The sequence below is a fragment of the Paenibacillus endoradicis genome (genome assembly GCF_024721975.1).
Genome location: NZ_JANQBB010000005.1, coordinates 403,700 through 453,792 on the forward strand (window position 1 = coordinate 403,700; position 50,093 = coordinate 453,792).

At 35.8% G+C, this 50,093-nt stretch carries 47 protein-coding genes and 1 pseudogene; 42 read left to right on the top strand and 6 right to left on the bottom strand.

What is annotated here, in order from left to right; translation table 11 throughout:
• Nucleotides 1-98 precede the first annotated feature (98 nt).
• The 16 genes from NV377_RS18315 to NV377_RS18390 all read left to right on the top strand — a co-directional run bounded on the left by NV377_RS18315 (nt 99) and on the right by NV377_RS18390 (nt 15,386).
• Complete coding sequence (locus NV377_RS18315; protein ID WP_258202237.1) at nt 99-503, top strand: Asp23/Gls24 family envelope stress response protein; 405 nt, start codon at nt 99-101, stop codon at nt 501-503.
• A gap of 283 nt (nt 504-786) precedes the next feature.
• Nucleotides 787-1,344 (top strand): alkaline shock response membrane anchor protein AmaP, encoded by a 558-nt coding sequence (gene amaP, locus NV377_RS18320; RefSeq protein WP_258202238.1) that lies wholly within the window; start codon nt 787-789, stop codon nt 1,342-1,344.
• Between the two features lie 13 nt (nt 1,345-1,357).
• The gene (locus NV377_RS18325; RefSeq protein ID WP_258202239.1) at nt 1,358-1,588 is read left to right on the top strand and encodes a DUF2273 domain-containing protein; all 231 of its coding nucleotides are present in this window, start codon (nt 1,358-1,360) and stop codon (nt 1,586-1,588) included.
• Between the two features lie 100 nt (nt 1,589-1,688).
• On the top strand, nt 1,689-2,129 hold the full coding sequence (gene nusB / locus NV377_RS18330; protein WP_258202240.1) for a transcription antitermination factor NusB: 441 nt from the start codon (nt 1,689-1,691) through the stop codon (nt 2,127-2,129).
• Nucleotides 2,130-2,203: 74 nt separating this feature from the next.
• Nucleotides 2,204-3,058, top strand: a complete 855-nt coding sequence (gene folD / locus NV377_RS18335) for a bifunctional methylenetetrahydrofolate dehydrogenase/methenyltetrahydrofolate cyclohydrolase FolD (RefSeq protein WP_258202241.1) — start codon at nt 2,204-2,206, stop codon at nt 3,056-3,058.
• 7 nt (nt 3,059-3,065) lie between these two features.
• Complete coding sequence (xseA, locus tag NV377_RS18340) at nt 3,066-4,421, top strand: exodeoxyribonuclease VII large subunit (RefSeq protein WP_258202242.1); 1,356 nt, start codon at nt 3,066-3,068, stop codon at nt 4,419-4,421.
• Nucleotides 4,422-4,477: 56 nt separating this feature from the next.
• The gene (gene xseB, locus NV377_RS18345) at nt 4,478-4,726 is read left to right on the top strand and encodes an exodeoxyribonuclease VII small subunit (RefSeq protein ID WP_258202243.1); all 249 of its coding nucleotides are present in this window, start codon (nt 4,478-4,480) and stop codon (nt 4,724-4,726) included.
• A 4-nt stretch (nt 4,727-4,730) separates the two neighbouring features.
• Nucleotides 4,731-5,645 (top strand): polyprenyl synthetase family protein, encoded by a 915-nt coding sequence (locus NV377_RS18350; RefSeq protein WP_258202244.1) that lies wholly within the window; start codon nt 4,731-4,733, stop codon nt 5,643-5,645.
• A 348-nt stretch (nt 5,646-5,993) separates the two neighbouring features.
• Complete coding sequence (gene dxs / locus NV377_RS18355) at nt 5,994-7,895, top strand: 1-deoxy-D-xylulose-5-phosphate synthase (protein ID WP_258202245.1); 1,902 nt, start codon at nt 5,994-5,996, stop codon at nt 7,893-7,895.
• 14 nt (nt 7,896-7,909) lie between these two features.
• Complete coding sequence (locus tag NV377_RS18360) at nt 7,910-8,746, top strand: TlyA family RNA methyltransferase (protein ID WP_258202246.1); 837 nt, start codon at nt 7,910-7,912, stop codon at nt 8,744-8,746.
• Nucleotides 8,747-8,943: 197 nt separating this feature from the next.
• Nucleotides 8,944-9,408 (top strand): hypothetical protein, encoded by a 465-nt coding sequence (locus tag NV377_RS18365; RefSeq protein WP_258202247.1) that lies wholly within the window; start codon nt 8,944-8,946, stop codon nt 9,406-9,408.
• 21 nt (nt 9,409-9,429) lie between these two features.
• The gene (ahrC, locus tag NV377_RS18370) at nt 9,430-9,882 is read left to right on the top strand and encodes a transcriptional regulator AhrC/ArgR (protein ID WP_258202248.1); all 453 of its coding nucleotides are present in this window, start codon (nt 9,430-9,432) and stop codon (nt 9,880-9,882) included.
• A gap of 136 nt (nt 9,883-10,018) precedes the next feature.
• A complete protein-coding gene (recN, locus tag NV377_RS18375) occupies nt 10,019-11,725 on the top strand; it encodes a DNA repair protein RecN (protein WP_258202249.1) in 1,707 nt (568 codons plus the stop codon).
• A 119-nt stretch (nt 11,726-11,844) separates the two neighbouring features.
• Nucleotides 11,845-13,176 carry a SpoIVB peptidase gene (gene spoIVB, locus NV377_RS18380; RefSeq protein WP_258202250.1) on the top strand — a complete coding sequence of 444 codons (1,332 nt, stop codon included), beginning with the start codon at nt 11,845-11,847 and terminating at the stop codon, nt 13,174-13,176.
• A 247-nt stretch (nt 13,177-13,423) separates the two neighbouring features.
• Nucleotides 13,424-14,239 (top strand): sporulation transcription factor Spo0A, encoded by an 816-nt coding sequence (gene spo0A / locus NV377_RS18385; protein WP_258202251.1) that lies wholly within the window; start codon nt 13,424-13,426, stop codon nt 14,237-14,239.
• A gap of 163 nt (nt 14,240-14,402) precedes the next feature.
• Entirely contained in the window at nt 14,403-15,386 is a 984-nt protein-coding gene (locus tag NV377_RS18390) for a tyrosine-type recombinase/integrase (RefSeq protein ID WP_258202252.1), read from the top strand.
• Nucleotides 15,387-15,754: 368 nt separating this feature from the next.
• On the opposite strand, the gene NV377_RS18395 is transcribed toward NV377_RS18390, so the two are convergent.
• Nucleotides 15,755-16,699 (bottom strand): hypothetical protein, encoded by a 945-nt coding sequence (locus NV377_RS18395; RefSeq protein WP_258202253.1) that lies wholly within the window; start codon nt 16,697-16,699, stop codon nt 15,755-15,757.
• A gap of 503 nt (nt 16,700-17,202) precedes the next feature.
• On the opposite strand from NV377_RS18395, the gene NV377_RS18400 reads away from it, so the two are divergent.
• The 9 genes from NV377_RS18400 (at nt 17,203) to NV377_RS18440 (ending at nt 25,840) form a co-directional block, all read left to right on the top strand.
• A complete protein-coding gene (locus tag NV377_RS18400) occupies nt 17,203-17,382 on the top strand; it encodes a hypothetical protein (RefSeq protein ID WP_258202254.1) in 180 nt (59 codons plus the stop codon).
• Nucleotides 17,383-17,451: 69 nt separating this feature from the next.
• Nucleotides 17,452-17,847 carry a hypothetical protein gene (locus NV377_RS18405; RefSeq protein ID WP_258202255.1) on the top strand — a complete coding sequence of 132 codons (396 nt, stop codon included), beginning with the start codon at nt 17,452-17,454 and terminating at the stop codon, nt 17,845-17,847.
• Between the two features lie 78 nt (nt 17,848-17,925).
• The gene (locus NV377_RS18410; RefSeq protein WP_258202256.1) at nt 17,926-19,317 is read left to right on the top strand and encodes a hypothetical protein; all 1,392 of its coding nucleotides are present in this window, start codon (nt 17,926-17,928) and stop codon (nt 19,315-19,317) included.
• Nucleotides 19,318-19,671: 354 nt separating this feature from the next.
• Nucleotides 19,672-20,166, top strand: a complete 495-nt coding sequence (locus tag NV377_RS18415; protein WP_258202257.1) for a hypothetical protein — start codon at nt 19,672-19,674, stop codon at nt 20,164-20,166.
• Between the two features lie 40 nt (nt 20,167-20,206).
• Nucleotides 20,207-20,584, top strand: coding sequence for a YgiT-type zinc finger protein (locus tag NV377_RS18420; RefSeq protein ID WP_258202258.1), 378 nt, complete (start codon nt 20,207-20,209; stop codon nt 20,582-20,584).
• A gap of 2 nt (nt 20,585-20,586) precedes the next feature.
• Complete coding sequence (locus NV377_RS18425) at nt 20,587-20,916, top strand: hypothetical protein (RefSeq protein WP_258202259.1); 330 nt, start codon at nt 20,587-20,589, stop codon at nt 20,914-20,916.
• A gap of 86 nt (nt 20,917-21,002) precedes the next feature.
• Nucleotides 21,003-24,218, top strand: coding sequence for a DUF4097 family beta strand repeat-containing protein (locus NV377_RS18430; RefSeq protein WP_258202260.1), 3,216 nt, complete (start codon nt 21,003-21,005; stop codon nt 24,216-24,218).
• 380 nt (nt 24,219-24,598) lie between these two features.
• A complete protein-coding gene (locus NV377_RS18435) occupies nt 24,599-24,772 on the top strand; it encodes a hypothetical protein (protein ID WP_258202261.1) in 174 nt (57 codons plus the stop codon).
• Between the two features lie 54 nt (nt 24,773-24,826).
• Nucleotides 24,827-25,840: a hypothetical protein gene (locus tag NV377_RS18440; protein WP_258202262.1), complete on the top strand. Its 1,014-nt coding sequence runs from the start codon at nt 24,827-24,829 to the stop codon at nt 25,838-25,840.
• A 680-nt stretch (nt 25,841-26,520) separates the two neighbouring features.
• On the opposite strand, the gene NV377_RS18445 is transcribed toward NV377_RS18440, so the two are convergent.
• Entirely contained in the window at nt 26,521-27,171 is a 651-nt protein-coding gene (locus NV377_RS18445) for a hypothetical protein (protein WP_258202263.1), read from the bottom strand.
• Nucleotides 27,172-27,542: 371 nt separating this feature from the next.
• Here NV377_RS18445 and NV377_RS18450 point away from each other — a divergent pair, with 371 nt between their 5' ends.
• The 5 genes from NV377_RS18450 (at nt 27,543) to NV377_RS18470 (ending at nt 32,882) form a co-directional block, all read left to right on the top strand.
• Nucleotides 27,543-28,139 (top strand): recombinase family protein, encoded by a 597-nt coding sequence (locus NV377_RS18450; RefSeq protein WP_258202264.1) that lies wholly within the window; start codon nt 27,543-27,545, stop codon nt 28,137-28,139.
• Between the two features lie 374 nt (nt 28,140-28,513).
• A complete protein-coding gene (locus NV377_RS18455; RefSeq protein ID WP_258202265.1) occupies nt 28,514-29,602 on the top strand; it encodes a dsDNA nuclease domain-containing protein in 1,089 nt (362 codons plus the stop codon).
• 3 nt (nt 29,603-29,605) lie between these two features.
• Entirely contained in the window at nt 29,606-31,294 is a 1,689-nt protein-coding gene (locus tag NV377_RS18460; protein WP_258202266.1) for an ATP-binding protein, read from the top strand.
• 72 nt (nt 31,295-31,366) lie between these two features.
• Nucleotides 31,367-31,795 (top strand): tyrosine-type recombinase/integrase, encoded by a 429-nt coding sequence (locus tag NV377_RS18465; protein WP_258202267.1) that lies wholly within the window; start codon nt 31,367-31,369, stop codon nt 31,793-31,795.
• 379 nt (nt 31,796-32,174) lie between these two features.
• Entirely contained in the window at nt 32,175-32,882 is a 708-nt protein-coding gene (locus NV377_RS18470) for a DUF4145 domain-containing protein (RefSeq protein WP_258202268.1), read from the top strand.
• 459 nt (nt 32,883-33,341) lie between these two features.
• Here the strand turns inward: NV377_RS18470 and NV377_RS18475 are convergent, their stop codons facing one another.
• Both NV377_RS18475 and NV377_RS18480 read right to left on the bottom strand, forming a co-directional pair.
• Nucleotides 33,342-34,337: a site-specific integrase gene (locus NV377_RS18475; RefSeq protein ID WP_258202269.1), complete on the bottom strand. Its 996-nt coding sequence runs from the start codon at nt 34,335-34,337 to the stop codon at nt 33,342-33,344.
• Nucleotides 34,338-34,360: 23 nt separating this feature from the next.
• The gene (locus tag NV377_RS18480; RefSeq protein ID WP_258202270.1) at nt 34,361-35,137 is read right to left on the bottom strand and encodes a restriction endonuclease; all 777 of its coding nucleotides are present in this window, start codon (nt 35,135-35,137) and stop codon (nt 34,361-34,363) included.
• 127 nt (nt 35,138-35,264) lie between these two features.
• Here NV377_RS18480 and NV377_RS18485 point away from each other — a divergent pair, with 127 nt between their 5' ends.
• The 5 genes and pseudogenes from NV377_RS18485 to NV377_RS25955 all read left to right on the top strand — a co-directional run.
• Entirely contained in the window at nt 35,265-35,660 is a 396-nt protein-coding gene (locus NV377_RS18485) for a DUF6979 family protein (RefSeq protein ID WP_258202271.1), read from the top strand.
• A gap of 3 nt (nt 35,661-35,663) precedes the next feature.
• Nucleotides 35,664-36,647, top strand: coding sequence for an HNH endonuclease (locus tag NV377_RS18490; protein ID WP_258202272.1), 984 nt, complete (start codon nt 35,664-35,666; stop codon nt 36,645-36,647).
• A gap of 23 nt (nt 36,648-36,670) precedes the next feature.
• Entirely contained in the window at nt 36,671-36,997 is a 327-nt protein-coding gene (locus tag NV377_RS18495; RefSeq protein ID WP_258202273.1) for a nucleoside triphosphate pyrophosphohydrolase, read from the top strand.
• A gap of 200 nt (nt 36,998-37,197) precedes the next feature.
• Nucleotides 37,198-38,175, top strand: a complete 978-nt coding sequence (locus tag NV377_RS18500; RefSeq protein WP_258202274.1) for a DUF4062 domain-containing protein — start codon at nt 37,198-37,200, stop codon at nt 38,173-38,175.
• Between the two features lie 559 nt (nt 38,176-38,734).
• Nucleotides 38,735-38,863: pseudogene (locus tag NV377_RS25955) on the top strand (sporulation initiation factor Spo0A C-terminal domain-containing protein); the annotation flags it as partial.
• Between the two features lie 194 nt (nt 38,864-39,057).
• On the opposite strand, the gene NV377_RS18510 reads toward NV377_RS25955, so the two are convergent.
• A complete protein-coding gene (locus NV377_RS18510; protein WP_258202275.1) occupies nt 39,058-39,807 on the bottom strand; it encodes an SDR family NAD(P)-dependent oxidoreductase in 750 nt (249 codons plus the stop codon).
• A 629-nt stretch (nt 39,808-40,436) separates the two neighbouring features.
• On the opposite strand from NV377_RS18510, the gene NV377_RS18515 reads away from it, so the two are divergent.
• The 7 genes from NV377_RS18515 to NV377_RS18545 all read left to right on the top strand — a co-directional run bounded on the left by NV377_RS18515 (nt 40,437) and on the right by NV377_RS18545 (nt 49,859).
• Nucleotides 40,437-41,609, top strand: a complete 1,173-nt coding sequence (locus NV377_RS18515) for a DUF2264 domain-containing protein (protein ID WP_258202276.1) — start codon at nt 40,437-40,439, stop codon at nt 41,607-41,609.
• A gap of 382 nt (nt 41,610-41,991) precedes the next feature.
• Nucleotides 41,992-42,900, top strand: coding sequence for a carbohydrate ABC transporter permease (locus tag NV377_RS18520; protein WP_258202277.1), 909 nt, complete (start codon nt 41,992-41,994; stop codon nt 42,898-42,900).
• A gap of 23 nt (nt 42,901-42,923) precedes the next feature.
• Nucleotides 42,924-43,748, top strand: coding sequence for a carbohydrate ABC transporter permease (locus NV377_RS18525; RefSeq protein ID WP_258202278.1), 825 nt, complete (start codon nt 42,924-42,926; stop codon nt 43,746-43,748).
• 112 nt (nt 43,749-43,860) lie between these two features.
• On the top strand, nt 43,861-45,213 hold the full coding sequence (locus tag NV377_RS18530; RefSeq protein ID WP_258202279.1) for an ABC transporter substrate-binding protein: 1,353 nt from the start codon (nt 43,861-43,863) through the stop codon (nt 45,211-45,213).
• Nucleotides 45,214-45,325: 112 nt separating this feature from the next.
• Nucleotides 45,326-47,095 carry a sensor histidine kinase gene (locus tag NV377_RS18535; protein WP_258202280.1) on the top strand — a complete coding sequence of 590 codons (1,770 nt, stop codon included), beginning with the start codon at nt 45,326-45,328 and terminating at the stop codon, nt 47,093-47,095.
• A gap of 17 nt (nt 47,096-47,112) precedes the next feature.
• Nucleotides 47,113-48,711, top strand: a complete 1,599-nt coding sequence (locus tag NV377_RS18540) for a response regulator transcription factor (RefSeq protein WP_258202281.1) — start codon at nt 47,113-47,115, stop codon at nt 48,709-48,711.
• A gap of 32 nt (nt 48,712-48,743) precedes the next feature.
• A complete protein-coding gene (locus NV377_RS18545; protein ID WP_258202297.1) occupies nt 48,744-49,859 on the top strand; it encodes a glycoside hydrolase family 88 protein in 1,116 nt (371 codons plus the stop codon).
• A gap of 75 nt (nt 49,860-49,934) precedes the next feature.
• Here NV377_RS18545 and NV377_RS18550 read toward each other — a convergent pair.
• A partial coding sequence (locus NV377_RS18550) for an IS3 family transposase (protein ID WP_258202298.1) occupies nt 49,935-50,093 on the bottom strand: 159 nt, incomplete at its 5' end.

The following is a 50,093-nucleotide window of genomic DNA, read 5'->3' on the forward strand; positions in this document are numbered from 1 at the left end:
GTTTGTCATAATTCTTACTGAATGTTATAGTATAGAAATAAGTAACGAAGGTAAGCATGACCTTAGGCAGGTATTGATTATTTGGAGGTGTAACCAGCATGAGTATTATTGCTGAATATGAAAAAACAGACATGGGTACAATTCAAATTGCCCCAGAAGTCATTGAAGTAATTGCAGGACTGGCGACGGTTGAAGTTGACGGAATTGCAGGTATGAGCGGTGGCTTAGCTGGTGGTATTGCTGAGCTTCTTGGTAAGAAGAACGTTGCTAAAGGCGTTAAAGTTGAAGTAGGACAGAAAGAAGCAGCAGTTGATGTTTCTGTTATTATTCAATACGGACATAAAATTCCAGAAGTTGCTAATAATGTTCAAGAAAATATTAAACGCTCCATTGAAATGATGACTGGGCTTTCAGTTGTTGAAGTAAACGTACATGTTCATGATGTACACCTTAAACAGGATGAGAAAGTCGACAATGAAGATCAAGTGAAGCGTGTAAACTAGAACAATTAACCCCCTTGTGTTGGGCTGAAGTGCTCGGCGAAGGGGGTTGATTACATTAATCTAGTTGTTGTTGGAATCGCCAGATTGTGATCACCATCCTTCGCGTCACTAGCTTCATGCCATCTTCTTGGCTGGAGACAAACGAACGAACTGAACCTTCATTGGAAGCTTCGAGCTTTTGGATGCTCGTATACACTAGTGTATACGTTGCTAGGATATGTTACTTGGCAGTGCTGACAGGCGAACGATTTGAACTTTCAATAAATCGAGAGGATGAAGAACATTGATCAGAGTAGTGGACAAGCTATTGTTGTTTTTATACAGCATTGTTATCGGAATTATTTCGGTAGTATTCGCATGTGTAGGCTTCGCTTGGATTAACGAATCACTTTCCATTGATTTCATTGAAACGCTATATTCCAATTCTAATTATCTTATTGCGCTAGCTATTGTCGGTATCGTATTGTTCTTAATTAGTTTACGATTCTTTGTAGTCTCACTTTCTCGCAGTACTGTTTCTTCTCAATCTGTTGATCAACGTACTGAATATGGTGACATTCGAATCTCGATTGAAACAATGGAAAATTTAGCGCTTAAAGCAGCTATGAAGATACGTGGCGTTAAAGATTTGAAAGCTAGAGTGAAAGCTACTGATACTGGTATGGATATTGTGCTCCGTACAGTTGTTGACGGCGAAGTTTCTATTCCACAATTAACAGAGGAAATTCAGATCTCTGTGAAAAATTATTTGGAAGAAATAACTGGTATTCCCGTTACGAATGTATCTGTATATATAGCGAACATTATTCAAACGAATACGATAAAAAGTCGCGTAGAATAGAGGTGAGCTATCTATGTGGAAAGATATTTGGCCTGTATATTGGAAAAGAATAATAGGCGCTAGCATTGGGCTTTTCTTTGGAATTATTTATTTAATAGTTGGTTTTTGGGATATGCTATTTGTAGCATTGCTTGTAGGAGTTGGTTACTGGTTTGGAAAAGAGAAGGAATACGCTTCACATCCACTAGCACCATTAGAGCGGCTATGGCAGACTTTCTTAAAGCTATTTAGGCCATATCGCTAGAGCTGTGGTCTGCTCCGTACTTCGGATATCGTAAAATATTCGGGGCAGGGATGAGATCATAGATTACTGTTGATTTTGAGCAAATTGTTGTGGAGGGCATATGAAACGTAGATTAGCGAGAGAAATGGTAGTATCAAGCTTGTATCAATTAGAGCTTAATGACGTAGAAGTATTTGAAGCGTTAGAAATGATAATTGAGGAAATAAAAGCAGATGATGAAGTAAGTGATAAAGTTAGTGATGAAGCGACTGATGAATTTGCACGTAAGTTACTTTTAGGTGTAAATGAACATAAAGCGGCTATTGATGATCTGTTGACGAGTCATCTAACAGGGTGGCAGGTAGACCGACTATCAAGAGTTGATCTTCAAATATTACGACTTGCATGTTTTGAAATGGTATTCAGTAAAGATGCCCCACCAAAAGTAGCAGTTAACGAAGCTATTGAACTTGCAAAACATTTTGGTACTGATGAATCAGGCAAATTCGTTAATGGTGTACTAGCAAAATTACTGCAAAACCTAGATTTAGAAAAAGCATAAGCTTGTCGCGAATGATGCGATAAGCTTCTTTCGTTGTAAGGCATTAAAATCAAAAGTTGAGGGAGAGATAATTCATGAGTGCACTAATTATTGATGGAAAACAAATTTCTGCTGATATGCGTAATGAAATGATTTCTGAGGTTGCTGAATTGAAACAAAAAGGAGTAACTCCTGGCTTAGCGGTAATATTAGTAGGTGAAGATGCTGCTTCAATAGTTTATGTTGGCTCAAAAGAAAAAGCATGCATTCAATTAGGTATGTATTCTGAAGTACATCGTATGGCTGCTGATAGCTCTGAAGAGCAGGTACTAGCTCTTATTGAGAAGCTCAACAATCAAGATTCTATTAATGGTATTCTTGTTCAATTACCTCTTCCAAAACATATTAATGAAAAAGCAATTATTGATGCTATTCGTGTTGATAAAGACGTTGATGGTTTCCATCCTGAGAGTGTTGGTAATCTAGTTATCGGAGATGACAGCTTGTTGCCATGTACTCCAGCAGGTGTTATTGAATTAATTAAACGTAGTGGAGTAGATATTGCAGGTAAACATGCTGTTGTTATCGGACGTAGTAATATTGTTGGTAAACCAGTCGCAATGCTATTACTTCGTGAGAATGCTACGGTAACGATCTGTCACTCTCGTACGGCAAATCTTGAAGAAATTGCAAAGCAAGCTGATATTCTTGTTGTTGCGATTGGGCGAGCTAATGCGATTGATAGTAAATTCGTAAAACCGGGTGCTGTCGTTGTTGATGTAGGTATTAACCGACTTGATACTGGTAAATTAGCTGGTGATGTTGATTTCGAAAGCTGTCAAACTGTTGCTGGACACATTACACCTGTACCAGGCGGCGTAGGCCCTATGACGATTACAATGTTAATGAAAAATACAATTACAGCAGCAAAAAAAGTAAACGGGATGTGAGCCATTTATGAGAAATGAGCCTCATATTTATACGATAAAGGAAGTCAACAAATATATTCGGATGGCGATGGATGTAGATCCAGTATTATCTGATGTATGGCTTAGAGGTGAAGTATCTAACTTTACTCATCATTCAAGTGGCCATATGTATTTCACGTTGAAGGATAAAGAAAGTCGTATCAAATGTGTGATGTTTGCTTCTCATAATGCCAAACTGAAATTTATGCCACGAGAAGGGACAAAAGTTCTAGCTCGTGGTACCATTTCAGTATTTGAGCGAGACGGTGCATACCAGTTTTATGCGAATGCAATGCAGCCAGATGGTCTTGGTAGTTTGTATCTTGCATATGAACAATTGAAAGCTCGATTAGAGGAGGAGGGATTGTTTGCACAGACACGCAAACGAGCACTTCCTCTTTTTCCTAAGAGCATAGGTATCATTACTTCGCCAACTGGCGCAGCAGTTCGAGACATCATTACAACGATACAACGTCGCTATCCAATGGCCAATATGTTAATAGCACCAGTACAAGTACAAGGTGAATTAGCTGCTCCATCGATTGTTAAAGCAATTCATATGATGAATGAAGCATCGCACTGTGATGTAATAATAGTCGGTCGTGGTGGTGGTTCACTCGAAGAACTATGGGCCTTCAATGAAGAAATAGTTGTCAGAGCAATCGCTACTTCTCAAATTCCGATTATTAGTGCAGTAGGGCATGAAACAGATTTTACGATATCTGATTTTGTTGCTGATATTCGTGCAGCAACACCAACTGCAGCAGCAGAACTAGCAGTTCCTCATGTTAAAGAGCTGACTTCGACAATTGCAAGACTTAATGAAAAACTTCATTATGCGATGAATTCCAAGCTGGATCGATTAACCGAAAGACTTCGCAGAGCACAACAAGCCCCCACTTTTGTACAACCGAAAAGGTTCTTCCTGCAACAGGCTGAAAGAGTGGACTATTTGCAAACCGGTCTAAAAGTGAATTTGCGAAAACAATTGGATAGTCATAAACTTAAGCTGTCAGCACAAGAAAGTAAGTTAGCTAGACTTCATCCAGAACATCGGATTAAGTTACTAGCGCGTAATGTCAGCTATTTAAAAAATCAATTAGATGATCAGATGAAACGTGTTATTGATGGGAAAAAAGTACAGATTGTATCTAATATGAAACAATTGGATGCATTAAGTCCTCTCAAAGTAATGGCACGTGGCTATAGCTTGACCTATACCGATAATCAACAGCTGTTGAAAAATATAGATCAGGTTAAAGTTGGAAATCATATTGAAGTCAGATTAGCAGATGGTACATTGAATTGCGAAGTACAGCAAATAACTAATAAGCTTTCGAAGTAACTTTTCATTAGGTGACAAGTTATTAGATAGCAATGAAAAGTTTGGAGGGATTCGTAATGAGTAAGAAGCAGGAGCAGAGCTTTGAACAGGCATTAGAGCGCCTTGAAACAATAGTTGCACAACTGGAAAATGGTGATGTGCCGCTAGAGCAAGCGATTGAGTTATACCAAGAAGGTATGCTGCTTTCTAATCTTTGTAACGGTAAATTAAAGCAAGTAGAAGCAAAAATAGAAATGCTCATTGAAACTGATAATGGTACGGAGACAAAACCATTCCCAACAGCTCAATTAGAAAAAGGAGAGTAATCTCGTGAATGACTCAATTACGATACAAGAGCATGTGAATACAGTAGCGAAGCAAGTTGGTCAGCAACTTCTATTATCACTAAATGTACTAGAGGGAGCTCCATCCACTCTGATAGAGGCAATGGAATATTCGTTGACTGCTGGTGGTAAGCGGATTCGTCCTTACCTCGTATTAGCAACTGCTTATGCGATCCACGGGGAAGCCGACATCTATGAAAAAGCATATGGCGCTGCATGCGCAATTGAGTATATACATACCTATTCACTAATTCATGATGATTTACCTGCGATGGATAACGATGATTTTCGTCGTGGTAAGCCGACCAACCATAAGGTTTTTGGCGAGGGAATGGCAATTCTAGCTGGAGATGCATTACTTACGCAAAGTTTTGGTTTTGTAACTGATATGGCGAAGAAAGGTTATATCAGTGCTGCAATCGCAATAGATATCATTGATGATCTAGTTAAATATGCTGGAGCAAAAGGTATGGTTGGTGGACAAGTGGCTGATATTCAAGGTGAACAAGGGATAACTTCTATTTCTCAACTTGAATATATCCATGAACACAAAACAAGTGACCTTATTGTCTGTTCCGTACTTGCTGGGGCTAGAACAGCTGGAGCTAGTGCAGTTCAACTTGAAAAACTAGAACTATACGGAAGAAATATCGGGTTAGCTTTTCAAATTCAAGACGACATTCTTGATCTGATTGGAGATGCAGAAAAGCTTGGCAAACCGGTCCTTAGTGATATCGAGCAACAAAAAGTGACTTATCCGTTCCTGCTCGGTTTGGACGAAAGCATTGCTCTTGTTCAGAAACTTACCGAGCAAGCGAAGACAGCTATAGTTGAAGCTAACTTACAGGAGTCGAGTCTGTTGCTGGAAATAGCAGATTACTTAGTACATAGAGAATCATAGATAGGAAGTTCAAAAAGCGGACTCTGATAACGATGCTAATGCTGCCGAGGTTTATTCGACATCGAATATGAAGCGAACTTGGGAAGTCCGTTACGTGTGTACCTAAGACGTACACTTGCGTTTCCTCCACCCTCAAGTAGCGCTGCATCTTCTCGGTTCTGAAAGCGGGATTTTTGAACAGTCATTGGAATTTGAACTATTATTATAAGAAAAAGTTCAAAAAGTAGACTAGTTACAGTTGTATTCCTGTCCTACCATTAGGTAGTATACGATGAATGTGCTATAATATATGGTAATGAATAAAGGGATTGGGATCACAATCTTTTTTTTGAAAGCGAGGAAAGCAATGTGCTTTTAGAACATGTAGATGGCCCCGAAGATTTAAAACATTTAACAACAGATCAATTAGAACAATTAGCAGAAGAAATTCGTCAATTTTTAATTGGTCAATTGTCTATTACTGGTGGTCATCTCGCTCCAAATCTTGGAGTTGTTGAGCTTACTCTAGCAATGCACTACTTATTTGACAGTCCAAAAGATAAATTTATTTTCGATGTTGGACATCAGTCATATGTTCACAAAATTATTACTGGTCGTAAAGATCAATTTGATACATTACGGAAATATAAAGGTTTATGCGGATTTGTGAAACGCAATGAAAGTGAACATGATGTATGGGAAGCTGGACATAGCAGTACCTCATTATCTGCAGCTATAGGTATGGCAATGGCACGCGACTTTAAAGGTGAGAATAATCGCGTTGTAGCAATGATCGGTGATGGTGCTCTAACCGGTGGTATGGCACTAGAAGCGTTAAATCATATTGGGCATGAGAAACGTAAATTAATCGTTATCTTGAATGACAATGAAATGTCTATTGCTCCAAATGTTGGTGCTCTCCATCAGTATTTAAGTAAAATTCGTACTGGTCGCCAATATCAGAAAGCAAAAGAAGATGTTAATCAATTGCTCAATAAGATTCCTGCTATTGGTGGGAAGCTTGCTGAAACTGTATCAAGATTTAAGGATAGCGTGAAATACTTATTAATGAGCGGTATTCTGTTTGAACAGTTTGGTCTTTCTTATCTTGGACCGGTCGATGGGCATGATATGGAAGCATTATTGGAAACACTGAAGCAAGCCGATAAGATTAATGGACCAGTCTTAGTTCATGTCATCACAACCAAAGGCAAAGGCTATAAGCCCGCTGAAAACGATTCTCATACATGGCATGGTGCATCTCCATATAAGATTGAGTCAGGAAAAATGGTCAAAGCAGTTGGACCTCCGATGTATACTAAAATTTTCGGAGATGTACTCATTGAGTTGGCTGAAAAAGATGATCGTATTGTTGCGGTAACACCAGCAATGCCAGGTGGATCAGGATTACTTGATTTTGCTAATCGATTCCCTACACGAATGATTGATGTAGGAATTGCAGAACAGCATGCTGCTACGATGGCGGCAGCACTTGCTATTGAAGGAATGAAGCCTGTATTTGCGGTTTACTCCACATTCTTGCAACGTGCGTATGATCAAGTTGTTCATGATATTTGTCGTCAAAATCTTAATGTTATTTTTGCTATTGATCGAGCTGGATTTGTTGGTCCTGATGGGGAAACTCATCAAGGCGTATATGATATTCCTTTCTTACGTCATGTACCTAATATCGTTATTATGATGCCTAAAGATGAGAATGAACTACGTCAAATGATGAAAACAGCTGTTGAATATAATGATGGACCAATTGCAATAAGATATCCGCGTATTAACGTTGAAGGTGTTGAACTACTGCCGGAATTAACAACGCTTCCGATTGGATCATGGGAAGTATTGAAAGACGGAGAATCTGAATTCGCAATATTGGCCATTGGTCCAATGATAAAAGTTGCGAAAGAAGCAGCAGAACAGTTAAAACGTGAAGGTATCGATGTTGAAATTATTAATGCTCGTTTCGTGAAGCCGTTGGATCATGAAATGCTTCAACGATTAGCTAAACAACATAAAAAACTAATTGTTATTGAAGAAAGTGCTGAACTAGGCGGACTAGGAAGCGCAATTCTTGAACATTATTCGCAACAACATATTGATGATATGGTTATTCGTCTGATGGGTATACCTGATTTATTTGTAGAGCATGGAAGCATTGCCGAGCAGAGAGATGAGATTGGATTAAATGCCCAAAGCGTTATTAAAGTCGTGCATGATATGTTGCCAAAGCGTAAGAAAAGTGCTAATTTGCACAATTGATAGGTAGGGATACAATGACAGCAGTTCCAAAGGAACGAATAGATGTATTACTTGTTGAACTTGGTTATTTTGATAGTCGTGAGAAAGCGAAGAAAGCATTGATGGCTGGACTTGTCCTCGTTGATGAAGAACCAGTTGATAAAGCTGGAATGAAAGTTGCTCGTTCATCTGCTATTAAAGTAAAAGGTTCGATACATCCGTATGTTAGTCGAGGCGGCTTGAAATTAGAAAAAGCAATTAAAAGCTTTGAACTTAATATGCAAGATGTAATTATGCTTGATATTGGTGCTTCAACTGGTGGTTTCACAGATTGTGCTCTGCAACATGGAGCATCTTATGTGTATGCTATAGATGTCGGATATAATCAATTGGACTGGTCTCTTAGGCAACATGAGCAAGTCAATGTGATGGAAAGAACAAATTTCAGATATCTAACCGTAGAGGAATTGCAAGGACCGAATCCGAATTTTGCGAGTATTGATGTATCATTTATCTCGTTAAAACATATTCTACCTACATTATCTACATTATTCCCAGTTGGATCTTCAGTAGTTGCACTTATTAAACCGCAATTCGAAGCTGGCCGTGAAAAAGTCGGTAAGTTAGGCGTAGTTCGTGAGCCAAGTGTTCACAAAGAAGTATTAGTGAATGTTCTTAGTATGGCTAACGAGATAGGTTATTCTCTTAAAAATTTGACGTTTTCTCCAATTACAGGCGGCGAAGGAAACATTGAGTTCCTAGCACAATGGACTTGGGAAAACACTCCAAATGGTGAAGAAATCCCTCTGGAACGTATTGAGAATATCGTACTTGAAGCTAATGAAACGTTTAAAGTGAACGCGAAAAAATAATATCCAACAAGAAGGATGCCAATCGGTAATTTATCGTGAGGCATCTTTTCTCTTTACAGGGACTCAGTAATTGAGATAAACTGTAAATACAAACAAATGTTCTATATCCACCTCAGATGCGCTTTTCACTCCATAGATGTATATTATTTTGAATGAGTACTTGTGGAAGTTGGAGAAGTATAGGAGGGGGAGTTAAGTTGGCACCATACGGTGAGTGGTTTATTATGATTGTTGCTGGAATTCTATTATTACTATTAGCATATCGCTGGTTATATCGTTGGCTACATACCGCTCAGACAATGTCCAGAATTAAGTTAGGCAAAGGCGGGAGAATTAAGGAAGATGATCCTAATGTTACTTTACTAACGAAGAATGGATATATAGTTATATCGGGGCGTCATACAATTCCGATCGCGATTGAGTTAGATGATATAGTGCTGGATAAGGCAACTAATGTATATGTAGACTACGTTGTTGAAAAAAAGGGTCGCATGTATCTTGTAAAGTATGAACGTGAACGTCATCCTATGGAGTGGACAAATAACGAAATACGTGATCGTTTGTTGATGTATTCGTTATTAGTTCCTGACATGTCGGGAATAATATATATTAATTATAGAGAAGGAACGCTTAGGAAAATTGCGTTTCACTTTGTTGAATAATAAGGAATAGGGGTCATATAAGTGAAAGGTATAAGACAGTTTAAAATAAAGGAAATTATTACGGCTCGTGATGTAGAAACTCAAGAAGATCTGGTGGAAGCATTGCGCCATAGTGGAATGCAAGTTACACAAGCAACCGTTTCTAGAGATATTAAAGAGCTAATGCTTATCAAAATTCCTTCGTCTTCAGGAAGTTATAAATATGCAATGCCCGGTGAAAGTCAAAAACCAAATCCAATTCATAAACTTCGCAGAGCGCTGCAGGATCATTTCACACATATTGATTACACAGATAATCTGGTTGTTATGAAATGCTTACCTGGTACTGCAAATACGATTGCCGCATTAATTGACACGATGGACACTCCTGATATTATGGGCACAATTTCGGGAGATGATACGATACTTATTATTTGCCGGTCGAGTACTCAAAGTAAATTAGTTGTTGAACGTTTTATAGATATGTTGAAATAGGAATATATTTTTTTTCATTACTACAGAAGTAAATCCATTATCTTATGAAAAGTTCAGCTTATGCTTACGAAGCAACTTTTCATTTGCCAAGTAGTAAATCCATTATCTTATGAAAAGTTTTAGGAGGCGTATGTTCATGCTACATGAACTTTCTATTCGCAACTTAGCAGTTATTGAAGAGGCAAGTGTACAATTTCATAATGGCTTTCATGTATTAACGGGTGAGACCGGTGCAGGTAAATCAATATTGATTGATGCATTGAGTTTAGTTGTCGGTGGGCGAGGGTCTGCTGATATGGTTCGTTATGGTTGTGATAAATCTGAGGTAGAAGCTATGTTTGATTTATCAACTGAACATCCTGTATGGTCGAAGTTAGCAAATCTTGGTATACAACATGACCGAAACGAAATGTTAATTGTTCGTCGTGAACTAAGTTCTACTGGCAAAAGTAGTAGCCGTGTGAACGGTCAACTTGTTACGATTACAATGTTACGAGAAATTGGAGAAAGCCTTGTTAATATTCACGGTCAGCATGAGCATCAATCACTTCTTAAAAATGAGCAGCATCTGGAATGGTTAGATATGTATGGTGGTTCAAGCCTTCTGAATAATAAAAAAGCTTATGCACAACAATATGAACAATTATTACTTATTCGCTCACAATTACATGAATTAGAAAATACTTCACGTCACAATGTTCAAATGCAAGATCTGTATATGTTCCAAATCGAAGAAATTAGTGCAGCCAAATTAAAACCTGGTGAAGATGAGGAATTATTAGAACAACGTAAAATGCTTATGTATGCTGAGAAACGCACTTCATCTGTCAATGAAGCTTACGGTTTATTGAATGATGGACAAGGTATAGAAGCATTGAGTAGAGCAATAACTCGCTTAACAGATATCGTTAGTTATGACGAAACTGCATTATCTCCAATGATCGAACAGCTTCAAGCTGCTTATTATGGTGCAGAAGATGTAATGTATCAACTTCGTAATTATAGAGATGGGATAGAATCTGATCCTGAGCAGCTAATTTACGTAGAGGATCGACTTGATCTTATTCGATCATTAAAACGCAAATACGGTGAAAGTATTGAGGAAATCATTGCCTATTTGGCGAAAATTACAGATGAACGTGATAAGATGGAAAATCGTGATGAGCGATTGCAGCTATTAAAAGAACAAGAAGAAACAGAGTATAAACAAGCCTATGTGTTGGCTGATCAGCTATCTGTATTACGTAAGCAGGCAGCTATTAAGCTTTCTAATGAAATCAAAGAACAACTTACTGGTCTACAAATGGGTGCAGCGAAATTCGAAGTAGAGATCAATCACACTACTCAAGACGCTGAGGAGCGAGTACGGTTAAGCGCTACTGGAATTGATCATGCAGTCTTCATGATGAGCACGAATCCAGGAGAGCCTTTGAAGCCGTTACATAAGGTAGCATCAGGCGGAGAAATGTCACGTATTATGTTGGCATTGAAATCTATCTTTGCGCAGATCGACCAAATTCCTGTACTTATATTCGATGAGGTAGATACTGGAGTAAGTGGACGAGCAGCGCAGGCCATTGCAGAAAAATTATCCTCCCTTGCAGTAGATTGCCAAGTTTTCTCAATAAGCCATTTACCTCAAGTTGCTTGTATGGCAGATCATCACTATGAAATCCGTAAGCAATTTGTAGGAGAACGAACATATACATCTGTCTCACAGCTGACAGGAGAACAAAGAATTAATGAACTTGCTCGTATGCTAGGTGGCGTAGAAATAACTGAAAAAACAAAACATCATGCTCAAGAAATGTTAGATTTGGCTCTGGGCTTGAAAGGTGCGTAATGTAAGGAAATATGGGAATGTTTTTGTGGTCATAAAACTTGTTGCTCGGGGTAACTTATAGGTACGCCATTGGCGATCTACCTATCGTCATGCGATGGAATGACAGGAGCGTGAAAAGATTGGACCCAAAGCAACCTAGACGTATTTTTGGACTAATTCTCGTAATTATGGTCGGTCTTATCGGAATATCTACACCGATGCAGCAGATTGTAGCTTTTCCCGATGAACTCAGGCTATTTACTGGGCAATTAAAAAACGTACAGTATAGTGTGCCCGTGCACGCTCGATTAACGGTAGATCCAGAAGTATTGCAAGTGAATGGTTCAACAGAATCTTCTTTGTCAGTAAGTTTGAAAGATCCGTTATCATTACATTCTTATCAAATTGGTCAGACCCAAATGAAAGTGAAATTATTTGGTAAGATCCCGTTCAAGACTGTGAAAGTAGATGTTGTGCCAGATCTTAAAGTTGTACCTGGTGGGCAAACCATCGGTGTAAAGGTAAATTCAGCTGGTGTGTTGGTGGTTGGTCATCATCAAGTAGCAGATGAATCCAGTCAGAAACAATCTCCTGGGGAAGTAGCGGGTCTTCGTCTTGGTGATCTTATTGTTGGTATTAACAGAGACAAAGTGCAGAATGTTAAGCAATTAGGTGAACTATGTGAAAAATATAGTTCTAATAAAAAGCCCTTGAACATTACTTTTATTCGTAATGGTAAATCGATGCAAACTAAGCTAAAACCAATTTATGATAAAGGTGATCAAGCTTGGAGAATCGGTCTCTATATTCGTGATTCTGCTGCAGGAGTCGGGACGTTGACATTCTATGCCCCAGATCAAGGTGTATATGGCGCATTAGGACATGTCATTACGGATATGGACACGGGAACTCCGATCGTTGTTGGAGATGGTGAGATTTTGCAATCAAGCGTAACATCAATTAATAAGAGTCAAAATGGTGATCCAGGTGAAAAACGAGCAATCTTTGTTAAAGAGAAAAAAATTCTAGGAAGTATAGAACGTAATACTCCATTCGGAATATTTGGTAAGATGAATGAGATGCCGACGCACAGCTTTGACAGTGATGCAATTCCAGTTGCATTTGCAGAAGATGTGAAGGAAGGGCCTGCACAAATCTTAACCGTATTAAATGGACAAACGGTAGAACGTTTTGATATTGAAGTTGTTCATGTTGCTAAGCAATCATCGCCTGCAACAAAAGGTATGGTGCTTAAGATTACAGATGAACGATTAATAAGTAAAACCGGTGGTATCGTGCAAGGGATGTCAGGTAGTCCGATTATTCAAGATGGGAAATTAATTGGAGCAGTTACACATGTATTCGTGAATGATCCTACTTCTGGGTATGGCTGTTTCATTGAATGGATGTTACAAGATGCAGGAGTATTGTTACACTCAGAAACTGATCTTGAGCAAAATATTGCTTCATAACGATAAGAAGGTCACCATTACAAGAAAAATGTAATGGTGACCTTCTCTATAGTTGTAGTAGCTTATCTTGTGAGCTTATGTCGAATTGTTTCGAAGCTTGTAGTCAAATGTTTATTATATCGAAATACTGAAAAAAAATAAAGAAAAATGATTTTCGACAGAAGGAAATCATATTCTCATGTCGAAACTGTAGTGAGACAGATTAATTCGACTCGACATTCATATAATTTAAAGGGAGGCTTACATCTTGCAGAAGATTGACGTATTATTGGCAGATGACAACCGAGAATTTACTAACTTGTTATCGGAATTTATTTCTGAACAAAGTGATATGAATGTGTGTGGAGTAGCATTTAATAGAGATGAAGTATTAAGACATTTGGAGAGCGCTAGAAAGTTGCCAGATGTATTAATTCTCGATATCATTATGCCTCATTTAGATGGACTAGGAGTTCTTGAAAAGATCAGAGAGATGGATCTTAATCCTATGCCGAAGATTATTATGTTGACGGCGTTCGGTCAAGAAAATATTACGCAAAAAGCAGTACAATTAGGGGCATCATATTACATATTAAAACCGTTCGATATGGATATGCTTTCTAACCGCATTAGACAATTAGTAGGTTCTCAATCAGGTTCTATGAGTTCTTCTACATTCAATTCGAGCCTTTCAATGAGCAGATCGAATGTTGTTCCAATCGGTAAAGGCAAAAATCTTGATGCTAACATTACAAGTATCATCCATGAAATCGGTGTTCCAGCACATATTAAGGGATATCAATACCTTCGTGAAGCAATTACGATGGTATATAACAATATTGAAATACTTGGATCAATCACAAAAACATTGTATCCAGCTATCGCGGAAAAATTCAAAACGACACCATCTCGTGTAGAAAGAGCAATTCGTCACGCGATCGAAGTCGCTTGGACTCGCGGCAACATCGACAGCATTAGCCATCTATTCGGCTATACAGTCAATATTAGCAAGTCTAAGCCAACTAACTCGGAGTTTATTGCAATGGTGGCAGACAAACTAAGGATTGAGCATAAGGTTAGCTGAACGTAGGATACGTAAGGGGTTAAGACTACTGGGAACTGTTTACATCCAGTATATAAAAACCAATAAACTTGTATTGAATCCTATAAACTTTTTCCATCTCACCCGATAAACCTTTTTGGTTTATTGGGTTTTGTGTTTTTAGGAAAAGAGATGGAGGATTCACATGAAGTTATCGGAATTGGAGTTTTATTTAGAGGATTTTTTAGCTTATTGTCAAAACAAAAATTTATCACGAAAGACCATTAGTTCATATGAACAATCTTTGAAACTATTTGTAGCTTATTTAAAGAATCTGCATGATGTGGATAAGGTGAAAGAAGTTCGTACAGGACATATTAGGCAGTATATTGCTTATGTACAAGAGCGAGGGAAGTATACGGTAGTGAATCGAGAGTCATCGAAACTGGTTAATTTTCCTGAAAACAGAACAGATTTTAAAAAAGAGGTTTCATCAATTACAATAAATAACTACATTCGTAACATTAAGGTTCTTTTTAATTGGTTAAAACAAGAAGGGGAGTTAATCAAAAATCCTGTTGATAATATCTCACAAATAAAAACTGTAAGAAGACAGAAAAAGGGGATAAGTCAAGAAGAGTTTAATGGATTGATTGAAAAATTTGATTATACCAAGTTTCATGGATATCGAAATAAAATGATCGTGTTATTGTTGCAAGATACTGGCATGAGAATCGGTGAATGCTTAGAATTAGTTGTCGATGCAATAGACTTTAAGAGTAAAATGATTCTATTGACTAAAACTAAAGGTAACAAAGAACGTTATGTATATTTTTCCAATGTGATGCAAAGGGAACTAAAACAATATTTGAAATTTAAAGATAGATATACCGATAGCGAATTACTATTCCCGACGACAAAAGGAACTAATTTAAGTATTCAATCATTTGAGAAGCAATTAAAAGATACTAGTAAGATGGCAGGGTTAGATGTACATCCTCACATGATAAGAAATAACTTTGCTCGGCATTATTTGTTGAATGGCGGGGATTTCTATACGTTATCTCGAATTTTGGGTCATAGTTCTGTAACGGTAACCGAACAAGCCTATATGGATTTAACCCGTGAAGAAATTGCGAAGAAATATCAAAATCATTCGCCACTTAGCAAGTGGAAGCTACAAAGTTAACCGTTGAATATATTTTTTAGTAATAAGAGAAGGCTCTCTATCACAATAGAGAGCCTTCTCTTATTCGTATTAAATTAATCGTATAAACAAATAAGGATTTATCATGTACATAAATACTTGGATATGTATTACGGATGCGATAAGTTGAAGCATTCGAGAAATAATATTTAATATATTGTTTTGAATATCGTGTGATTTCAGCAATTTGTCATATAACTATATGTGTCGGGAATTACTTATTGGTAAAACGCTATGTTGAAACTTCTTCCTCTGTTGAAATCGTTTAATTAAAGAAATTCGAGAAACTCGGAAGAGTCAAGTTATAAAAAAAGGCCGTGAGGTTACGGTCTTAATTGGGCAGTGAAAACTTACTCGGATATTGAGCCATCTTCGTTTACAGTGTATATGTCCACGATTTTGTCGTTTTCGTCGTAAACGAATGTTTTAATGTTATTACCTATTTCGTAAATAGCTATACCACCATTGGATGTACTTTCTTGACTATCTGGTTCGCCATAAACTTTGATAACGGAACGTAGGGAGTCCCCTAATGAAATATTATTTTTCGCTTCATTTTCCGACTCGTATTCGACTATCGTAATGAGGTTATCCAATAGTATTTCTGTTTCTTGTTTTACCCATTCTAAATGTGGTTCGTGTCTTTCTGTAATTAATGTTTTAGTACGTTCTGTAAGGTTGTTATATTCGAGATTATCCATGAGATAAATATAAGTTGTTAGCTCCGAATATGACATATTTCCTATTTCGGGCATGTTTTTGTATCTAGTAGTTAATGTAGCGTATGTAACCTCATCGTAAAGAGAATGAATTTTCTCGCTATATGTATTCTTTGTTTCTGAATCTAACATCTCATAATATTTTAATGAATCTTGATAATCATTGATTGGATTATAACCACGCCTTATATCGTATTCTGTATATTCTAAATAGTGTAGAACATATTTTTCTATGATTATTTGCTCCAACGAATAAAATTTTTCTAGTGTAGCTGAATCTATAGGAGGGTTATTGTTTTCTATTTCTGATTTGAATGAATTATATGAGTTGAAAGCTTCTTCTATAGGCTTATTGTTAATTAATTGTTCGATGCGATCAATGCGATCAGATGCTTTGGAATTGGCTTCATCTTGAACAGCTTTATAGATAGCTGCTTCTTTTTGTTGTCTAGCTAATACTTTTTGGTTTTCTTCATTAATTACGTTGAAAGCTACTATAAACGAGGCAACAATTGCTGCGACTCCAAGAGTGTACCCAACCCATTTCCAAATCCTCATATGTTGTTTGTTTTCCACAATTAATCTCTCTCTTTCATGTTGTGTTTTTTTGGGATAATATAACAATATAGTTAAGCCTAAAGTATTGTAACATGAATTGGATAAAAAAGAGAACCTAAAGAATAGTGTATTTTTAATAACTAAATAGTTGAACAAAAGAGAAAAAACGGAATATTGGGTTGCTATATGAAAAACATTTAAGGAGAATGACATTGAAAGAAAAATGAATCTAAAAAGAATTATGTTTGCAAAATGGGAGACACAATATGACCTAGGTGGGATTTATTGTGGATGAAGATGAAAATAGAGTTATATTTTACAGACAGGTATCAAATATCAACATTTACCTTTAAGAGCCAAACGTTTAAAAGTCTTTAATGTTTATGTGTAGCCAAAAACGTAGAATTACCTCCCTAACAATCACTATATGAAGTGAACCACTCTCCGAGAAATACTCGGAGGGTTTTATTTTTGATGATAACATCACAGGTTCATTAATTCACGAAGGAGAGATGATAAGAATGAATGACAAGGAATTACGTGAACGATTATTTGGTTTACAGAAGAAATATGGAACACCAACGGTTTTCATTGCAACAAAATGTGGGGTTTCAAGGGAGCATTTGAGCAGATGGCTGCACGATGAGTCATATGTAATATCCAATGAATTAAAGAGTAAACTCTGCCATTTTACAACTTAATAGAACTCAACAAATCAACCCCATTCATTAAGTGAGTGGGGTTTTTAATTTTAAAGGGAGATGACGAAAATGAAATTGTTACTAGACACACAAACTTATACTCAGAAACCACAAGGTTCGGAGATTGGTAAAATAAACAATCGGATAGCTGATTGTGAAAGAGAAATTACGTTGGATGAACTAGCAATTGAAATCACGAAAGGTAAAACTTTTGTTCCAGCAACATTAAAACAGATAAGTGGGGAAAGAAAGAGACAAAAAAGGAACTGGCAGAGTCAACAGATAATAGCACTAGATATTGACGAGGGATTGTCATTAGAAGAAGCCCTAGAAAATCAATTTATAAAAGAACATGCTTCATTTCTATATACAACATTTTCCCATACAACGGATAAACATAAATTTAGAATAGTATTTGCATTGGATAAGCCTATATACGAATATAGCCATTTTGAAAGTATTTAGCTATATCTCTATAAAAAACTTCCCCAAGCAGATACAGCTTGTAAAGATGGAGTACGCCTTTTCTTCGGTGGAAGAGAGTTGCATACAATTGATTTTTGTAATCGCCTTAAAGTAGATGAGATAGTCCCTTCTAAAAAGGGTTTTGAAGCGGACATAGAGTTAATATATAATATGTCTGCTTCGAAACCCCAATCATTAATACCTAGTCATTTATCAAACAAACTGCAAACAGAATATGGTAGAAATAAACATAGTTCAAACTTCAATGATATCAACAGTAAGAACATTAGTTCACTTCAAACTAAGCTACAGCCAAAACACATTGAATTGTTCAATATGAACGAAGTACATGACTATCTAAAGAAGCAGGATTTACGAAAGTTTTTAGGCGTTCCAAACAGCGGGAATTTTTTTGATATTTTCCATGATGAATTGAGTCCAAGTTCTAGCATATTCATATCTAATCAAAATAACGGACATAATTTGTATAAATGCCATAGTTCAAGTCACCGATTTCTCGGGACAATAATTCAAATAACCGAACGACTCCTTAGATGTAGCAATGTTGAAGCGGAAGATTTCTTAATGCAAGTGTACGATATTAAACTCGTAGAAACAGAACTACAAAAACAAATGAAAAAAACACTGGATGCGAACAAACGTTTGCTAATGTCTCCTGAACTAGAGAAACTTTACCCCTTTTTTTACAAAGTAATTAACCCATTTAGGGATGATTTGTATATTTTATTTGATTTCATTAAAGAGTACTTACCCTCTGGGGATGACCCTGAAATTATGTTTTATCACTCACTGAGGACTATTGCTAAATACCTAAAGATATCTCATGATGCGACAAATCGAAGAATAGGCTTATTTGTATTACTTGAACTAATTCTAAAATACGATGAAGAAAATATTCCAGAGGAATTGGTGCAGAGATTCTCAGAATGGAAGAAACAAAAATCCCACAAGTATAGTAACTCTGTCTATAAAATCCCTAATTACTCTTATGATTTATTGAACATTATTGATTTGAAATGTAAAAAATACATAGAAAATGGCATGACTTTAAAAACAATCAGTTATGAGGGAGTATTTAGGAATTTTGGGCGTGAAGAAGCCAATAGAGTATTTCCACAAGACAAAAATAAGGAAATCAATGAATTAAACGAACAAGTGTCTCGAATATTAGAGAAAACCCTGCTAAGTTTAATTCAAATGAATGGATTCACAACAGAAAAACAGGTTTTAGGTGAAGTTAAACTTTACTTCAAGGGTCAACAGCAATACAAATTAGAACAACTAAAGCGATGCTTAGGCGAGATAATCGAAAATTACTGTCTTTGCAGAGTTCGATTAGATAAAGTTTTAAAAGAAAAATTAGTCTTTCAAGGAAATGGCTACCCATTCGTTATAATGTTTGAAGAGGATTTAAACGCCATGAAAGAGGACCTAGAAAAAAGCGCATAATCACTTTTATGAAAACCAAATAAAGTATTGACATAGAATGTGTAATGCTGTAAAATTATTTCCCGATTTTATCAAATGTGTGATAAAATTACTTGTAAATAGCAGTGGAGTTGGAGGGCATAATGAAAACACAATCATTTAATAATTATAAGGATTGCGAATCCTTATCCTTAACAAACAAAAATTATAGTGATTTTTTTGAAAAGCAGAGTGGCTACTAAGCTACTCTGCTTTTTTATTTTGAAAAATTGGGGTTGTACTTTCTTTGGTACTTTAAGGGAGGTGGTTCGAATGTAACTTGTTGCATCAAAACGATGTAGTAACATAATTTAATCAGAGAGGATTGGGGTTAAAATGAAAACCACAAGTTTAATAGAAAACAAGGGTGATAACTTCCCTGTTAGTGAGAATCATATATTTATTGGAGTAATCTCATCTTCACCCACTGTTGGAAAAATGTTTGCTAAGAGAACGGAGTATTTGTCGGTAGTAAAGGAAGTTAAGAAAGTAGTTGGAAGTCTGGCAATGCTTAATGAAAGCAAAAAATCTACTGTTATCATACCTTTAAAGGGAAATATTGCGGTCGACATAGTTGAAAGGGAAGATTGTATTTTCTTAAACGTCTGTTTTAATGGAAAAACAAATAATGTTGGATTCGCGGGGTTAACCGATACAAAGGGAATTGGGTATAAGAAGTTTTTGGGGAAATATAAGAAACAAATTCCGATTATGCTTATACTGCATTGTAATGAGACCCATGAAGAGACTCTGATTTTTTTGAGGGAAGAAAATTCGTTTGTGAATCTTAAAGAAACAATAAGTGACATGTCACTTACTAATGAAGAGTAAATAGAATCGATATTTTATTTACTATCTAAGGAGTAGGAGCATGATGGGGAATAAAGATAACAGGGATGAAAATGTTCCAGATTCCTTTGAGGGCAAGACTCTTGAAGAATTATGGGCAATGGTATATGGAGAGAAAGAATTAGAAGAACGGAAAGTATTACGTCAGAGGAGGATGTTAAAGTCGGATTACGGAGAAGGAGAGAGTAATTTAATCTCCTGTCCTTCTTGTGATAGTGATGATGTTCCGAATGCTGATATAGATTTTCCTCTAGCGACACGAAACAATAAAATAAGAAGCATCAAAATTAGGGGGGCAAAATGTTCTAGTTGCGGTGAGGAATACATTAATGGTCGAGAAGTGAGAGCAATTGAAAAGGTTTTAGAGCTGTTCGAGGAATTATTTCCTGAGAAGTTGTAGGCATGAGAAGTGAGGGATGTATGATGAGCCAAACTAATGATCTTGAAGAGAAGATTGATATGATTATTACCAGCATGGATGCTATGAATGACACAATAGTTTGTACCATGTCAAGATGTGAAGAGCGACTTAAAGCAATAGAAAAATTGATGTGGAAGATCGAGAGAAAGTTGATAGAACAAGACAAGATACTTGATTTGTTAACGAGAAATGAATTAATCGATCAGTTGGTGAAAAGGGAAATTAATATAGATCGGATTAAACCCTTACACTTACAATCAGAAATATACAGAAAGCAGACAGCAGAAGCGATGATGGATGAGGATGATTAAATAAATTTCTTGTTAAAGCCTTTGAGCAGATTATTGCTTCTAGGCTTTTCTTTTTTCTTCGAAAATTAACTAAAGGAGTGTGATTATTGGTGAGCAATGCTACGATAATTCAGACTAATGACAATATATTTATAGGTTCCGATACTGCTACATCAACAACTATAGGCGATCAGTTATATAGAATAGATACAAGAGCGACCAAGTTATATCAAATTGATAACTTGGTTTTGTTTTGTTCTGGAAACCTGAACTATTGCTATAGATTAGTTGACGAGTTCTTGTTGCAAGAGGTTAGAGACGTAAAAACCATCAAGAAGTTGTTGATGGAAAGCCATAATGGAGAAGATGTAGAGGTTGTTATATGCGAGGTAAAAGATAAAAAAACATTTGTGTATCAACTATCTCCTTATAACGACTTTGAAATTATATGTTTTACAGATATTCCAATCGGGGGAGTAAATGTTGTAACAGCAGGGATTAAAACGAAAGAGTCTCATAACCTTGCATACGACAATTTACTTAACAGAAAGAATGTTTCCGATGTATATAAAACGATATTTGATGATATCTCATATGAAGGAATTGGTGGTACTTTAACTGTGTACAGACTTAATGAAAACGGAGTGAGTAAGTATCTGACTCATGAGATTAAGGAGAAGATAGATTTGAAATTTCTTACACTAAGTGCTGTATTAAATCAATTCCAAAAGAATCTGATAGTGGGAGAGCGCATCTATGGAAAAATCTTTATGGGTGTCAACTTGGCTCTCGAAGATGAAGATGGCGTATTGAAGTTCCAAGGCTCTAAAGGTGAAATATTTGACCGCAACGGAAGGCTTGTAATGAAGCTAGGTTTAGTTGAAGAGAATCCTGATAGATTTGGTCTATGGTCATTTAATGACACTACTAGAGTTAAAATGGACAGCATAGAAGGCTTCGTGATCGACAGAGCGACAACTGACACAACTAATCATTCTGATGGATGGGAGAAGCTTATGTGGGCTGACCCGAAAGATGGAACATTATACACTAAAGGTTTGATTGCCGAGAACATTAAGATAGTTAATAAGATTGGCGATGTGATTCTTGATGCTGAAAATGGCTACTTCAATATCGGAGACTTCGATAACATTGTTATGGATAATAAGTTTACTTCATTAGAGAAGATGCAATTCATTACTGAACTGTACAAGATTAATTCTGGTTATCACAGAACGCTTGAACAAGCAGAAGAGTATAAGAAGTCACAGCGTGATGATGTGTTCGATATGGAAGCACAATTCTTCACGAAGTCACCAAGTACAATTGATCTATACTCAACACAGCCGCTTACTGATGCTTACTTTGCGTTAATGACTTATATCGCTCAATATATTGATGTTGTATCGGCAGACCCATTAGATATCAATGTAAACTCTCCTATGACAGACAGGACAGATGAGATTCCTGATCGTGCAGAGTTCATTTTGAAATTCAAGAACTACTACGATGCAGAGATGAATCTTAGTAATAAAATAGAAGACGCTCAGTTCTATTCTGGTCTTAACATGGGGCAATATTACAATAACGTAGTTATTGGTCAATATGGTTTCATTGCTCTACGTAATGATGGCAAGTACCGCTCAGTGTTGAATGCTACGAATGGTTTAGCATTACAAAAGTGGGAGAAGAACGCATGGGTCAATAAGGTATATGCTTCTATTGGAAACTCTTCATATGAAGATGGAACATTGATTGCAGAAGATTTAGTTGCTAAACGCTTGCGTATCGAGACTAAACTTGGCGATGTGTTGCTTGATGCAGACGCATTAAACTTTGACTTCTCTGTACTTAAATCTATCATATTAGATGATGTAATTATGTCACCAGAAAAGATAACATTAGCCAATCAAATTAAGATCATCACAAAACAATATGTCGCCCTAAAAGAGCAAATTACCAAATACGCAACGGTTATTTATAGTGAAAGAGACTCTTCTTACTATGGTCTTGATACAGCTAAAACAGAGTTAGAAAAACTAGGAACTGAACTTGTTACCACGTATGACGCATTGACTAGCTATATGGCTCCTGTGTTTGTCGATATGAACGCAACAACACATATCATCAATGACCTGAAATCCACTAGACTTATCTTCCATACTAAATGGGAGGACTTCTACAAAGCATATGAGGGTGGCAGAGCGAAGCTTGCTGACTTCTTAGAGAAGTCTTCGTTGCAGTTAGGTCGTAACTACAACAATACTGTTATTGATGCTTTGAATGGCATTGTGGTCACTAGAGGTGACGTTATGCAAAGAGCGATCATGAATGGTAATAATAATGGTGGTTTCAGACTTCAAAAAAATACTAACACAGCACAGTCACCAGTATGGGTTGATAAGTTCTATGCTGATTATGAAGGTAATTTATATGCCGAGGAACTACGTGCAATCAGATTGAGAATCTTGTCTGGTGATGGTGACATGCTTATTGATGGGGACGCTAAGAAGTTCTATCTTAATAAGTTTGATCTTATTGGTGCAGGACTTATTACATCTGAGCATATTATCACTAACACTATTACAGCAGACGATGGATATATTGCCGACTTAACAGTAAATCACTTGAAAACAATAGCGAAAGATGGAGAAGAAGGAGAGTATGTAGACTACATTGATATCAAAGATAATGAAGCGAGATGGATTACTGGTAAGATTGTTACAAAGATTCCTGCAAAAGACTCTAGGGGTAATGATCTCTATTGGAAGGATTCAAGTAAAAAATACTTAACTACTGATGTAACTCCTTACATTGCCTATGACTATGGAAAATTAGAAGAAACAGATAAGTTAAAGTTTGCTTTCGAGGATTCTGGTCAAGCTTCGTATCCGTATAGTGTTTGGGGAGCAGGAGACGGTATTAAAAAGAATACTGGAATAGAATATGCGGATAGTGCAAGAGGGTATCTTTACAAAACCTCGGATGCTTTTCACTTTAGATATAATGCAAGTAACTCAGGGGACTTACGAGAGATCAAGTTACAGGATGACGGGATTGCAATTCATTCGAAAAATAAGCCTATTAAGATATCAGGTAAAGAAGTTACTATAAAATCTATAGACGGCTCAATTCAACTCGTTCATAACTCAGGGACACATATTAAGATAGATTCGACAGGGGATAATATTCAACTTCAACTCTATAATGGTAGCGTTGTTGAGATGAATAACTCGGGATTAAACGTAGAGATAAATGGAAATATAGATATAGCTGCAACTGGAAGTATTAAACTCACAGGTTCAAGGATTGATTTGAACTAAATCTGGTAGCAGAAGGAAAGAGCAGCCATATTCACTGAATACGAACGATTAAGGATTATAGAATTGGGGTAAAAAGTTATCATTTTTAAAAACCGCTCTGCTACGCCCTCATTTAATAATAATCTTATATCTTATATTTTTTTATATATTATATATTATTAAATAAGAGTGGAGCTGAACGGTTTTTAAGATTCTGATACTTAGTCTAACTTAACATTCATAGCCAATTAATACTGTAACGAGATAGTAGAATAAGTGGTGTTATAAGCACTAATTTAATTATAAGGGAGTAAATGAATATAGAAACTGCATTGACCAACCAATTAAAGAGTTGGTCTTTTTTTATACCCAAAAATGATACTACGTGGAGTGATTGAGAAATGAGAGCAGAGCAGGATTATTTCTTTTGTTACAACGCTAAAATGATGGCGCATTTGAAGAGAAGCGGATTTAGTTATATCTGTTCTGCGCTACATGAGAAGAGCGGCAATAAGTTTTGGCTGTTTGCTAGAAACTGCGTGTTACAAGCAAGTATTGATAGCTTCGAGGGATAGGATTATGTAAATGATAATCATTCGTATGGGATAAATAGACAGGAGAGATGGAGTATGTCAAGAAAAAGACAAGCGGTTTTCACAAAATCAGAAATGACTAATCTATTAGGTGTAAGCGAGAAGCAACATGAGGTGTACATGCCTAATGAAATTTTCAATGACCTCACAGAAGCGTTTAAGGAGAATGAGTTACAAGGCAAAACTTCGACGCATATTGCATTTGCGTATTCATACTATTTTTTGGCGAATTACATGTGGAGATATGCACGGTATCGTCACGTTGATGATAAATCAGGAGAAAGCCCAATCAATGAAGGTTTGATTAAACAGATTCTGGGTTTTCCTGCCAAATCGGAACAGTACACATATCTTACTAAGAACAAATCTGGACTACTACAAAATCTAGGTTATATTCGCAAAGAAACAGATAAGCCCTGTAGGTACTTCTATGAAAATAACGGTAAGAAAGAAGTAGTGTTTGTCTATGAAAGCGATTATCCAGAGGTTTATGGTAACAATAAAAATTGGAAAGTATCAATGCCTGTAAAGGGAATTTGGCGATATGAGGAATCAGAGTTAGATAACTGTGAAGACGGAACATTCTATATGATTCAGAAAACTCACAAGATTGACATTGATGTTTTTATCTACTGTATGACTGATGCAGAATTAGGTGTTGAAGGATTTTACCTTTACAGTTTCTTAAAGTATTCAACAGACAAATTCAAAGCATTCGATTGTTCGAATAAAGGAATGGCATATCTAACAGGTATGTCTATTGATGAGGTTAAGAGTCAACTTTACAAATTAGAAAAACGTAATATGATTGAAAATGACCATAAACCATTCTGTCGGAACAAACCGAATGATAAGCAAACTAAGGCAAACACATACAGAATTAATGAAAGATATGAATTTATTTCAAATAAATTTCAGTTTAATACAATTCCTAAGCAACGCAAGATTTCGGCTGAAAGATACGAAATTGAAATTGGGTGGGCAAATGAACGTGAGATTAATGGCGATATTGAAGACTATGAAGAGATGAATGATTTGCCATTCGATTAATGGTGTAACATATCCCATTCCTATTAAGTAGTGGGATATGTTTGTTTAGAACTATCCTGTACGTTAGCCTAATTAACTTCAACAGAATCATGTGATTACATACCAACGATAACATATCCATCCAGCAACAGCATACTAATTATAAGCGATACGATGCGGTCAGAAGGTCATAATGCATTGTATTAGTTATACATTAGCCAATAATAATGAGTCTCATAAGTGGTGATAGGGATGTTAATGAATGCCTGAAAATATAATGCGTAATTCTCTATGCTTGAAAATTGTCGATAGTGTACCGATACATCAACGAAAAGGATAAATAGCGATCAACTACAGTTACTACGCGATCATTGTTTGCTGACTTCTTAGCGTGAGGTCAAACAACTCAAAGAATGACTCCTAGGGCTGTTTGTTATGGATAAAATACGAGTTTTATTGAAATACGAAGGAGCTTATTAATGAGTGGAAATAATGATAATCACATTAAAAACTTACGCAGTCAACTGGAAGACATTATGTTTTAGTAGTAACATCTGAATGTTCCGCCCCATTTTGAGCGTAGATGACTGATGTTATAGCAAAGAAGACCACTTCATAATATCGAAGTGGTCTTCTTTGTGTTACCGATCAAGTTATTTGTATGTGCAATAATCATAGTTAACGGGAGTGATACTTTTATACTATTCTTGAATAGCAGTAACTATACCATCTTCCAGATACACATATCTATCATAGTATACCCATTGTTCATGAACACCATTTTTAGTAGTTGTCTTATTTATATCAGTTGGTTTACCCCAAGTTGAAGTTAAGACTTTTTCTGCTGTCATCCCAATAGATGGTGCGTAGTATTTTTCATTATACTCTCTTCTCGATTTATCAGCTTCCGCTTGTGATTCTGCCGCTCTTTTATCAAGTTCTGCTATTTGTTTACCTGACAAAGCCGTATAATATGACATTAATGTTGAAGGAAGAATGATTCTCTGGTCATCATCATAATACATATCTGAAATATCTCTATAATTTTTATCACATTCGTCGTCATCTACAATAGAATCTTTATTCATACAGCCAGCAAACGTATGTAGCATAGACATTACAGCGTCATCCTGCTTATTGTATGAGACGATTGTTTCTTGTGCTTCTGAATACATTTTATTAGTAAGTAAACATAAAACTTGGCTTTTTATGTTGTCATCTATTATTACATAATCGCTACAAGGAACTACTACCTCTTGAACAGCAATATTCTTTTCTTGTTCAAGACTGGTATTCCCACAAGCTGTTAAAATTACTGATAATGCGAGTAATACAATTATATTCTTTATCATAGTTTATCTCCCTCTGTGTTTGATGCTTATATGTATCACAGATCATATTACCGTATATAAACAGATTTTCCAATGAAATTTCTGTCATATGCTCCTATAAATAATGTAAATCCTTTTATCCGCTTGTATGGAAAGGAAGTGATTAAAAATTTCATCTGACTTTTAAGGTTGGTATGAGAATGGATAAGAACACTTAGAAAAAAATGCTACATTCAAGAATCCTTAGAGTAGTTGTCCAGAAGTTTCGACTTCTGCCATATTATAAAAACAGTTTAAAAGTCTTAAACATTTATACTTGAAATAGTCCAGAAGATAGTCTAAAATAAATAGTATAGAAGTTTATTAAGATTTAGACGAATGGAGCGATTACAATGACATTGTACGGTTATGCTAGAACATCGACAGTTGGGCAGGACAATGGACTAGAGGCTCAGAAGCAACTTCTTAAAGAAGCAGGGTGCGCTAACATCTATCATGAGCAAGTGACTGGTACATCTACAGAGAAGCGTTCTGCGTTGAAGGAACTATTAGAAGCAATGTCAAAAGGTGATACGCTTGTAATAACCAAAATAGATCGTCTAGCACGTTCCATTATAGACTTGAACAGCATTGTCAATGACTTGCTTGCCAGAGGCATTAATGTGAAGTTCTTAAAAGACAATCTACACTTTGAAGTTGTTGAGAAGGCTAGTCCTATGCAAACTCTAATGTTTAACATGCTAGGCTCATTTGCACAATTTGAGAGAGATTTGATAGTAGACCGTACAACAGAAGGTAGAGAACGTGCTAAAGCTAAAGGTACTCACATGGGTCGCCCTGCACTGGATGCAAGCATCATCAAACGTGCATTGAATCTGTACGCTGAGCGTGAGACAAATGGACTGACAGTAAGTGAGATCATCAAGTCGACTGGCATACCGAAGGCTACATTGTACGCTGAATTAAAGAAGCAAGAGAAGTCAAAGTAGTCCATATAGATTGAACAAGAAGCCCATCGTAGAATGATGGGCTTCTTGTCATTTTCATGGAAAATGAAGCGGGTAGGGATTCACCTGCAATTTACTACATTTAAAGTAATATACATGAGGATTAAGGTATAAGGGGGGAATGGTTAACAGTAGATTTACAATTAGATTAGACAAGGAACAGGGGTACACTTCCATGCTAAAACCCTGCTAGAAAATTTTACGATACGAAAGAGTGGGAGGTTATTGGTAATTAGTTTGAATAACTGGAAAAACAACAAAAAATACAATTGCGTAGAAAAAATGAATTATTTCTATTTTCGACAAAATATGGTATACATAATTAGATTGATATTACTATTTTAAATGAGGGGTTTATGATTGAAAGAAAACTCATAGATACAATAAAACTAATACCCGATGATAGAAGTGGTGACCACGCACAAGATGGTTTCGACTATCAATTCTCTACAGCTATATATTTGATGTTAAGTCATTTGAAAGATAAAAGAGACTTCGCATTTATGTATGAAAAGATAGATGATTATGTTTTTGTAAGTGATAAACTTAATTCAGTTGACTTGTATCAGTCAAAAAGTACTTCTCGTACATTAACGGAAAATGAACTGATAAAAAGTGATCCAGTTAAAATTAAGAAAAGTAAAAATAAAACAAAAGATAATACCGATGTAGCGGAACCTAAAACTACAGGATTGTCCATATTAGAGAAGATTCAAAACAATATAGACACTGTAACAACACATATGGGTGAATGTGTTGTTAAAGGACACTTACTTTGGAATAGTGATTATGAATTTGGTGCGAATTTAGTTAAAGATAGTATAATTACAACTAAATCTGATGCTCTTGTTTTAGACGATTTATCTATTAAGGTTAAAGATGGTTTAGTAACAAAGACTAGTAAGTCTGATTTTTCTTGGGAAAATATTAAAGTTAATAGATTGTTGTCAAAAAAGCATCACTTTGATTTAACATGTAAACATATAGAAAAAGTAATACATTCTCTGATTGGAGAAAATAATTCATATAGTGAAGCATTTTATAATAGTTTGTTTATTAAAATAAAAGAAATAAGAATCAGTAAAAAAGAACTCACCAGTGAGTTTTTGTTACATCAAATAAAAACTATCAGTTCACTTGAATCAAAAAAAATAGAAAAAGAAAATTATAGACATTTGATAAGTGATGATGACTATAGAAACAATTTATTGCATATTGCAGTTAATGAGTTGAGTTCTTTGAAAAGTTTACCCGAATATCCTAAAAAAGAAGCATATAATTTGATTTGTGAGTATGTCGATATTAACTATTCTATAATAAAATACCCTCATAAGGTTTTTGATGAGATTTCTGCACTGGAAAAATATTCAGAGATATGTCTTATAAATTCGGAAGAAAATATAAAAGCAATGATAATTTTAGCATTCCTAGAGAAGGAGGTATGATTTGTGGATTTGATATACAAGGACTTTGTAATCCTTTCTCCACATGATAAAAAAGCATTTGAAATTAATTTTACCAGTGGAGTGAATCTTATATATGGACTAAAGGATACAGGAAAGTCAACTATATCAAGGGCTATGATGTACACCTTTGGTTGTGATGTTAAAAATTTTACATTAAAGGAAAGTAATCCTAATAATATATATATTCTTAGATTCACTATACAAGAAGATATGTATGTTTTACTTAGAAAGAAAATAAAAAGTGGCAAGGGTAAAAACTTTTTTAAACTATATAAGAACGAACATTTTATTGATTCATTTTATAGTACAAAAGAATTTACTAATTATCTCAATCAAATTTTTAATATCGCTGTTGTGACTATGGATAATCAATCAAACGAAACCAAGTTATATCCTAATCACATATTCTCTCTTTTTTACACAGACCAAGATAACAGTTGGCAAAATTATTTATCATCGACATTCTCGAATTTGGCTTTTATTAAGCCATACAGAAAATTAATATTAGAATATTTTACTGGTAGTAGAACTAATGAGTATTACGATTTGAGATTAGAACAGCAAAAAAAAGAGATAGAAATCAATCAAGTCAAGGCATTATTGGACAGTAAGAAATTAATTTTCAAGGAAAATCAAAATAATATTAAAGTTATTGAAAATGTTAATGAAGAAGAGTTTAAAAAACAGTACGCTATTATATTGAAAATATATGAAAACATCATTAATACTGAACATGAACTTAAAAAGAAAATTAATAAGGGATTATATCTAAAAAATAAGTACTCCGAGACATATGAGGTACTTACATCTAATATTAAAGATTACATAGAACCTGAAATAGATGACGAATGCCCAAATTGTCACCAGAATATAGTGAGAGAATTTCAAGATGATTATGAGTTGTTTGTTGCTCGGGAAAACCTTATTAATGAACGTGATAAAGTGATGATGTTTCTGAAACAAATTAATGAAGAGATAGAAATAGAAAAAAATGAGCTAAAAGAACTGAAACAAGAAGATGTTAAATTGAGAAGTAAATTGGATGCAGACGGTTCATTATTACAATTAAGTGATAGGGCAGATAGTTATGCTCTTAACAGAATAAATATGAATCTTGAAAAAGAAATAGGTGTATTAAAAATTCAGTTTGACGATTTAAAGGAAAGTAAGAAAAAAATTGATAGTAAGATACGAAAACAAAAGGACGTAGACCTTTCACAAAAATATAAAGAATTAATGAAGGAAAGCTTTGATTTATTAGACATTGAATTTTCATATAGGTCTTTTTATGATAATAACTTTGAATCAGTAAAAATATCACTTTCAGGAACAACAAAAGTACAGGCTTTTATTGTTCAATACCTAACAATTTATAAATTAATGAATCAAAATAAGGACGTTATTAAAATACCTATCATAATTGATTCATATATTAAAGACCATTTTAGTGAGCAAGATGCTGATAAAACAACCAAATATATTTTTAATACATTAGAGGAAAATTCGCATCAAGCTTTCGTATTTATTACTGATAGCGAACAGACTAAAAAATCAATAAATTTTGATGCAATTAACGCAATTAAACTTAATGGAGTTAAAGGTTTACTAACAGATAAATACGATAAAGTGTACACAGAATACGGGAAATACGTTGAAGGTGAATTGGAATGATAGTTAAGAACTGTAAGAGATATCTCTTACAGTTCTTTTTTTCTTTATTAACCAATTTATTAGACATATTATATGACAGGTATTAGGGTGTCTGATTTAGTAGCTTTAGACCGATTAGACTTGGATGTAAGTGACCTCAAAGGCTCACTAATTGTGAGGTTGGGCAAAGGTAACAAGGAGGGTACACTACCACTAAACGTTGAAGCAAGAAGGGTTATAGAAAGATATTTGGAAGAACGAACAGATAGTAATCCAGCATTATTCATAAGTAGCAGACAAGAGCGTATAAGCATTCGAAGCGTTCAGTATCTATTGGAGAAGAATGGACATAATGCCCATCAGACACGCCACAGTTTCATTACAGGGCTTGTACGTGCAGGAGAAGATATTAGTGTGATACAAAGTCTTAGCGGTCATAGTTCAGCGGATATGATTTTAAGATACAGTATGCCATCCGAGGAAGATAAGCAGAAAGCTGTAGATAATATATTCAAGGACTAGCCACTCAATATGAGTGGCTTTTTATAATTGAGGAGCGGGTGGGGATGGTTTGCAGTTGGAAGGCGTTTGTGGAATCGGTCAAAGATTGCAACACATACAGCCAGAGACTCGGTTATGATTTAGAGCGATACGTAACAGACTAAAGTCCTAATATATGGTATAGTTTGATTGAATAATAGATTGTTGTTACTAACAGGATGCTAGAGTTCGGTAGAAAATTAAGTAAGCATTGATTTGATTCTCAATCGCACACAGATAAGGTATGGATTTATCTTAGAGTGCAAGTTTATTATTTTTTCAGATCAGTATTCAGTTACTGCAGCACTCATGTTTTTGATGGTGCCTATACAAAAGAATGCACATAAATAGGAGGAGCATTATGCAAGTTTATTGTAGTAGTTGTAAGCAAAAAACGAATCATGAAACAGTAGTTGAACCGTTTGAACAAAAATCGAGTATTGACGACGATATTCAATGGTCTCAAAAATACTATATTGTTAAATGTAAAGGATGTAATACTGTAGCATTCTTAGAACAATACGGTGATGAAGAAATGTGGGAGGCAAGTCCTTGGGCAGAAGGGGAAAGAGAGTACACTTATACTTACACTACGTATCCAGCGGAGCCATTAAACAAGGATGAATTTTATTTGGCTAAAGAGTTTTATAAAGTTCCTAAATTTATTAAAGAATTATATAGTGAGGTAGTTGATTCATACAACAATAAATCTCTAATCCTTTGTTCTGTTGGATTAAGAATGATTATTGAAGGTATCTGTAAAGAAAAGGGTATTGATAGAGAGGTATTAACTAATAGGGATGGAACTCCCAAGACGGATAATATAACAGGTGAGGAGAAATTTCGCTTTCTAGGGTTAGAAGAGAAGCTGAATTTAATGTTAGAAAGAGATCTAATAACCCCAATACAATCGAGAACATTACATCAAATTAGAGAGATGGGAAATGAGACAGCACATGAAATTACCAAGCATGATGTAATCATCATACTAGGTGCTTTACAAGTATTAGAAAATTTGTTATACAACATTTATGATTTAGCAAGTATTGAACTTTTTAAAAGGAAGTAAAACTGATACGGATAAGCGGTAGATCGTATTTTTAAGGATTAATCACCTGTGAAGGTGGCTTTTTGTTGAATGGGGATTTTTTACAGATGGAAAAGTTATTGTTGTTGTAATGAAAGGTTGGTACACACGCAGTCAGATTCTCGATGATGATTTCGGCCCATTCGCCTGCTAATCTAGGTAGTAAGCTACAAGGATAATCCATTCACGATAGATGAAGGTAAGCTTCTCAGATATGGTTTTTCGCAGAGATTAGTGCTATTATCAAAGATTTCTATGCTGTTCAAATCCTTATACATTTAATTAATGCGCATGTGACCCTAGAAGATCATTGGCTGTTACATACAACGTTAACGTTATTGATAGTAACGCTTGAAAAAGACACATTCACGTTAGCAACCAAAGGTAGCTGTTGAATGTGTCTTATAAGAAATTTGAGCTTTTTGTAAAAAGAAAGATAATCTAAATGTAATGGTAATAAGAGTTTTTGCTAATTTCATTGTTTATTAATTCATCAGCACCATTAATATGGAAGCCATTATTATAGAACTTTTTTTCAAGACTTGATATTTTCACTCCGCTTATTTTTGAAATTAATGCAGGGTTAACATTGCTTTGGACAAGACCTAATAATGCAGAGTTCATGATTCCTTCAAGTTCAAAGGTATCTGATTCTGGGGCTACTTCTATGATATCAGGGTGGTTTTTAAGAAATAAACAAAAAAACTCATTAAGTCTTTCTACTGAAAAGGTATATGGATACAAATAATCTAACATCCTATCATTTGAATCGGATTTCTTCTTTAGATTGTCTTCTATACACTCAATAGAAAATTGAATGTCTCTTTTCAATCCGTTTGGAATTTTTATGGTAACAGAATTAACAACAACTGACCTATAATCAGAACTGAAATCACTAATTTTAAGGGAATAAATGACCGATTTCTTTGCAGGGGCGATTAATGTAAGCTTGATAAATATGCGCAATACTAAGAATTTATAAAATTTCTTTTTCTCATTTGTCCCTGATAATTTACTGAAATCTGTTCTTGTGAAATAAGAGTCTAAACTGTCAATTATTTGAATCAATTCTGCGTCAGACCAAACTCCTCTTTCCTTTATGGGTACTAAATTATATCTATGTGTAAGGCTATCCTTAAAGTCTTGGTAGGAAACCATATTATTAAATATATCATTTGTATAATGCTTGCTGACTAAGAATTTATAAAATGATTTTATTGCTTCAAGATGGTTCTCCATACTTGTTCTTGTATTAATCTTACCAATTCTGTTGTAATGCCCAACACAGTTAATTATGTCTTCTATTGTAATATTATTAGGTTGATTTGTTTTGTTGATTATATCTAAATAATCAACAAATTTGGTTACATGGTTTACGTAGGTATCATCAAATTCAAAAAAATCTTTTTTCCATGATTTCATAAGATCGCTTTTCATTTATAAAACCTCCCTTGTATTATTTATTTTTGATGATCGTAGCAGTATATTCTACCATTGAATCGTCTTGGATTCGATAGACAGTAGTCCTTAACATTTTTCGTTACGGGTTTACCGCACCTTGCACAGACAAATAGATCATCTTCTAATCTGTTGGAAACAAGAACAGTCGTTGCTGCGACTTCATCCACAGACTCTTGCTCATTAACCTTAATCGTTTGTGCTGCATTAACATTTGCCATTTTCTCTATCAAAACTTCTCTGTCCCACAGTTTAACCCCAAGGCGTCTTGCCCCATCCTTAGCTTGTTCTGTGAAACCGCTGTTCGTTATCACCCATGCATCAGTACAACCATATATATCCTTGCTGGTATAAGCCTGTTGGATAGCTTCATAGCTTACGTTCTTCTTCCAACGTTTAGCTTGAATGACAACCTTCTTTGTTGCAGATGACAGAATAAGGTCAGCCCCATAGTCACCTTTACCACCTGTGCGCTTTACTTGCCAACCTTGATGCTTGAAGAATTGCTCTAGGTAGCGTTCAAACATTGTCCCGCTCATCTTATCGATCTCATTAATGTTGGCTTTTTTTAGCTTTTCTTGAACATAGACAATACGAAAACCAATACTTGTAGCCAAAACGATTATCATCACAATGAGTAGCGGGTTTAACCATGCTCCCCCTAGTGATGCTCCATACTTACTGAAAGTTAGGTTGAAGGCAAGTACAAAGGCACAACCTAATGCAAGTTGCATTGCTAATTCAACGAATGTTGGATCTTTTCTACGTCTTCTAGCCAATTTTTTATTCTCCTAATCTATTGGGATATGTTAGTATATATAGGACATTATAACTAGATTTCTAGGTTTGGGGAATACTTACGAAATTTCATTGTCTTTATATAAGCTAAAGAGAGGATAAATTGATATGAACAAGTATGGTGCTGTCGCTGTAGGGACTGTTCAATTGATAAGCGAAGGAAATATCAAACCACTGAACGCATGGAAAACTGTATCATCAGCTGTGTTAGGTGAGGGTACTTGGATGCAACGTAAGGGGTGTCCGAAGAATGCTTTCCTTGGCTTGTGTGAAGAAGGATTAGTTCAAGGTGTACATAAAGGTAGCTACGCAGAAAAAAGAGGATCACAGAAGAATAAGAATTATGCCATTCAAGCTGTGCAGATTCTGAAAGAAAAGCCTGATTTGGCAGATGATAAGCTTAAACTGTGGAGAGAAGTCATAAATGGTGTGGAAATTTCCCACAACTCTCAAATGGATGTTGTACTAGCACTATGGAATAACACTTTAATTGTATCGGAGTAGAATATGGATTTCATAGATAAATGGTTGCATATCATAAGAAACTGTTCGTTTGATAACACATATAAAATGGCTTGGGGAAAGGCAATTACTGAAATAGCTGTGGAGTATGATGAAAAAGTTGCATTAGAAGATACGAGTCTGATAGAAATACAGCTACGAGATATTGCGAAGAAGGTGCTGCGCTATTACTTCGAACAAACGATGTTCTTTGACCTTCAACAAAGTTCAAATCCAGTGAAGCCTCCTGTGGTTATAACAATAGCGAAGAATCTAATAGTGGATTATCAGGCTCTGTCTGGGTCAGTGAAGCCAGTAAAATGGTTCAGGTCGAACATTGAATCAGTATGCAGTGCGGAGTATGAGAAGTCTGTTAGCGCTACCGTGAAGGCGTTAAAGACCGATGTTAGTTATCGCTTTTTAAGAGTTGAAGGTAGAGAAGTAGATGGAGTTTACCAGTACGAGAAAAAAGCAGATAGCTTGTTCATTCGGAACGATAGCTTGCTTGTTCTAAAAGCGAATAGGCTAATTGTACTCGACGCCATTAATTATCGTTGGACTCAAATGTTAGAGAACTTTAACCACTCACCAAGACTATCGAAAAAGGTGAAGATCATTGATGAAGATCAAGTGCTACGTAAACCGCTTGGTAAATATGCTGTATATCTCGAAGTTGAAAACCCAGAATTTCATTGCTTCTTATGTGGTTCAAAGATAGAGGCAGAGACACCAGCAATAGACCATGTCATTCCTTGGTCATACCTATATTCGGATGATGTGTGGAATCTAGTGTATGCGCATCAGTCATGCAATAGTAGTAAGTCTAACATGATACCCAGTGAGGAAATGATTCAGAGACTAGAAGAAAGAAACGTAGTCTTGCTTCAACGAATGAATGAACAAGGGAAGCTTGATAAACATGTTTCTGAACTTGAACTAGCGATTGAAAGCAATCTTGTACGTAAGTTTTGGATTGCATGTCAGGGCTAAGAGCTTAGAATGGGGGATGCGGTTTGAAGACATATAATAAGCTTGTACGTGATAAGATACCTCAAATCATTGAAGCTAGTGGAAAAACCTGTGAAGTGAAGATACTGGATGATGAAGCTTATGAAGAATCGTTGAAGGCTAAGTTAATAGAAGAGATGAATGAGGTACAAACAGCAAAAAGTGATGAAGAATTGATTGAGGAGTTAGCTGATTTGTATGAAGTATTATGTTCATTGGTTGCTAGAAAAGGTTATAGTCAGGAGGAGTTTCTGGATGTAGTAAATAGCAAGAATGAAAAAAAAGGTAGGTTTAGGGAGAAAGTGTTTTTGTTAAATGTGATTGAGAAGTAAGAGAAGATTTTGATATATTCATGAATATTTAAAAAGAAAATCCCACTTGATTATACATATTCCAACATAAATTGAGTGAAAAATAAAAGTGCTTTTGAATTTTGAAAATCTGGTTATAGAAACTAGAGATTAGATTATGAAAAAGTTACGATATATTCGAAATTTATGATAAAAATAATAGACTGAAAGAGGGAGTTAAAATGGCTAGACCTAGAGTGTTTGTTAGCTCAACTTTTTATGATCTAAAATATTTAAGGGCTGATTTAGAAAGATTTATAAAAGAATTTGGATATGATGCTGTATTGAATGAAAAAGGAAATATACCTTATGGGAGCGAAGAAAAATTAGAAGACTATTGTTATAGAGAAGTAGATAATACAGATATTCTCATTGCGATAATCGGTGGGAGATATGGTAGCGAATCTGAGAAAGAGCCGTACTCTATTACTCAAATGGAGATTAAGACCGCACATAAACTTGGAAAACAAGTTTACATATTTATCGATAAATCAGTATTAAGTGAGTATCGAATGTTTCTCTTAAACAAAGATATTGAAAATATCAGATATAGCTTTGTAGATGATGTAAAGATTTTTTCCTTTATTGAAGAAATAGAAGCATTGTCTCATAATAATCCAATTTCTCCTTTTGAAAATTCACAAGAAATTATCTTTTTTCTCAGAGAACAATGGGCAGGATTATTTCAAAGGCTCCTACAGCAACAGTCAAAACTAGGTGAAAGTAAGACTCTTGAAAACATTAATGCAACCACTCAAACATTAAATAAATTAGTCAACTTTTTAACAGAAGAAAGAAAAAACTCTGATACTGCAATTAAAGAGATACTTTTGAGTAACCATCCGGTATTTCAAAGGTTAAGGGATGTGACTAATACCTCTTATAGAATTTTTTTTACGAATACAGAGGAACTCGAACAATGGCTGAAAGCTAGGCAGTTTGCAGAAAAGGAGTTTGTTGAATATGATGATTTTGCAAACTTTCATGAATATAAAACGGAGTCGAATGACTATGTTTACTATTTAAATATTCAAAGATCTATCTTCGATGAAAATGATAAGTTAAAAGTATATACTCAGTCAGATTGGAATGATGAATGGGTACAGTTAATTAAAGAAAGCAAAGGAATTACAATTAGTGAAGATGACCTTCCTTTTTAGAAGGGAAATTAAGTTAAGTAAATCTCGCTATAGAAGTTAATAATGTTTCATCCAGTTCTTCTTATGAATACCAATATAACGTTGAGTAATGGACGGTTATGCGTGATTAGTAAATTTATTAAACAAACGTAATTATTCCGTTTATAGTGTTGATAACCAGTAATATAGTTGGTATGATTTTATCCGCTACTCTTGTAAGTTTTTTTACTTGTTATAGAATACTACATCACAACGAGCTACCACTACTTATAATGGGAAATATTAAAAGTTATTGGGGAGTAGTAGTTGCCTAATAATTGTGAATGAAACGTACATATAACAAGGGGTTTGAGCTATCATGCAGCATCTGTTGCAGCTATGTTCCTAACAACTGAAACAACTATTGTATATGCTTTTTTGTAATTAATTTCATGAGTTTATAGGCTTTGAACTTGTGTTCCATTTCATCACATATTACAATAATCACAGACCAATAAATTGTGGTCATAAAACCTATAAATACCTTGTGAGATGGGAAAAGTATATAGTTTATAAAAATCCTAAAACCCTTATGGCTCTAAGGAAAAACATCGACAGCATTAGCCACCTATTCGGCTATACAGTCAATATTAGCAAGTCTAAACCGACTAACTCGGAGTTTATTGCAATGGTGGCAGACAAACTAAGGATTGAGCATAAGGTGGCTTAAACCAATTCAATGATTGGGTATGTGTGTGTCAATATCAAATGCTGGGATGGCTATAAATATCCTTAAACAGCGTTTGTATGCCCATAAACTACTTAGTAATAAAAACAACAAATACCACCCAATTGAAGGTTTCTATGAACCGTTCAATTGGGTGATATTTTTTTTGAATTTTAAGCCGCAATGAGACAATATATTTAAATGGCTGTATACCCACCATCAACTAATAAGCTAGCACCTGTAATAAACGAAGCATCATCACTAGCAAGGAATAAAACAGCTTTTGCAATTTCTTCAGGTCTACCCAACCGACCAATAGGATGTAAGGAAACTAATTCGTCTTTTACCTCTTTAGGTAGGCCACCTAACAGTGGAGTGTCAGTATATCCAGGATTAACGGTATTGATACGAATACCTTCCTTGGCATATTCAGCACTAGCAGTTTGAGTCAGCAGCTTCACTCCACCTTTAGCTGCACTATAAGCTCCAACACCGGCTTTACCAGCTACGCCATGAATAGAATCATTATTTACAATAACTCCACGAGAATCCTGTTGTAGCATTTGCTGGATCGCATATTTATTGCAAAGGAATACACCATTCAGATTGATATCAATAATTTTTTTCCATTGCGAATACTCTGTTTCATGAACGAGAGATGCACCACCAATTCCTGCATTTGCAAATAAAACATCAAGTTTACCGAATTTTTCTACAGTAGCTGTTATTAAGTTTTTTACATTGTCTTCATCTGTAACATCTGTTTTGAAAAAATAAGATATGTAGCCCTCTTTATTGAGCTGATCAGATAACTGCTGTCCTTTATCAGACATATCAGCAATAACAACCTGTGCACCTTCTTTTATAAATTCCTTAACGGTTGCTTCCCCGATTCCACTTGCTCCTCCAGTTACAATAACTGATTTACCTTCAAATCGTTTCGTCATGTTTGAACGCTCCTCTGCTAAAATTGAAATATCTATACTTGCTTAATGTGTCATATCATCGTACTAATATACTTAATTTTGAGTTTTAATTAAAAAGATATCCTCGGTGTCAAATTAAAGTTCGTACATTCTCACTAAAAACTAGGAGTTGCTGTAGAGAACGATTAAGGCGTTCGAACTATTTCCACAAATGGTATCGTTAGTATGTATATACAATGGAAACAGTTACTTATAACAAATGTAATGACAATGATTTTTGATGAAATGGCGACTACTTTCAATGCACAATTACCTGCTTCAATGCGATAAATATCTATGTGTATCATACCAACTAATACCGTAATTTATTGGGTGTGAAAATCCGATGAAGGACGGTATTTTTTATGATTGATTTATAATTTCAATTAGTTAATTTCATAATTTATTGTTCATCAACAATAAATTTCGTAAAACGTTAGCAAATTTTATTCGTGCAACGTTGTTTGAATCGCTGTATGATGGTAAACAATGGTGAAAAAATTATCGTGGTATTATGGTTTAAGAATAAATCGGGTAATGACTTTTGCTATTAGGGTGAATGTTGAGCTTCAACCAGTAGCTTTTCTTAATGCAAGGGAGGGGACGAAACGATGAAGAATGAAAGTTTAAAAAGTCCGAATAGACGTAAGTATTGGTTTTCTCAATTAGAGAGATTAGCTTCACCGATATTAGAATCACTTGCAGAAGAAAAACTCAAGGAAAGGATGCCTGTAGAGACGGTACCTGGATATGAGGAAGACCGGGCTTTATACACTCATTTGGAAGCATTCGGACGCTTGTTATGTGGAATTGCACCTTGGATATCACAGGAGCATAGCGATAAAGAAGAGGAGCAACGCCGCCAATATTATGCTCATTTATGCAGGAAGGCATTGGATTCAGCTACGAATTCTAACTCTGCGAATTTTATGAATTTCACAGAGGGTGGACAGCCTATCGTCGACGCAGCATTTTTGGCACAAGGACTTCTAAGAGGAAAAGGCGAGCTATGGGATAAGCTTGATTCACGGGTGAAACACCAAGTGATTCAATGTATGAAGAGCACAAGGAGCAGAAAACCTAATCCATCCAATTGGTTATTATTTTCAGCTATTATTGAAGTGTTTCTTTACGTTGCAGGCGAAGAAGATTGGGACCCGATGCGGATAGATTATGCATTACTGCAGCATGAGCAATGGTATGTCGGTGACGGAACCTACGGTGATGGTGTGGACTTCCATTGGGATTATTATAACAGTTTCGTTATTTCTCCAATGTTGGTTGATATTATCGAAGTGATGCACAGTAAAGCTCCCGAATGGGAAAGTTTATATGAACCTATAATGGCTAGAGCTAGACGCTATGGCGGGGTACTTGAACGATTGGTTGCTCCTGATGGCAGCTTCCCGATTATGGGAAGATCGATGCCATATCGTTGTGGTGCATTCCATGCGCTTGCACAAAGTGCTTTACTTGAAAGATGGCCGCAGCATGTAGAGCCAGCTCAAATACGTGAAGCGCTTACCGCTGTCATTAGCCGTACATTGGATGCGCCAGAAACGTTTACAACCGATGGTTGGTTGCGTATCGGATTATGTGGATCACAGCCACAATTGGCTGAACAATACTTATCGACGGGTAGTTTGTATTTATGTTCCACTGTGTTGCTACCGCTCGGATTGCCGGAGCAGCATCCGTTTTGGCAGCAACCAGCAATACCGTGGACTTCAGCAGCAGGATGGAGTGGGGCAAATATACCTCTCGATAAGGCATTGAAAAACTAGTAATCATATCGATGAGGTGCTAAAACACGAGTATACCTCTCGATAAGGCGCTTAAAAAGCTTAATCCATTCCATGTGCAATCTGGAATATGTTAAATAACTGGTTTGCTGAGAGAACTTTTTATCGATAATAATCCTTTAGAGAAGTGAAAGAATAAGAACTGATAGCAAAATTGACTATAGTAACGTAGTCAGTTAAGCTGTCGGTTCTTTTTTTGTTACATAATCTTATCCGAATGTTTTTACAATTTGCATCGTGAAGTCTTCCTAAATTTGTCATATAAAAGTAAAAAAAGTTTCAAATTGAACAATTCTAGTTCTTAATAGCAATCGCTATCTTTCTTACAATAGTAGTATAGAAAAGGACGCTGAGGAGGAGAAACATGAAACAGAAAGAAAGACGAACCCACTTAAGTATGGGAACAAGGGAGAAAATAGCAGGATACTTATTTGTTGCTCCTTTAATGATCGGGCTGGTTATTTTAACATTAATTCCAGTTGTAGCTTCATTATTGCTTAGTTTTACCCACTGGAATTTCGTAGCAGGGATTGGAGCAATTGAGTTCGCGGGTTTTGATAACTTTATAAGATTATTTAATGATGATGTATTTATGAAGAGCTTAGTAAATAATTTGTATTTTATACTAACAGTGCCGATTACTATCGGGCTTGCATTGTTAATTGCTATTTTGATTGATAAGCATGTCTATCTTAAAGATACTTTCAAAGTTATTTATTTTTTACCTTATATTTCAAGTGTTGTAGCAATCGCTATGGTATGGCAGGTGCTCTTCCATCCATCACTTGGTCCTGTTAATAACTTCTTGATCTCAATAGGAATTGAAAACCCACCGAAATGGCTTGCTGATATTGACTTTGCTTTACCATCTTTAATGATGATCCAAATATGGATTCTACTAGGCTATAATATCATTATTTTCATAGCAGGTCTGCAAGGTATTCCGAAGGATTTATATGAAGCTGCTGATATTGATGGAGCTAACGTATGGAAAAAGTTTTATAACATTACAGTTCCATGTATTTCACCGACGACGTTTTTCTTACTAGTAACAGGAATCATCGGAACATTTAAAATTTTCGACTTGATTCAAGTATTAACGCAGGGCGGACCGGCCAATTCAACAACGGTAATTGTGTATGAATTGTACGACACGGCATTTAATCAACTGAAAACGGGATATGCTTCAAGTATGGCACTAATTCTTTTCGTGATTTGTCTTATTATTACAGGTTTGCAAATGTTGGCACAAAAGAAATGGGTTAACTATTAAGCTAGGGTTCGGAGGAATAGATAATGAAAAATGTAAATGTATCAAAAATTGCTTGGACCCTGGCAATGGCATTGCTAGGTATCGTGTTTTTACTTCCATTTCTATGGATGCTTTCAACTTCATTTAAGACAGAAGCGGATGTATTTACGTTTCCGATTCAATGGATCCCTCAAAATTGGAATATGATTGAAAATTACAAGGAAGTATGGACCGGTGATTTCGTTCAGTACTATTTGAACTCGATCTATATTACACTAGCAACGACCTTTATTAATGTATTTGTATGTGCGCTAGCAGCCTATGGATTTTCTAAGCTACGTTTCCCAGGTAGAGACGCGATGTTTGTAGTCGTACTTGCATTGTATATGGTACCGCCGCAAGCCTCACTAGTTCCTCAGTTTTTAATGTTTAACTGGTTGAATTTAATAGATACTCATGCCGGTTTGATATTAATTAATAGTTTTAGTATTATCGGTGCGTTTATGTTAAGACAGTTCTTCATGGGTGTTAACAATGAGTATCTTGAATCAGCTCGTATGGACGGAGCGGGACATATACGGACATTTTTCCAAATTGCATTCCCGCTTATTCGTCCAGGTGTAGCGACTTATGCAATACTACGCTTTATATGGACATGGAACGATTATCAATATCCACTTATTTTCATCAAAACAAAAAGTTTATTTACGATTCAATTAGGGATAAGATTGTTCGGAGACCAGTATGGTGATGTTTACTCGCTTATGATGGCAGGTGCAGTTTCTGCTATTCTACCGTTACTTATCATTTTTGCAATTGGACAAAAGCAAGTTATTGCAGGTATTTCGGCTGGTGGTGTAAAAGGATAAATAAAGTCAAAATAGTTTCTCTTCAGTAAAATTTGAGTACTACAGGTAAAAAAACAGTGTGTTAGGATAATATTGTAAGCATTTACATTTATCATTAATTGGAGGGTTTTAGATGAAAAAGAGAAAATTTTCAACAGCATTAATAGGCTTGACGTTGGTAGCTTCTTTAGCGGCTTGCGGAGGAAATGGTAACAACGCACCGAACGCTACTAATAAGCCTACAGATAATGCTGTAAAGCCAGAAAAGGAACAAGTAGTTATTAAGTTAAGCACTTGGCAGACTAATGATAAAGCGAAGTGGGATGTCATTATACCAGAATTCGAAAAAGAAAACCCTGGTATTAAAGTAGAACTTGATTTACTGAATGAAAAAGGTGATTCTGTTGCATCTATGCAAAAGCTGGATTTAATGGCAGCATCGAAAGATCAGTTAGACATTATCGAGTTACCTTATACAAACTATTCACAGCGTGCAGATATTGGATTACTTGAGCCATTGACAAGCTACATTGAAAAAGATGGTTATAAGTATGAAGACGAATATCTTGTTGACACAAAAGTAAATGGTGAAATTTATGCACTTCCATCATCCATGCAGCGTTGGTTCGTTCTTTTGAACAAAGATATGTTGGATGAAGCTGGATTACCAGTTCCTACAGATTGGACTTGGAAAGAGTTCGAAGATTATGCGAAGCAACTAACTAAAGGTGATGGTGCTACTAAGCGTTATGGCGCATACTTGCATAACTGGCCAGATTATTTCCAACTACAATTGATGAGTAAGTCATCTGATAATACATTCCTTAAAGCAGATGGAACTTCGAATGCGTTGGAGCCATTGTTCAAAGCAAACTTGGAAATGATGAAAAAGATGATGTATGAAGATAAGAGTGCAAACATGTATGAAGATATTATTTCACAAAAGCTTGCATACCGTAATCAATATTTCAATGGACTTGCTGCAATGATGCCGATGGGCGATTGGATGGTTGCTGAATCTGGTGGTACTGACGCAATTCCTGCTACGTTTGTAACTGCATTCGCGCCGATTCCAAAAGTGGATGGCGAAAGCAAGCATTATTCACCAGTACAACCGACTTATATGGGTGTAGCAGCTAAGTCAGAAAACAAAGAAGCAGCATATACATTCGTAAGATGGTATACCTCTAAAGGTTTAGAAATCGGAGGACGTGTATTCTCTGGTTGGGCAAAGTCTGATACAAACAAACTTGTTGATACCATCGTAGCAGGATCTAAAGACCCTTCCAAAATCGATGTAGAATCATTGAAATATACAATGGAAAACACGAATCCAGGTGTTGCTCCGGTTCCAGCGAAGTATGCTGATGAAGCGAAAAATACAGTTATTCCTGAGGCTGAATTGTATATTTTAGGTAAACAAGATGTGGATACAACGATTGCGAACATTGACAAAAAAATTGCGGAAATTGTTAAAAATAACTAAGCAACAAAATGTTGATGGAGTTTTCGGATGAAGTGAAGTTATAATATGAGTTGGGACAGGAAATCGTAAATTTTCCTGTCCCAATTTCAATTTTGCTAAGGGGACTACACCTGTGTTTATTCAAAAATATTCCTTGCGTATGAAATTGGTATGGTCAGCATTGCTATGTATTTTAATTCCACTTATTATTATTTATTTTTTCACAAACTATTTTACTAGAGATATTATATTAGAGAAGGCAATATCTAGCGCAGAAAATACGCTAAAAGTAACCAAAACCGAAATTAATGGTGTTTTTGAACAGACATTAGAATTATCCAACTTCGTGCTGATGAGCAGTGAAATTCGTCAAATGCTCTTAGTTAATCGGGATGAATTAAATACGAAGGAAAAAAAACAGGATTATACACTTAGCTATAGTCGGTTATCGGGGACATTAGATGATCTTTTCGCCCCAAAGGATGATTTTTATGTAACTATCCTTGGGAAGAACGGGTTTATTTATACTAATTACTCGTACAGTGAATTTAATCCGAACATATTTTACGAAAAAGAATGGTATCCTCTTTTGAAAAATATGCCGGTCTTTTCTTCTTACTGGCAAGGGGAAAACTTTAATTATAATAAAAATTCCGCTCATTGGATTACAATTGGTCGGCCGATCAAGCGTGGTTTAAATAATTCAATTGGTTCAGTAATTGTAAATGTGAACGAACGAATGATTCGATCTCGTCTAGTAAATGATGCTAATCAAACTATGATGTTAATAGATAACGAGGGTACGGTAATATCTCATGCTGATCCGAAGGAAATAGGCAAGAAGATGTCTTGGTGGTCGAAGGATGGGAACCCACGAACGATAGAAATTGAGCATAAAAAGTATATTTATGTTGAGCAGTGGCTGGAAAGTAACGATTGGCGTGTTGTTAGCCTAATTCCTTATTCAGCAGCGATATCGAAGAACAACCAAGTATTATTTATTAGTTTTATGGTTCAAGCATTATTTTTCACTTTGTTTTTTGTCGTATTAATTATTCTTATCTCAGCCTTAACAAAACCAATTAGGAACTTAAGCAACTTTGTGACTACCATCGGAGAAGGACAGCTTGATGCTCGCAATGGTATTCGAGGTCCTAATGAAGTCGGCCGTTTGGCTCGGACGATTGATCAAATGCTAGATCGTATTCAATCGATGTTCGAGCAAATAGAAAGAGAACAGGCGAAGAAGCGCAAAGCTGAGCTTGAAATGCTCCAATCACAAATTAATCCACATTTCATGTTTAATTTGTTGAATTCGATTCGTCTCAATATTCTCGTTCAAGGAGATAAAGAGAATGCACAATTAATTAGCTCGCTTTCATCTTTATTACGGATGACTATTAATCGTGATAATGAGTTTATCATGCTTCAAGAAGAAGTGAACACGGTAAACCATTATGTGAAATTGATGAATTTTAGACATGCCAATCAAGTTGTGTTGGAGACTGATTTTGAAGAAGAATGCGGTAAGTTGCTAGTTCCGCGCTTTATGATTCAACCTTTGATTGAAAACGCTATTATTCATGGATTTGAACAATTCGATGGTAAAATTGTGATCGCAGCACATTGTACATATAAGGAAGAGGTCCAATACTTGAGTTTATCCGTTCGGGACAATGGAAAAGGAATGTCGAAAGAGAAGTTGGATAAATTGCGAAAGGTGCGATTTAATATTGAAGAGGAACCGGATGTAGGTGCTGATAAGATCAAAGGCTTCTCGGGGATTGGTGTTAGCAACGTCGTTCAGCGGCTACAATTAATTCACGGAAGGTTTTTCCGATTCGATATTCAGAGTGAGCCCGATGTGGGCACGGTAATAATAATGGAATTCCCATCAAAATAGAAGGTGAAGTGATCGTTGTGTTAACAGCAATTCTAGTGGATGATGATTATCCGGTAGTAAGATATCTTTCAAAGACTCTTCAATGGGGAGAATTAGCTGTTGAGCTTATTGGCTGTTATTCGAACGGTCTCGAAGCTTGGGAAGCTGCAGGGTTGAAAAAACCAGATATTATTATTACTGATATAGGGATGCCCAAAATGAATGGACTAGAAATGTTGGAGAAATTCACAAGTGTACATCCCAATTTTAGAGCCATTATATTGTCTTGCCATAATGAATTCGAGTATGCGCAGCGAGCGATGAAACTAAATGTAGGTGAATATATTTTAAAAGAAAGTTTAGATGTGGATCAGCTGCAAGAGATTTTAAGAACTGTGGTACTAGAAATAAATTCAGAGAAAAAGCGATCGGCTGATATGCTCTTGTATAAGCAGAAAGAGTCTATGAATCAATCGGCATTTAAGGAAAAGTTTCTGAAGGATACTTTATATCAATCGAACTGGACGAAAGCGGCATGGATTGAACAAGCCCGTCAAATAGGAATTCCTCTTCAGTCAAAATATTACATACCAATGGTCGTTTCGATTGATCGTATGTCAACGTTGGCTAGTTCTCGAAAAATGAATGATTATACGATTTCTTTTGCAGTTGAAAACATTCTGCAAGATATTTTAGAGTCTAGTCAATCTACCATTTTTCAGTATAGTTACAGACAGTTGGTCATCCTTTTTTGCTGTGATGATCCTGCGAAGGAGCAACAAACAATTTATTATGCAATGCAGCAATGTATTTCAGCGATTCAGCAGTATTTGAAAATATCAGTCTCTTGTTTCCAAGGTCAAGGAGCCCTGAATCCTAAAGAAATTCAAAATGTATTGAGACCGATGTTGAAAAATCCTGAACATTGTTTTTATTTAAGTGAATCAAGGATTCATCGATTTGAAGTAACTGATTTTTCCGAGGAAGATATCTATGCAGAATATTCGCAGTTCTTTTCTGCGATTAACAATAATATTGCACTTAATCAACCTGATGCGCTTTGCGATCAGATTACTGAATGGACCAAAGGAGTAAGAAACAAAAAGTTCCATCCTAGCGATGTGAAAGAAATGGTATTGCAATTGCTGTTAGATCTTCAGATGAAAACGAAGATTACCCTTCAATTTCAACAAGATTCAACAAGAGATAAATTGTATGATGTTGTGAACTCTATTGAAACATTAGATCATTTAAAAGATTGGATTGTAGAATATCTAAGTAATGTGACTAAACAATTAAGTATATTGGTTGTCAGCTCTACGCGAACGGAAGTAATTAAAGCTCAGCAATTTGTTATCCAACATGTGACTGAGAAAATTACATTGGAAGATATGGCTAATTATTTAAACTTGAATTCAAGCTATTTTAGCCGATTGTTTAAACGTGAGACGAACCAGAACTTTATCGAGTACGTCAACAGGGTAAAGCTGCAGAAGGCTAAGGAATTATTGCAACAGTCAAACAAGCCAGTTGAAGAGATCTCAGATTATTTGGGTTACGCTAATAAAAGTTATTTTATTAAATTGTTTAAACGCGAGATGGGCATAAAGCCTAGCGAATATACAGCTTGGAAATAAAGGGTTTCTAAATGATGAGAGGTTGGTATGATATGTGGAGTAACGCTATTGAGAACGCAGTTGTTAAAGTGAAAAAAAATGTTGCAAAACACCCGGGCAAGCTTCCACACATTACGGAAGGACAGCGATATGAATGGGGAGAGAACGATGATTGGATAGAGGGCTTCTACGTCGGCATGATGTGGCTTGCTTACGAGTATAGCGATGAATCGTTTTATAAGGAAGCAGCAGAATCATTTCTTGCGAACTTTAAAGACCGTGTGGATCGACATGTTATGTTAGATCACCATGATATTGGATTTTTGTATTCGTTATCTGCAGTTGCACAGTGGCGCGTGACGGGTAGTGAAGAAGCTCGGTCCGTTGCACTAAAAGCGGCTGAGACATTATTTGCTCGTTGGCGTCCAGAAGCGGGAATTATTCAAGCATGGGGCAAAGAAGGAGATCCGGAAAACGGCGGACGAATTATTATTGATTGCTTATTGAATCTTCCATTGCTATTTTGGGCCTTTGAGCAGACAGGTGAGCAAAAGTACTATGATATCGCCTATAAGCATGCATTGAAAAGTCAGAAGTTTTTGGTGCGTGGTGACGGTTCTTCTTATCATACATTTTATTTTGATTCCCAAAATGGTCACGCTCTGCGTGGTGGAACGCATCAAGGATATGAGGATGGATCTACTTGGACTCGCGGACAGGCGTGGGGAATTTATGGATTTGCGCTAGCTTATCGTTATACGAAAAATGAATCATTTTTGCAAACATCGAAACAATTGGCTCATTATTTTATTCAACGGTTACCAGAAGATAATGTAGTTTATTGGGATTTCGATGTACCGCTTGAACAGAATACACCACGAGATAGCTCGGCTTCCGCGATTACTGCTTGTGGACTGCTCGAATTGTTAGAACTGCTTGATACAAATGATTCTGATCGCCAGCTGTTTGAGAAGGTAGTACAAGACAGTATGAAATCGTTAGCGGACAACTATGCGACAACAGATTTGCCAGACGCTCAAGGTTTGTTAAAGCATGGTTCTTATCATGTAAGAGGAGAGCGTGCTCCTGACGATTATATGATTTGGGGAGATTATTATTATCTCGAAGCGTTGATTCGTATGCAGCGAGGCATTAAAGGTTATTGGTAGAAATAGAGCGAAGCGAGAAAAACCTCTGGATGTAGTCTGGTCAAGACCCCATTTTATAGACACTGAAAAAAGACCCTAGGCAGCAAGCTGGCGTCGGTATTCAACCGGCGTCAGCTTCTTTAGTTTCCGTTGTGGTCGATTTTGGTTATAAAAATGAATGTATTCTTCAATTCTTCTTTGTGCCTCATCTAAATTTCGGATATTATAAGGATAGAGTCCTTCCGTTTTGAGATG

Coding starts and splice junctions, on each gene's coding strand:
- NV377_RS18315 (WP_258202237.1), top strand. CDS start 99: ATGAGTATTATTGCTGAATATGAAAAAACAGACATGGGTACAATTCAA.
- NV377_RS18325 (WP_258202239.1), top strand. CDS start 1,358: ATGTGGAAAGATATTTGGCCTGTATATTGGAAAAGAATAATAGGCGCT.
- nusB (WP_258202240.1), top strand. CDS start 1,689: ATGAAACGTAGATTAGCGAGAGAAATGGTAGTATCAAGCTTGTATCAA.
- folD (WP_258202241.1), top strand. CDS start 2,204: ATGAGTGCACTAATTATTGATGGAAAACAAATTTCTGCTGATATGCGT.
- xseA (WP_258202242.1), top strand. CDS start 3,066: ATGAGAAATGAGCCTCATATTTATACGATAAAGGAAGTCAACAAATAT.
- xseB (WP_258202243.1), top strand. CDS start 4,478: ATGAGTAAGAAGCAGGAGCAGAGCTTTGAACAGGCATTAGAGCGCCTT.
- NV377_RS18360 (WP_258202246.1), top strand. CDS start 7,910: ATGACAGCAGTTCCAAAGGAACGAATAGATGTATTACTTGTTGAACTT.
- recN (WP_258202249.1), top strand. CDS start 10,019: ATGCTACATGAACTTTCTATTCGCAACTTAGCAGTTATTGAAGAGGCA.
- NV377_RS18390 (WP_258202252.1), top strand. CDS start 14,403: ATGAAGTTATCGGAATTGGAGTTTTATTTAGAGGATTTTTTAGCTTAT.
- NV377_RS18400 (WP_258202254.1), top strand. CDS start 17,203: ATGAATGACAAGGAATTACGTGAACGATTATTTGGTTTACAGAAGAAA.
- NV377_RS18405 (WP_258202255.1), top strand. CDS start 17,452: ATGAAATTGTTACTAGACACACAAACTTATACTCAGAAACCACAAGGT.
- NV377_RS18415 (WP_258202257.1), top strand. CDS start 19,672: ATGAAAACCACAAGTTTAATAGAAAACAAGGGTGATAACTTCCCTGTT.
- NV377_RS18420 (WP_258202258.1), top strand. CDS start 20,207: ATGATGGGGAATAAAGATAACAGGGATGAAAATGTTCCAGATTCCTTT.
- NV377_RS18425 (WP_258202259.1), top strand. CDS start 20,587: ATGAGAAGTGAGGGATGTATGATGAGCCAAACTAATGATCTTGAAGAG.
- NV377_RS18435 (WP_258202261.1), top strand. CDS start 24,599: ATGAGAGCAGAGCAGGATTATTTCTTTTGTTACAACGCTAAAATGATG.
- NV377_RS18440 (WP_258202262.1), top strand. CDS start 24,827: ATGTCAAGAAAAAGACAAGCGGTTTTCACAAAATCAGAAATGACTAAT.
- NV377_RS18445 (WP_258202263.1), bottom strand. CDS start 27,171: ATGATAAAGAATATAATTGTATTACTCGCATTATCAGTAATTTTAACA.
- NV377_RS18450 (WP_258202264.1), top strand. CDS start 27,543: ATGACATTGTACGGTTATGCTAGAACATCGACAGTTGGGCAGGACAAT.
- NV377_RS18455 (WP_258202265.1), top strand. CDS start 28,514: ATGATTGAAAGAAAACTCATAGATACAATAAAACTAATACCCGATGAT.
- NV377_RS18465 (WP_258202267.1), top strand. CDS start 31,367: ATGACAGGTATTAGGGTGTCTGATTTAGTAGCTTTAGACCGATTAGAC.
- NV377_RS18470 (WP_258202268.1), top strand. CDS start 32,175: ATGCAAGTTTATTGTAGTAGTTGTAAGCAAAAAACGAATCATGAAACA.
- NV377_RS18475 (WP_258202269.1), bottom strand. CDS start 34,337: ATGAAAAGCGATCTTATGAAATCATGGAAAAAAGATTTTTTTGAATTT.
- NV377_RS18485 (WP_258202271.1), top strand. CDS start 35,265: ATGAACAAGTATGGTGCTGTCGCTGTAGGGACTGTTCAATTGATAAGC.
- NV377_RS18490 (WP_258202272.1), top strand. CDS start 35,664: ATGGATTTCATAGATAAATGGTTGCATATCATAAGAAACTGTTCGTTT.
- NV377_RS18500 (WP_258202274.1), top strand. CDS start 37,198: ATGGCTAGACCTAGAGTGTTTGTTAGCTCAACTTTTTATGATCTAAAA.
- NV377_RS18510 (WP_258202275.1), bottom strand. CDS start 39,807: ATGACGAAACGATTTGAAGGTAAATCAGTTATTGTAACTGGAGGAGCA.
- NV377_RS18515 (WP_258202276.1), top strand. CDS start 40,437: ATGAAGAATGAAAGTTTAAAAAGTCCGAATAGACGTAAGTATTGGTTT.
- NV377_RS18520 (WP_258202277.1), top strand. CDS start 41,992: ATGAAACAGAAAGAAAGACGAACCCACTTAAGTATGGGAACAAGGGAG.
- NV377_RS18525 (WP_258202278.1), top strand. CDS start 42,924: ATGAAAAATGTAAATGTATCAAAAATTGCTTGGACCCTGGCAATGGCA.
- NV377_RS18530 (WP_258202279.1), top strand. CDS start 43,861: ATGAAAAAGAGAAAATTTTCAACAGCATTAATAGGCTTGACGTTGGTA.
- NV377_RS18545 (WP_258202297.1), top strand. CDS start 48,744: ATGTGGAGTAACGCTATTGAGAACGCAGTTGTTAAAGTGAAAAAAAAT.